Raw genomic sequence first — 55,711 nt, forward strand, 5'->3', positions numbered from 1 at the left:
CATCGGCCAGATCGAGGGCCACCTGCTGCACCCGCTGGTGCTCGGCTGGTCGGTCCGGATCCACCCGGTGGCCGTCGCCCTGTCGGTGACCGGCGGCGCCGTCCTGGGTGGCGTCCTCGGGGCGGTGGTGGCGGTGCCGGTGGTGTCCGTCGCCTGGGCGGTGATCGGCGAGCTCCGCGAGCTGCGGAGCCACCCTGGCCCGCGCGGGCACTCACCGGGCGATGCCCCGCCGGCGGGCGATCAGCCGCGTCGCCGCAAGGACGAGCGTCGGCGCCCGGACCAGGCCGAAGAGGGCCGGCACGACCGCTGAGCGTGCATCGACGCCGACCGGCGGCAGGCCCGCGGACGGGGCCGGCGTCCCCGACGGCACGGAGACGGGCACCCGGACGGCGCGGAGGGAGGGATGGCCCGGAGAAGGGCGGCCTGGCAGGATGCCCATGATCGACTTCCAGCGGCACTCCGCACGACCGAAGGGCCCCACCGTGACCACTCCCACCAGCACCGTCGTCGAGCGCGCGGACGAGAAGCACCGGTACGAGATCCTCGTGGACGGCACGCTCGCCGGCTTCACCGAGTACCGGGACCACGAGGAGCAGCGCGTCTTCTACCACACCGAGATCGACGACGCCTTCGCCGGTCAGGGCCTCGCCTCCCGCCTCGTCCAGGAGGCGCTGACCGACGTGCGCGCGGCCGGGAAGCGGATCGTGCCGATCTGCCCCTACGTCGCCAAGTTCCTCACCAGGCACGACGAGTTCGCCGACATCACCGACCCGGTCACCCCCGAGGTCAAGGGCTGGCTGCGCACCCAGCTGTACTGACGCTGCCGTTCCTGTTCTTCGCACACCCCGTCAGCGGGCGCGGCGGCGTGCTCTACCGGCGTTTCGACGGCCGGCTGGGCCTGATCGCGGGGCGGGCCTGAGCAGCGGGCCCGCCCCGGATCCCCCGGACTCCGGGGTCAGGACCGGTGCGTCACATGTTGATCATGTGACCGGCGAGGCCGTGGATGGCCTCCTTGACCGCCTCGCCCAGGGTCGGGTGGGCGTGCACGTTGCGGGCGACCTCGTGGACGGTCAGGTCCCACTGCTGGGCCAGCGTCAGCTCCGGCAGCAGCTCGGTGACCTCGGGGCCGATCAGGTGGGCGCCGAGCAGCTCGCCGTACTTGTTGTCGCTGATGACCTTGACGAAGCCGATCGGGTGACCGAGGCCGTGCGCCTTGCCGTTCGCGGTGAACGGGAACTTGGCGACCTTCACGTCGTAGCCCAGCTCGCGGGCCTGCGCCTCGGTGTAACCGAAGGAGGCGATCTGCGGCTGGCAGTAGGTGGCGCGCGGGATCATGGCGAAGTCGACCTCCATGGTCTCCGCCCCGCCGATGGTCTCGGCGGCGATCACGGCCATCGTCTCGGCGGCGTGCGCGAGCATCAGCTTCGCCGTCACGTCGCCGATCGCGTAGATGTGCTCGACGCTGGTGCGGCCGCGGCCGTCCACCGCGATGGCGTTGCGGTCGGTCAGCTTGACGCCGGTGTTCTCCAGGCCGTAGCCGTTGACGCGCGGCGCGAAGCCGATCGCCTGGAGCACCTTGTCGGCCTCCAGCACCTTCTGCTCGCCGTCCTTGGTGACGGTGACGCGGACCTTGGCGTTCGGGTCACTGTCGTCGATCGACTCGACCCGGGTGGAGGTCAGCACCTCGATGCCCAGCTTGCGGTACTGCTTGGCGAGTTCGGTGGAGACGTCGACGTCCTCCAGCGGCACCACGCGGTCGAGGAACTCGACGATGGTGACCTTCACGCCGTAGTTGTGCAGCACGTAGGCGAACTCGACGCCGATCGCGCCGGCGCCCGCGATGATGATGCTCTCCGGCAGCTGCTCGGTGAGGATCTGCTCCTCGTAGGTGACCACGCGGTCGCTCAGGCTGGTGCCCGGCAGCAGGCGGGTGGTGGCGCCGGCCGCGATGATGCAGTTGTCGAAGGTGACGACGTCGAAGCCGCCGCCGCTGAGCGCGATCTGGATGGTGCGGTCGTCGACGAAGGTGCCCCAGCCGTCGTACTCGGTGATGCCGTTCTTCTTCATCAGGTAGTGGACGCCCTTGACCCGGCCGTCGGCCACCGAACGGCTGCGGCGGAAGGCCTCGCCGAAGTCGAAGGTCACCTGGCCCTCGACCTTGATGCCGAAGGTCTTGGCCTCCTTGGTGAAGATGTGGGCGAGCTCGGCGTTGCGCAGCAGGGCCTTGGAGGGGATGCAGCCGACGTTGAGGCAGACGCCGCCCCAGTACTTGGCCTCGATGACCGCCACCTTCAGGCCCAGCTGGGCCGAGCGGACGGCGGCGGTGTAGCCGCCGGGGCCCGCGCCGAGGACGACGACGTCGTAGTGCGTGCTCATATTGCTGACTCCTCCGAGGGTGTCACGGTGTCGTGATCTCGGTCCCATGGTGTCAGGACCGGGCTCGGCGCACCCACCGGGTCTCGGCGGCTGCGCTCCGCGCGGCACCGTACAGGGCCCGGGGCCGGATTGTCAGTGGTCTCCGCTACGGTGACCGGACCGGCGCCCACCAGGGGCGATGACGGAGGGGAGGGAGCGGATGGCGGATCCGCGCACGGTGCGCGAGGCACCTACGGCGGGCGGGTGGGCCCGCCGCCCGAGGACGGCAGCGGGCCCACCCGGGCGTCAGGCCGCCACCTCGTCGGCGCAGCCGCTCGCTGCGGCGTCGTTCGCGCCGCTGATACCGGGGCCGCTCGGGGCCGCGGGCTTCCCGGCCGACTTCCCGGCCGGTGGCTGCGTCGGCACGGGCCGCTGCAGCGAGGAGAGGTCCCAGGCGTAGGTGCCGACTGCGTGGGCGATCACGTCGATGTTGACGTCGAAGGCGTCCATGTCGATGTTGCCCAGGTTGTCGCAGGCCTTGTGGTAGCAGGAGTCGTAGGCGGTGCCCGCCGTGCCGCCGTAACGCTCCGCCTGCTCGGGGGACTTGATCTTCTCGGCTCCGGTGTCGGTGCCGCCGGCCGGGATGCCCGCGTCGATGAACGGTCCGTAGTCGGAGCGGCCGTCGAAGGCGGTCGGGTCGTGCGGCAGGCCCAGGCCGTCCAGGTAGCCGGTGATGTCCCGCTCGATCTGCGCCGAGCCCTCCGGGCCCGCGCTGCCGCCGGCACTGCCTGAGCCATTGTAGACGAACTGCGCGTAGTTGGGGGATGCGATCATGTCGAAGTTGAGGTAGAGACGGATCTTCTTCCGGTCCGCCTCGGAGAGTGACTTCACGTACGCCTCGGAGCCCTTGAGGCCGAACTCCTCGGCGGACCACCAGGCGAATCTGACCTTGTTCTTCACCGGGTGGACGTTGAGGTTCTTCGCAACCTCGAGGATGCCGGCCGAGCCGGAGCCGTTGTCGTTGATGCCCGGTCCGGCGGGGACGGAGTCCAGGTGCGCGCCGACCATCACCGTGTGGTCCGGGTCCCCGCTGCGGGTCTCGGCGATGACGTTCCAGGTCTTGCGCGGCTCCATGAGGGTGCGGATGTCGAGGGTCACCCGCACCGGCCCGGCGGCCGCCTGGGCGGCCAGGGCCTCGCCCGCCGCCTTGGTGATCCCGCCGGTCGGGACCTTCCCGGAGGTCGGTTCGCCGAGGGTCCCGTTGAGGTCGCCCTCGGCGTTGTTGTAGATGAGCGCCCCGGACGCGCCCGCCGCAGCGGCGGCGGCCTGCTTCTGGGCGAAGCTGCATCCACCGCGCCGGATCAGCGCGACCTTGCCGGTGAACCCGCCCGCCGGATAGTCGGTGGGCGCGCAGCCGGTGGTGGCAGTGACCGGGGCGACCGCCAACTCGGCGGTCAGGCCTGCCTCCGGGCCGCTCACCGAGTACGTCATGGCGATCACCGGCACGGACTCGGCCTTCGGGGACACCACGTCGAGGCGCTGCGTCCGGGCCTCGAAGAAGGTGTACTCGAACTCCTGCTTGGACACCTTGAGCCCGGCCTCCCGCGCCTGCTCGTAGACGTACTGCGCGGACCGGTCGTGCCCCTTCGAACCGGCCACCCGGGTACCGCCGTTGCGGTCGGCGAACCGCTGCAGCACGGCCAGGGTGTCGCGGGCGGTCTCGGCGTCACTGGCCTCGACCAGCCGGGCGGCCAGCTTGGCGCCCTTGCGCGCCGGGTCCGGTTCGGCGGCGGCGCTCCCGGCGCCGGCCAGCAGCAGCGGGGTGACGAGGGCGGCGGCGGTCAGTGCTGCGCCCGCACGGCGCCCGGTGAGGGCGGGACGAGGGCGCGGTAACGGGGTGGAGCGGTCGAGCGGGGAGGTCGAGCGACGGGTGCGCAGCATCAAGGCGACTCCTTCCGACGGGCCGTGAACTCACGATTTGACAGGACCGGAATCGCCTTGCCAAGCCCGCCGCGCATCCCGCGGGATGCGCGCGGGGGGATGCGCGGTGATATTGGAGGAGTGGGGCCGTCTCATCCAGGAGTGTGACCACATGTCCATGATGGATAAGCTCAAGAGCCTGCTGAAGGGCCACGAGGACCAGGCCGAGAAGGCCGTCGACAAGGCCGGTGACACTGTCGACGAGCGCACTCAGGGCAAGTACAGCGGTCAGGTGGACGCCACCCAGGAGCAGCTGAAGAACGAGTTCCGCGACCAGCCGCCACAGTAACGACCGGCTCGTCCCCTCGCGGACCGGGTGTCAGCCCGCTCCGGTGTCCGCAGCCCCGGTCCGGCCCTTCGGCCGGCCCGGGGTTCCGCCTTCGTACGGGGCGGCGGGCGCGTCCTGCGGAGCGGGCTCGTCCTCGTGATGTGGCGGATCCTCGTGGGCCGGGGCGTCGTCCTGTGTCGGGGCGTCCTCGTGAGCCGGCCCGCCCTCGGTAGCGCCGCAGTTCTCGCACGGCTCGGGCCCGGGCCGCTCGCGCAGCCGTCCGCACTCCGGGCACACCCGGTCCAGCCAGCAGGCCGACTCGCCGCCTTCGTCCATGCCGCCGATTCTGCCCGGGCACCCTCACGAAGGCGAGTAGACACTGTCTACGCGCTGCTGGTAGACAGTGTCTTATGACTGATCAGGAAAGGGACCTCCGGGCCCGACTGGTGGCCGCCGGCGTCGAACTGGTGGCCACCGGCGGCGTCCAGGCACTCGGCCTGCGCGAGATCGCCCGCCACGCCGGCGTCTCCCACGGTGCGCCCCGCCGCCACTTCCCCACCCACCGCGAGCTGCTCGCAGCGATCGCCCAGCAGGGCTTCGGCAAGCTCACCGACTCGCTGGCCGGTGCCGACACCCTCGCCGCCGGCACCGGCGCGGACGCCTGCGGCCGCCTGGACGCGCTCGCCCGCGCCTACCTCGGCTTCGCCGCCGCCAACCCCGGTATGTTCGAGCTGATGTTCCGTCACGACCTGCTGGAGGGCAGCGGGGCGGAGCTGCGCCACACCACCGTGCCGCTGTTCCTCACCTTCGTCGGACTGGTCACCGAGGTGCGCCCGGACTCCGACGACCAGGTCGCCGCCACCGCCGCCCTGTGGTCCAACCTGCACGGCCTGGCCCAGCTGCGCGCCTGGGGCAGCCTGCGGCTCATCACCGGCGGCGAGGACGTCGAGCCGCTGCTGCGCGCCGCACTGGACGCGCACCTCGGACCGGCCGCCCGATGACGCCGCCGGGACAGGCCCTGACCCTGCGGCTCACGCTCGGCGCGAGCATCACCGGCGCCGTCCTGGTCGCCGTCGACGGCACCGCGCTGGCCGTGGCCCAGCCCGTCCTCCAGCGCGACCTGCACGCCTCCATCGCCACCGTCCAGTGGGCCAGTACCGGCTACCTCATCACCGTCGCCGCCCTGCTGGTCTTCGCGGGCCGCCTCGGCGACTGCTACGGGCACCGGCGGATCTTCGCCCTCGGCGTCGCGGGCTTCGCCGCGAGCTCGGCCGGGATCGCCCTCGCACCCGGCATCGGCTGGGTGATCGCCCTGCGGGTGGTCCAGGGCGTGGCCGGCGCCCTGCTGCAGCCGGCCACCCTCGGCATGCTGCGCGCCGTCTGGCCCGCCGAGCGGCTGGCCGGCGCGATCGCGGTGCGCACCGCCGCAATCGGGCTCGCGGTGGCGGCCGGGCCGCTGGTCGGCGGGGCGCTGACCGCGCACGTCGGCTGGCGGTCGGTCTTCCTGCTCGGCCTCCTGCCCGCCGCGGCCGCGCTGGCGGCGGTCCTCGCAGTACCGGCCTCGGCCTTCGCCCCGCCGACCGCGGCGCGTCCCGAGGCGACCGTACGGGGCGGCGGGCTCGATCTGGCGGGCGCGGCACTGCTCGCACCGGCCTTGGCCTGCCTCGTCCAGACCCTGGTCGCCCTGCCGGACTCCGGGTGGTCGGTCACCACGGCACTCGGTCTCGCGGCGGCCGGGCTCCTCGCCCTGGCCCTGGCCCGGCACGAGCGGCGCACCGCCCGTCCGCTGCTGCCGCCCACCCTGCTCCGCTCACGGGCGGTCGCGCTTCCGCTCGGCGTCCTGCTCGCCGCCTCGGCGGCGCTCCAGGGCGCGCTCTTCCCGGCGACGTACTTCCTGCAGGAGGTGCTGGGGCTCGACCCGCTGCAGAGCGCGCTGCGGGCGGCCCCACTCGCGGTGGCGATGATCCTCGCGGCGGCGACCTCGGCCCGGCTGGCGAAGCGTCACGGCGAACGCACCGTCGTCCTGGCGGGAATGGCCCTGCTCACCTCGGGCGCGCTGCTCACCGCCCGGCTCGGGGCCGGCTCGGGCGCCGTCGCGATCGCCCTCTGCTTCCTGCTGCTGGGGACGGGCTTCGGCACGGTGATGGCCACGGCCACCGCGATGGTGGTCCGGGGTGCGTCCGCCGCCGAGGCGGGCGTCGCGGGCGGACTGCAGCAGACCGCGCTGAACGTCGGCCCAGCGCTCGGCATCGCCCTGGCCACCACCACCGGCCGCACCGAACCGGGCACCGCGCTGGCGCCGGCCGCGCTGGCCATGGCTGCCGTGGCGGCGGCGGGGACGCTGCTCGCCGCCCGCCTGCCGGGCCGAACCGCCGAGCGGGAACGGGAGTTCGCCGGTCACCAGTGAGGCCGCGTTCGGATGAACCGGTACAGCGTTCGGATGAACCCGGTCGGCCTGGCCCCCGCCCCCACCGCTCAGCGGCACTGGCGTGCCCCCGACCGGCCGGGGCCGGGCCGGCTGTCCCACCGTGCACGGCCGTACGCACGGAGCTACCGTCGGCAGCAGGTCACTCCCCCTTCTCGCAATCCGGAGGTTCCGATGGCAGCTGACGCTGCGCAGGTGGCACCCGACGTGTACAAGGTCCTCTTCGAGAACGACCGAGTCCGGCTGCTCGAGGCCCGGCTTCAGCCCGGCACCGCGACAGCCATGCACCACCATCGCGACAACCTCGTCTACAACCTCGCGGACGGGCAGGCGTCCTTCACCGACGAGTCCGGTGAAACCGTCGACGTCCGGCTCGTGGCCGGCGAGACGATGTGGTTCCCGGCGGTGGACCACTCCACGCGCAACACCGGTAGCACCGAGGTCCGCTCGTTGCTGTTCGAACTGAAGTAGCGACCCACGTGACGGAGCGCACCCCCGGCCGCCGCCGGGCTGTCGGCTGTCGTCAGCCGGCTGGTGGTGCCGTCCGTTCCCCGCTGTCACCCTCCTCAGCGACTACCTCGACGGCCTCGATGTCGGCGGCGTCGAGGCCGTCCTGGCCCCCAGCGGGGGGTGCTGGCGACCGTTCCACCGGCCGACTGGCCGTCGTGGCGTGTCCCGTGCTCCGCGGCTGCTGACGCACGGTCACTCGACCGGCTGCGGCACCTGCGGCACCTGCGGCTCGGCGGCCGTCACCGGAACCGGCGCCGAGGCCGCACCCGCACCCGGGGCTGCTCGACGCCGGGCGAGGACCGAGAGCAGCGCGAGCTGCAGGGCCGCACCCACCGCCGGTCCGAGCCAGACGCCCGAGACTCCCAGCGACCCCGACAGGCCTGCCGAGGTGGCGAGTTGGGCGCCGAGACCGAGCAGCACGGAGAGCACCAGCGGGCGGCCGGCGCCCGACGCCTGGTGGACGCCACCCAGGGCCACCACCAGCGCGTACGGGAGGAGGTAGAGCGCCGCCATCCGCAGGAAGCCGACGGACTGCGCCACCACCGCCAGGTCGTCGGTGAACAGCGCGGTCAGCGGGGCGGCGAGCGTCGCGGACAGCACCGCGGCCACCGCACCGAGGAGCGCGGCGAGGCGTCCGGTGTCGCGGTGCAGGGTGCGCAGCGCCCCGATCTCCCCCGCGCCGGTGAGCCGGGCTGCCTCGATCGCGGCGGCCTGGCGCAGCGCGTAGAAGGCCATGGTGACGACGAGCAGCACCCGGTAGCCGACCCCGAACCCGGCCACCGCCGCGACACCGAAGCCCGCCACCAGCCCGAGTTGGGCGGTACCGACGGCCATCCGGGCGGTGAAGTCCAGGCCGAACGGCGCTCCCGCACACACGATCCGCACCGCCGCCGCGCGCTCTCCCCCGGTGGCTCCGGCCGCCTCCGCCGGCGCCTGTTCGCGCGGCCGTCCGCGCAGCCGCAGGGTGACGGCGAAGGCGACCGCCCGCGAGACCGCCAGGGCGAGCGCCGCGCCCGGCACGCCGAGGGCGGGCAGCGGACCAGCGCCGAGGATGAGCAGCGGGTCGAGCACGAGCAGCAGGGCGTTGGAGAGCAGGGCGATCCGCATCGGGGTGCGGGTGTCGCCGGCGCCCTTGAACAGTTCGTCGGCGATGCGCTGGCCGAAGAACAGCGCGAAGGCCGGGAAGGCGACGGTGAGGTACTCGGCGGCGCGGGCGGCGGCCTCGCCGTCCAGGAACACGCCCGCAAGGCGGTCGCGCAGCAGGAAGCCGGGGGCGGCGATCGCGAGGCTGCCCGCGGCGCAGAGCCGCCAGGCGGCGCGGGTGGTCCGGGCGGCCTCGGCGCGGTCGCCGGCGCCGAAGGCGTGGGACAGCCGGACGCTGGTGCCGGAAGCGACCACCAGGACGAGCCCGAGCAGCAGGTTCTCGACGGTGCCGGCCAGTGTGACGGCGGCGACCGCGGCCCCGCCGAGGCCGGCCACCCAGAGCGTGCCGATCACCGAGGCGATCACCCCGGACAGCAGTTCCGCGTAGACGGGTACGGCGAGCGCCGTGAGTCGGGGCAGATGCCCGCGCATGATTCCTCCCCTGTTCCGCCGTCCGGAGCCTGTCCTGCGGACCGGTCCTGGACTGCAACCTCGAATAGAGATACATCGAATCGAGGTATATCGGCAAGAGGTAACATGAGCGCTCCCCGGGCGCACTCCGACGGAAGGGCTTCGACCGTGCTGACCCTCGCGATCCTCGGCTTCCTGTTCGACCAGCCACTGCACGGCTACGAACTCAGGTCCCGGATCACCGGCCTGACCGGGCACGTCCGCCCCGTCAGCGACGGCGCGCTCTACCCGGCCATCGCGCGGCTGGAGAAGGCCGGCCTGCTGTCCCGCCGCAGCGAACCCGGCACCGGCGCGGCACAGCGCCAGACGCTGGAGCTGACCGAGGAGGGCCGGGCCGAGCTGCTGCGGCGGCTGGCCGATCCGGAGCAGGCCGAGATCACCGACCAGATCCGGTTCTTCACCCTCACCGCGTTCCTGCACCACCTCGCCGACCCACCCCGGCAGGCCGCCGTCCTCCGCCGCCGCCTGGCCTTCCTCGCCGCGCCGAGCAGCTTCTTCTACGACGGGGACGGCCACCCCGTCAGCGCCGAGCGGGAGTCCAACCCCTTCCGGCGCGGGATGCTGCTCGTCGCCCGGGCCTCCACGGCGGCCGAGCGGACCTGGCTGGACGAGACCATCGCCGAGCTGGAACGGCCCGAACACTCCGAAGGCCCCGACCACTCCGGGCACCCCCGACGGGCCGAATAGCGCGACGGACGCGAACCGCTCGAACGGCCCGATCCGCGCGACCGACCCGAGCCGCTCGAACGGTCGAGCGGAGGGTCGGAATCCGGTCCTTCCGAACCTGGTTCCACCTGGCCCCGGCGTGGCTATGATGATCCGCCTCACGTCCTCGGCGTCCCTCCGCGGCGTGATCCGCCACCGCGCCCCGCCGTGCCCCTGGAGGCCGCCGTGCCCACTGCCGAAGCCACAGCTGCCAGTCCCGTGCCGCTGAAGCGGGACGACATCCCCGGTTGGTTCTTCAGCCTCGACCGGGCCGCCTTCGGGCACCTGCTGTCCAGCCAGAGCGCGGCCGGCGTCACCGGCGACATCCTGGAGCTCGGCAGCTACCTGGGCCGCAGCGCCGTCCTGCTCGGCGACCACCTGCGGCCGGGCGAGCGGCTGACCGTCTGCGACCTGTTCGACTCCGAGGCGGGCGACGAGGACAACGCCGCCGAGATGGACATGTCCTACCGGAAGACCCTGACCCGCAGCGCCTTCGAGGCCAACTACCTGGCCTTCCACCACGAGCTGCCCGAGATCGTGCAGGCGCCCACCTCGGTGCTGACCGACGGCCGGATCCCGGCGGGCAGCTGCCGGTTCGTCCACGTCGACGCCTCCCACCTGTACGAGCACGTCGCCGGGGACATCGCCGTGGCGCGGGCCGCACTCACCGAGAACGGCCTGGTCGCCCTGGACGACTACCGCTCCGAGCACACCCCGGGCGTCTCGGCGGCGGTCTGGGAGGCGGTCTTCACCGGCGGGCTGCGCCCGGTCCTGCTCACCCCGATGAAGTTCTACGGCACCTGGGGCGACGCCGCGGCCGCCCGGCAGGTCCTGCTGGAGCGGGACTGGCGGGCCGAGGGCTACACGGTGGACGAGGACACCATCGCCGGGGCGCGCGTCCTGCGCCTCAACTACCAGGTCAAGGCCCCGGTCCAGCGCTCCGCCCCGCGCCGGCTGGCGCTGGAGCTGCTGCCGCCGGTCGCCACCAAGGCGACCCGCCGGATGCTCAAGACGCTGCGCGAGCGGCGTGCGGCTCCGCCGGTGCGGAGCGCCTGAGCCCCGACGGGCCCCCGGCTACCGCTCCTGCCGCCCGGCGGGAGCGGGCGGGGCCGGCGCCCGCTCCCGCGACGGCTCCGGTACGGGCGCCGCGTTCGACGCCGCCTTCGGTACGGGAGCCGTCCTGGGTGCGGGAACCGCCTTCGGTACGAACGCGTAGGCGAGCAACGCGCCGAGGATCCCGGCGGCCGCGGCGGCGACCAGGACACGGTTCAGGCCCTCGAACGGCAGGGGCTGCCCGAGTTGGCGGAAGGTCGTCATGGCCCCGGCGGCCGTGCCTGCCCGCTCCGGCGGCAGCGCAGCGAACACCGCCGCTCCCATCACGGGGCCCGTCAGGCCCATGCCGACGCCGGTCACCGCCGGCCCGGCCGCCAAGGAAGCCGCGGAGGAGTGCGCGTCCAGCCCTGCCTGCAGCGCACAGCCGACCCCGCTCAGCAGCAGGCCGGTGCCGAGGACGGCCCGCGGCGACCGGCCGTGCAGTCGGCGGCCGCTGAGCAACCTCGCGCGCTACCTGACGACCCGGATCGCCGGGCTGGACGCGATCCGGACCATCGAGACGGCGCCCGTCATCCGCACCCTGAAGCGCGCGGGCGCACTGCTGCCGATCGAGCGTCGGCCTCTCTGATCCCGACCCCTTGACACCCTTTCGACACATGAACGGGTTTTACGCCTTTCCTATTGTCGCGCCCCATTCACTCCAACGGGGGAATCTCCTTTAAAGATTTGCCCACGGAACATTAAAGGGCGCATAGTGATGACACCTCAGTTCGGTCTAGCGATCACCAAGTTCAGGCAAAGTCATCCCAGACGAGGAGAAGGCCTTGTTCCACGGAACCACGACGACGGACGCCCCCGGGCAGCGGCTCCGCGCGGAGATCGCGGGCCCCGGAACCACTCCCCTGATCGGCGTCTACGACATGTACTCGGCCTCCATCGCGGCCGGGCACTACAACGGCATGTTCGTCTCCGGCTTCGGCTTCGCGGCCTCCTACTACGGGCTGCCCGACATCGGTTTCATCGCCTGGCCCGACATGGTCGCCTTCGTCGAGCGGCTGCGCGGAGCGTTCCCCGGGCACCACCTCCTGGTCGACATCGACGACGGCTACGTCGATCCCGAGGTCGCCTGCCACGTCGTGCGCAGGCTCGAACGCATCGGCGCCTCGGGCGTGATCCTTGAGGACCAGAAGCGGCCGCGCCGCTGCGGCCACGCGGACGGCAAGCAGGTCCTCCCGCTGGAGGAGTACCTGGAGAAGCTGGAGCTCGTCCTCGCCAACCGGACGGACCTCGTGGTGGTCGCCCGCACCGACGCCACCGAGGAGGACGACATCCTGCGCCGCGCCCGGGCGCTCGCCGCCACGGACGCAGACGTGGTGCTGGTCGACGGCGTGCGCAGCGAGGAGTGGATCCGCCGGATCCGCGCGGTGGTCGGCGACAAGCCGCTGCTGTTCAACCAGATCGCGGGCGGCAAGTCCCCCCGGCTGTCGCTCTCGGAGCTGACGGAGCTGGGGGTGGACGTGGCCATCTACAGCACCCCCTGCCTGTTCGCCGCGCACCGCGCGATGGACGAGGCGCTGGCCGGGCTGAAGGTCGCCGACGGGCGGCTGCCCGCGGCGGCCGAGGAGAGCCGGCAGATCGGCGTGCGGGAGTCCACCGAGCTGCTGGAGCGGAACATCTCCCGCTCCCGCGGACTGACGGCGGTGTCAGCGTGAGGGCCCGGCTGGGCGGGCCCTCACCGCCCTGGGCGTCCGCCACCCTGCGGTCCTGCGTGTCCCGGTCCTGGGTGCCGGCGCTGGCCGGGGTCTGCGTGCTGTTCATGGGCGGTGCCGCCCCCGCGGCGGCCTCGGGTGGTCCGATCACGGTGGTGGTAGTGGACAACTCCAACGCCGACTCCTGGCTGGAGATCGACCGGACGGCCAACCTCCAGAACGGCAGCGGCTCGGCGGGCAGCGACCACGACGGTACGGGCTCGCTGGTGGGCGGCCTGCTGGGGCAAGCCCTGGGTCCGGGGTCATCGCCCGCGCCGACGCTCCGCCCGGTGGCGGGAGGCGGCCCGTGACGGCCCGATCGACGCGATCCGAGGAGCGCTCGGACGGGCTCCGCATGCGCCCGCCGCTGACTCGCCGCCGGCTCCTTCGCCGACCCCGGCCGCAGCGAGCGCTGCCGCGCCGGCTCGACCCGTACCTGACGGCACTGGTGGGGACGGTCGGTCTGGCCGCGCTGTTCCCGGCCTCGGGCGGGTCGGCCCGGATCGCCGAGGCGGCCTGCGACCTCGCGGTGGCGCTGCTGTTCTTCCTCTACGGCGCCCGTCTCTCCACCCGCGAGACGCTGGCCGGCCTGCGCCACCTGCCGCTGCACGGGCTGGTGCTGGCCGCCACCTTCGGCCTCTTCCCGCTGCTCGGGCTGGCCTCCGCGCTGCTCACGCCGGTTCCCCTGACCGGGCAGCTACAGACCGGCGTGCTGTTCCTCTGCCTGGTGCCTTCGACGGTGCAGTCCTCGGTAGCGCTCACCGGCGCCGCCGGGGGCGACGTCCCGGCGGCGATCTGCGCGGGCACGTACTCCAGCCTGGCTGGGCTGGTCCTCACCCCGCTGCTGGCGGCCTGGCTGCTGGGCTCGCACACCGGGCTGTCCGCCGACGGGCTGCTGCGGATCGGGCTGCAGCTGCTCGCGCCCTTCCTGCTGGGGCAGGTGCTGCGGCCGTGGCTCGGCGGTCTCCTGGCCCGTCACAAACGGGTGCTGACCCCGGTGGACCGCGGTTCGATCCTGCTCGTCGTCTACACGGCGTTCAGCGCGGCGGTGGCCCAGGGTATCTGGCGCCTGGCGACGCCACTCGCCCTGCTCGGTCTCCTCGCGGTGCTGCTCGCCCTGCTCGCCGCCGCCCTGGCGGCCACCGGGCTCGCGGCCCGGCTGCTGGGGCTCGACCGGCCGGCCCGCATCGCCGCGGTGCTCTGCGGATCGCAGAAGAGCCTGGCCAACGGTCTGCCGATGGCCACCGTCCTGTTCGGACCGGAGGCAGGGCTGCTGGTGCTGCCGCTGATGCTCTACCACCAACTGCAGTTGATGGTCGGCACGGTCCTCGCCGACCGCTGGTCCCGGGCCCCGGCCGTCGCCCGCGAGGGTGGACTGGAATCGGGCGGGCTCACCGGTCCCGGCGCCCCGCCAGTGCCCGGGTGATCCCCCGGCGCAGCCAGGTCGAGGCCCCGGGCAGGTGCCCCAGCCAGTGCAGCCGCTCGGCCGTCGGTTCCGGCCGTCGGGCCAGCTCCAGCACCGCCGCGTACGGGCGGTCGCCCTCCCGCAGGCGCACGGCCACCAGGTCGAACAGCCCGTCCAGAGCCGCACCGGTGAGGGCGGGGTGGGCGGCGAGCAGCCGCAGCAGGCAGTTGTCGTTCCAGGTGCTGTGGCGCCGGGTGGACAGCGCGACCAGCACATCGGCGGGCGCGGCGGGGTTGCGGGCGATCGCGTGCCAGACGAACGGGTACTCGGCCACGGCGAGCCGGCGCAGCACCTGCGGGTTCGAGGTCCACTCGGCCAGCCGGCGGTAGTCCCCGCCGTCGTGCAGGTGGTGCAGCGCCTCGGTGTCGTCCTGCTGGTGGGTGTCGTCCATCTCGAGGCGTCACCCTAAGGCCGACAGGGCCGCGCCGGGCCCGGGCCCGGCGCGGTGGCGGTGCGGGACCGACACCCGCCCGGACCGCGCCGGCACCCGGCTCCTACGCGGAGACTGCGCGGCTCCTCCGCGGCTACTGCGCCGGCGGGGTGAGCCCCCAGACGTCGGGGCTGACCCGGCGGCGTCCGCGGGTGTCCATCGCCAGGGCCTCCCGGTTCATCCTGGCCAGCTCGGTGGAGGAGAGCTGCCGAACACTCGTCAGGGACAGCGCCTCGGGGTTGTTCTCCTGACCCTCGGGGGCGGCCCGGAGCAGGCCCACGCCCGGGGCGTAGAACTTCAGCTGGTGCCCGCCGGACGGGTCGAGGGGAGCCCACTCGTCGACCACCAGGACGCCGTCGAAGGAGCCGGCGGGGACGGTGAGCTGCTGTCCGGTCCGGAGCACCTGGGCGCAGTCCCGGAACTGGATCGACGGGGCGTCGCCCTGGTCGTACGGGGGCGTCTGGGTGCGGGGCCTGGCGAGCATGGCGATGCCCGCGTGGCTGCCCTTGATGCCGGAGGCCCAGGTGGCGGGGGCCCCGACGAGCTTGCCGTGCTCGTACACCTCGGGGTACTCGGCGAGCCCCCACACGGTGCCGCGCCAGTCCTGGGCGAAGATCGCGAGTTCGTCCTCCTCGATCCGGCCCGTCTCGCCGAGGTCCTGGTCGCGGACGACGACTCCGGTGACGCCGTCGATGCGCTTGGTCAGGCCGGTGACGGTGCTGACCACGGTGTGCGGAACGCCGTCCACGTTGCCCTGGAGCGTCAACTGGGTGCCGGGGGCGAGTGGGAGGAAGCGGTTGTCGACGTGCGGTTGGGCCGGGAACGACTGGCGCGGCAGCGGGGGCGGGGGCCCGCAGTCGGGCGTGGCCTGCCGGGGCGTGGCGGCACCGGTTGCCGTCCTGGCCGCCGCACTGGCCGCACCGGCGGCCGGGACGGTGCCGAGCAGGAGGAGGACGGTGCCGGCGGCGGCCAGCACGGCGCTTCTCGGGCCACGACGTTTCATCAAGTGCTCCTTTGCACAGGGGTTTTGGGCTTGCGGTGCCCGAATCTGAGGTAGAGCGAGGGCACGACGAGGAGGTTGAGCATGGTGGAGGTGGCGAGACCGCCGAGGACCACCCAGGCCAGCGGGTACTCGATCTCATGGCCAGGCCGGTTCCCGAGGGCGACCAGGGGCAGCACGGCGAGGCCGGTGGCCAGCGAGGTCATCAGGATCGGCGCGAGCCGCTCCCGCGCCCCGCGCAGGACGAGGGCGGGGCCGAAGGCCTCGCCCTCGTACCGTTCCAGGTGCTGGCAGTGGTTGATGAGCAGGATGCCGTTGCGGGCGGCGATCCCGAACACGGTGAAGAAACCGACCAGCGAGCCGAGCGAGATGACTCCGCCGCCGATCCACGCGGCGAGCGCGCCGCCGGCGAGGGCCATCGGGAGCGTGAGGAAGGAGAGCAGGGCCAGCCGCCAGCTGCGGAAGGAGACCTGGAGCAGTAGCAGGATCGCCACGCCCGCGATCGCGGCGTTGCGCAGGAGGTCACGCTGGGCGGCCTGGCGTTCCTGGTACTCGCCCTGGAACTCGGCGTGGTAGCCGCGCGGCAGCTCGACCTCGTCGACAGCCCGCTGTGCCTCGCGGACGACGGTGCCGAGGTCCCGACCGCGGACGTTGGCGGAGACGTCGATGCGCCGCGAGCCGTTGTTCCGCTCAATCAGGTTGGGCACGGGCTGCACGCTGACCTTGGCGACGTCGCCGAGCCGGACGACCTGGCCCGCCGGGGTGTTGATCGGCAGGTTGCCGATCGCGTCGACGCTGCCGCGGGTCTCGGGGGTGCTCCAGACGACGGTGTCGTAGGCCTTGCCGTCCCGGAAGATGTCGCCGACCTCCTCGCCCGCCACCAGGGTGGCCGCGGCCCGGCGGATGTCACCGGGCTTGAGCTGGTACTGGGCGGCCTTGGCGAGGTCGACCTCGACCTGGATCTGGGGTTCGTCCACCTGCAGGTCGGTGTGGTCGTCGACGATCCCGGGGATGGCGGCGATCCGGTGCTGGATCTCGGCCGCCTTCTCCCGCAGGACGCTCTGGTCCTCGCCGAAGAGACGGATCACGACCGGCTCCTTGCCCCCGCTGAGGACCTCCTGGATCCGCTCGTTCAGGTAGGTCAGCGTGTCGTGGTAGACGCCCGGGTAGCGGTCCACGACGGCTCGGACCGCCTCGAGGGTGCGGTCGTAGTCGGCGTGCGGGTCGATGCTGATCCAGTTCTCGGAGAAGTTGACGCCGACGATCTCCTCGCCCTGGAAGGCCTGACCGATGTGGGTGCCGAAGCTGTCGCGGACTCCGGGGATGGCCCGCAGGTCGGCGCTGAGCAGCTTGGTCAGCCGGGTCTGTTCCTCCACCGAGGTGCCCGGAGTGCTGATCAGGTGGATCAGCAGGCTCCGCTCCTTGAAGGTGGGGAAGAGCTCCTGGCCCAGCCGCGGCACCACGAGGCCGGCGGCGAGCACCAGCAGGGCGGAGACCACGTAGGCGGCGCGCGGCCGTCGCAGGATCCGCGAGAGCACGGCGGTGTAGGCGCGCTGGACGGACCGCATCAGCGGCGAGAAGCGCCGTTCCACCCGGGCCCGGCGCAGCAGGATCAGCGACAGCGCGGGCGTGACGGTCAGTGCGACCAGCATCGACGCGACGATGGCCAGGGTGTAGGAGACGGCGAGCGGGCGGAAGAACGCACCGGTCAGCCCCTCCAGCAGGAAGACCGGGACGGCGGCCGCGACGATGATGAGGGTCGCGTAGACGATCGGGCTCCGGACCTCGAGCGAGGCGTTGAGGATGACCCTGGCGATCGGCTCGTCGGAGCCCGTTCTCCGGCGCTCGCGCAGCCGTCTGAGGATGTTCTCCACGTCGATGATCGCGTCGTCCACCACCGCGCCGAGGGCGATCACCAGGCCGGCCAGCGTCATCGTGTTGATGGTGGCGCCCGTCCGGTGCAGCACCCAGATGGCGGCGGTGAGCGAGAGCGGGATGGTCAGCACGCTGATCAGCACCACCCGCCACTCGAAGAGGAAGGCCATCAGGATCAGCAGGACCAGCAGGAAGCCGAGGACCAGGGCCTGGGTGAGGTTGTGGATCGCGGTCTCGATGAAGGAGGACTGGCGGAACACCGTGGTGTCGAAGGCGATGCCGGGCAGTCCGGGCTGCAGTTCCTTGATCGCGTCGTCGATGCCCTTGCTGATCTGCAGCGTGTTGCCCCAGGGCAGCTTCTCGACGACCAGCAGCAGTCCGGGGCCGTCGCCGACCACCGCGTCGCCGATCAGCGGCTGGTGGTCCTCCTTCACCTGCGCGACGTCGCCGAGCAGCGTCAGCTGCCCGTTCTTCGCCGGCACCGGCACCTTGGCGAGGTCCTGGGGGGTGACGATCGGCAGGACGTGCCGGACCGGGATGCGCTGGTTCGGGTTCTCGAAGAAGCCGCCCGCGCCGATGACCGATCCGTTGGAGAACCGCAGCAGGCCGGAGTCGACCGAGTCGGCGGTCACCTCCATGACGCTGTCCAGCGGGACGCCGCGGTCCTGCATCTTCGCCGGGTCGACCTGGACGGTCATCAGCTGCAGCCGCTCGCCCCAGATGGCCACGTTCGCGACGCCGGGCACGCGCAGCAGGCGGGACCTGATCTCCCAGTAGGCGGTCATCGACATCGTGACCAGCGAGTGGTCGCGGGAGGACATGCCGATCTGGACCACCCGGCTGGTCGCCGAGACCGGCGGCAGCATCACCGGCGGGCTGGCCCAGGTCGGCAGGCTGGAGGTGACCTGGGCCAGCCGTTCCTGGACCAGCTGACGGGCCTGCAGCAGATCGGTGCCGTCGTGGAAGACCAGTTGGACCGAGGACAGCTGCGGCACCGACTTGGAGCGCAGCTCGTGCAGGCCCGCGATGCCGTTCAGCGCCTGCTCGACCGGGACGGTCACCAGGGACTCCACGTCCGTGGTCGACAGGCCCAGGGCGATCGTCTGCACCTCCACCTGCGGCGGCGCGAACTCCGGGAAGACGTCCACCCGGGCCTTGGGGATCTGCGCGACGCCGATCGCCATCATGGCAGCGGCCAGTGCCACCACCAGGTAGCGGAAGCGCAGGCTGGTGGCGACGAGCCAGCGCATCAGCGTGTGCCGCTCCTCGCCGAAACCGGTCGGACCGCCGGCGCCGGTAGGGCCGCCGGTACCGGCAGGGCCGCCGGCGCCGGTGGGGCCCGCGCCAGTGGGGTCCGCACCGGTGGGGCCGGTCACTGCTCACCCCCCACGCCGAGTTCGGCGCCCAGCAGTTCGGCCGCCCCGACCGTCACCACCCGGGTGCCGGCCGGCGGTCCCGAGGTGAGCACCACGTTGTCGCCGATGACCGCGCCCAGCTCCACCTTGGTGCGGACGTAGCGCAGCGGCTCGGGGTCGGTGTAGACCCAGGTGCTGCCGTCCTCGCGGAACAGGACCGCGCTCAGCGGCACGCCGGGCTGCCCGGACGCCAGGACGGTCACCGGGGTGGTGGCGATGCCGATCCGCTTGGCCGCGTCGTCGGTCAGCTGGACGGCCAGCTCGTTCGTCGCCGGGTCGGTGACGACCGTGGCGGGCGTGTCGGCGGTGCTCCCCCCGGAGGAGTCGGACGAACAGGCGGGAAGGACGGCGAGCGCGGCCAGCAGGAGGGCGGCGGGAAGGTGGCGTCGCATCTCAGATCCCGTCCGCTGCGTCGTCGCGGGTGCCCGGCCCGATGCGGAGGTAGAGGGCGGGCAGCACGACCAGGGCGAGCAGGGCGGTCGTGAGCAGTCCGCCGAGCGCGACCACGGCCAGCGGATGCAGCACCTCCAGGCCGGCGACCGGCCCCACGACGGCTGCCGGCAGCAGCACCGCCGCCGTGGCCAGGGCGGTGAGCAGCACGCTGCCGGCCCGGGCCCGGGCGACCGCCACCACCCCGTCCGCCGTGGGCGGTCCGGCGGCCTGGAGGTCGCGGACGACCAGGACGACCGCCCGCACGGCGAACACCAGCACCAGCAGCAGCCCGGCCAGCGCGCCCGCCGACATCACCCCGCCGACCGCGTAGGCCGTCAGGACCCCGCCCGCACCGGCGAGCGGCAGGAGCACCAGCGCCAGCCCGGCCAGCCGCCAGCTGCGGAAGGCGGCCTGGAACAGCAGCAGGAAGGCCACCAGCACGGCCGCGGCGATCAGCCCCGTCACCAGGTCCCGGTGCTGCTGGTCGGCGGTGTCGCTGTACACCTCGGCGTGGTACTCGTACGGCATGGCGAGCTGCCGGACCTTGTCCCGCACTTCGGTGAGCACCGCGGGGAGGTCCCGCCCCCGGACGTCGGCGGTGACGTCCAGGCTGCGTGAGGTGCCGTCATGGGTGACGACGGCCGGGAAGGGCGCGATCCGCACGGAGGCGACGTCACCGAGCCGGACCTGCCCGCCGTCCGGGGTGTCGATCGGCAGTTCCTGCACCTTGTCCGGGGAGCTGCGGGTCTCCGGCGTGCCGATCACCACCACGTCGTAGACCTGCTGGTTCTGGTAGAAGCTGCCGACGGGCAGTCCGGCGAAGACGGTGGCCGTCATGCGCCGGACGTCTCCCGGCTTGATCCCGTACCGCTGGGCCGCCGCCAGGTCGACCTTGACCTCGATGGTCGGCTGCTCGGCGGGGAGCGGGACGCGCGTGTCCTCGATGCCGGGGACGCCGGCGATCGCCTTGCGCACCTCCTCGGCCCTGCCGCGCAGCGTCTCCAGGTCCGGTCCGTAGACGCGCACCACGACCGGGGCGGTGGTGTCGTGCCGGGTGCCGACCGCGTCCACCCGCTCCTCCTCGTACGTCACCACGCGGGTGCTCACGCCGGGGTAGTCCCGGACGGCCCGCTCGATCCGGTCGACGGCCGGCCCGTAGTCGGCGTCGCCCTGGATGGTGACCCACAGCTCGGCGGCATCCACGTTGTCGGTCCGGTCGGAGGTGACGGCCCGTCCGACGTGCGCTCCGACGCTGCGGACCCCGGGCAGGGCGCGGAGCCGCTCGGCCACGCCGGCGCTGGTCCGGCTCATCTCGGGCAGGGAGGTGCCGGGCGCGGCCTGCAGCTGGACCAGCAGCTCCCGGTCGTGCGGGGTGGGGATCAGCCCCTTGCCACCGAGCTGGGGCACGACGGCGACCGCGGCGAGGACGAGCACGGCGACGACGCTCGCCAGCGCCGCGCCCCGGTCCACGACGGCGTGCGCGCAGCGGTCGAACAGCTGGCCGGAGGCCTGCGCCGGGCGCCGCGGCCGCACCCGCTCCCCGGGGAGCAGAAAGGCCCCCAGGGCGGGCGTGACGACGAGCGCGACGACCGCGGAGACCGCCACCGCGAGCATGTACGACAGCACCAGCGGACGGGTGAAGGCCCCGCCCACGCCGGTCAGCGAGAGCAGCGGCAACGCCGCCAGCAGCACGATCAGTGTCGCGTACAGCGCGGGGCCGCGGACGGTGGCCGAGGCCTCCACCACGACGGAGAGCGCGGACCGCCCGTCGTGGGGCTCGCGCAACCGCCGCCGGACGGTCTGCACGTCGGTGATCGCGTCGTCGATCACCGCGACGAGCGCCACGGCGAGCCCGGCGACCAGCATCAGGTCGAGTGACGCCCCGCGCGCGTGGAGCACGAGCAGCGCGGTCAGCAGGGAGGTGGTGAGCGAGACCAGACCGACCAGGGCGGCCCGCCACGAGCGGAACCACAGCGCCACCACCGCGACGAACAGCACCAGCCCGAGCAGCGCCCACAGACCGACGTTGCGGGCCACCGCGTCGAGGTAGCTCGCCGGCCGGTAGAGGGTGGAGTCCACGCTCACCCCCGCCAGTCCGGGCTTGAGCGCCTCCAGCGCGTCGTCCACCTCCCGGGTGAGCGTACGGGTGTCCGCGTCCGGGAGCTGCTCCACGACCAGCATGACGCCGACGCCGTCGGGGAGCACCGCGTCGCCGATGAGCGGCTGGTTGCCCTGCTGAACGGTGCTCACGTCGCCCAGCCGCAGGGCCTGGCCGGTCGTGCCCTCCAGGCTCACCTGGGCCAGGTCCTGCGGGGTGGTGATCGGCAGCACGTGCTGGATGGAGAACCGCTGGCTGGAGGTGTCGATGAAGCCGCCGGTCCCCGGCGTGGAGGCCTCGACGAAGGTCAACGGGGACACCCACATCGCGTTGCCGGCGGTGGTGACCACCTGGTCCAGGCCCACCTGCTTGGCGTGCAGCTGCGCCGGGTCGACCTGGACCTGCAGCTGCCGGTCGCGCTGGCCCCAGATGACCACGTTCGCGACGCCGGGGATGCCCGCCAGCCGGGGTTTGATCTTCCACCGCGCCAGGGTGGACAGCTCGGGCCCGGAGATCTCCTTCGAGGAGAGCGCGATCATCATCGCCCGGCTGGTCGAGGACATCGGCTGGATCATCACCGGCGGGGTGCCGACGTTGGGCAGCGCCCGGGACTGGGTGAGCCGCTCCTGGACGACCTGCCGGGCGCGCAGCATGTCGGTGCCGGGCTGGAAGATCAGGTCGATGGCCGAGAGCCCGGGCCCCGACGCCGAGCGCAGCCGGTCCAGCCAGGGCACGCCGATCAGCAGGTCCTGCTCCAGCGGCACGGTGACCAGCTGCTCCACCTCGGCGGCGGACAGCCCGGGGGCTTCGGTCTGGATCTGCACCAGCGTCGGGGTGAACTGCGGGAAGACCTCCACCCGGGTGTGCGGCAGGTTCAGCAGACCGAGCGCCAGCAACAGAACGACGGCCCCGGCCACCAGCACCCGGAACCGCACGCTGAGCCGAAGGATTCTGCGCATCAATGCCTCGCGGTCGCCGTCCGGTCCGATGGCGCACCGTCACCCGCACACGTCGGCGACGAACGGTGGCGCACCGCGCCTGTCTGGCGACCAGCCTCAGCGCGCTCCGGACGCGCCGCAACCGCAGAGCCGGGCCGGGGAGCCGACCGGATGACCGGGCGGCCGCGGGCCCGCCGTCAGCGGATGTAGTAGGCCCGGTTGTGGGCGGCGACCGGCGGGGACTGGTAGGTCCAGACCCCGGCGGCCGGGGCGTCGGCGATCAGACGGGCGAGGTCGCGGGCGGACTCCTCAGCGGGGTTGCCGAGGTCGAGCCGGACGCGGTCGGCGGTGCGGTCGTCCAGGGCGTAGTAGCGGTAGGGCTGGTACACGTTGAGCGGACCGGCGAGCAGCCTGCCCTCGTCGTCGGTGCCGTAGCCGGTGATCGGGGTGTTGTTGACCGATTCGGGAGTGAGGCCCACCAGGTCGACGTCCAGGGCGAGGAGTTCCTCCTCGTGGCGCTCCAGCCCGTCGGACCCGAGGGTGGCGCGGCGACAGGAGACGGACCAGCGTTCGCGGACGGCGGGCGCGTTGAGGGAGGGCAGTGTGCTCTCGAACCAGCCCGGGTGCTTGGGCTCGGCGTAGAGCCGGCGCCCGGCGTCGATGGCGAGCGGATTGTCGCAGAGCACATGCAGCCGGGCGATGCCGAGCAGCTTGGTCTGGTCGTAACCCCGGGCGTACTGGCCGTAGTTGAGCGCCGGGATCCGGTCCTCGGCGAACAGCGGATGGGCGATCAGGTTGATCTCCAGCTCCTGGGTGATGCCGCCGCCGTTCGGGTACTGGGCGAAGTAGAGCTGGTAGTTGAGCGACACGCAGGCCCCGCCGTCGAAGGCGGCGACGTTCAGCCCCGGGTGGCGCTTGCCGAGCACCTCGCGCGCCCGCTCTCGGTCGACCAGGTAGTCGACGCCGATGTTGTGCAGCGCGCCGTAGTGGAAGGGCAGGTGGTAGGGCTCCGGTACGGGCGGCAGGGGCAGGCCGGTCATGAGTGCTCCGAGGGCGAAGGGGATCCGGGTGTACGGGCGGTGGAGGGGTTGTCACCCTGCCGGGTTCGTCACGGCTGAAGGGGCGTGACGACTGCCGGCCGGTGCAGGTCCAGCAGGTCCCGGTGCATCCGCTCGGCGCTGCGCAGCGCCAGGGCGGCCATGGTGAGCGAGGGGTTGGAGGTGCCGAGCGAGGGCATCGAGCCGCAGCCGACGGCGTACAGGTTGGGGTGGTCCCAGCAGCGCTGCCAGTGGTCGACCACGGAGGTGGCGGGCGAGTCGCCCATGAGGTGGGTACCGCCGGCGTGGCCCGCGCCCCGGTAGCCGTGGACGGTTCCCCGGTGCTCCAGCCGTCCCGGCCAGCCGACCGCGGGGTACGCGGTGTGGTCCTCGGCGCCGAGCAGGGCGAAGAGCTGGTCGGAGACGGCCCGGGCGGAAGCCATGCCCTCGCGGACGTAGTCGGAGAGGTCGTAGCGGACGGCGGGCACGGGCAGGCCCAGCGGGTCGCGCCGGTCCGGGTCGAGGGTCACCCGGTTGGCCGGGTCGGCGGGCTGCTCCAGCTCGAACTGGAGGGAGAACTGGCGGCTGGACGCAGCCGGCGCTGCCCGCGCAGAGCGGTCCGTCGGCGGAGCCGGGGCGGGTCGGCACCCCGTTGCGGGCGTGCGGGGTGCCGGTGACGGCGAGCCGGGCGGGTTCCGGTAGGGCGGGGTCGCGGACGGACCGGCCGTCGAGCGCGTCGGCGAGCTGCCGGTCGAGGAAGCTCGCCGGGATGGCCCGCATCGGGAAGGCGTAGTCGTCCGGGATGGGCAGTCCGACGGCGCTGCGCTGCTCCTCGGCGTCGGCGGCGACGCCCAGCTCGCGTTCGGCGGCTCGGTAGTGCGGCTCCAGGTCGTGGTAGCCGATCGGCCAGTTGCGGCCGTGCCCGAGGTCGCCGGTGCGGAAGTCCTCGGGGTGCATGCGCGGGGTGAGCCCGGTCCAGAGCAGGCCGGTGCCGCCGTTGGCGCGCAGGTAGCCGCTGGCGTAGGGCAGCGGGCCGTACTGGCGGAGGTGTCCGGTGGCGGTGAAGCCGCCGTCGGGCAGGCCGGTGAGGTCGCTGACGTCGGGTGACGGTGCCTCGGGGCTGTGCGGGTAGGGCGAGGTGGGCGGTCCGCCGCCGGCGGCGCGGTGGGCGGCGGAGGCTTCGGCTCCGGTGGGCGCGGCCCGTCCGGCCTCCAGGACGAGCACCCGCCGGCCCTGCGCGCCGAGGTGGTGGGCGACCAGCGTTCCGGCGAAGCCCGCGCCGACCACGACGGCGTCCCAGTGCGTTTCCGAATGCGTTTCCGAATGCGTGCTCATCGGGCCTCGCCTCCCCGGGGCTCCCGGCCGCTGGGGTGCGCGCCGGGTTCCGCGCCCAGGGGTGCCTCGGCCCAGCTGCCGTGCCCGGGGGCGGCGCCGGGCGGGGTGGCCCGGAAGGTCCGCCAGACCAGGCCCTGGTCGTGGGCGCGGGCGGAGCTGGGTGCCTCGCCGGGCCAGGCGCCGACGTACCAGAGGTGGACGAGGGCGTGCTCGTCGCGGACCCGGTGGGCCAGCACGGTGCGGTGGTGCTCCTCCGCCATGCCGGTGGCACGCAGCTCGGGGACGTCGAAGCCGGTGAGTTCGGCGCAGACGCGCAGGAACTCGTCCGGGTCGGCCAATTCGTCGACCTCGGCGGCCTGGACGGGATCCCAGCGCTCCGCCAGGTCGTAGTCGGCCGGACGATCCTCGGACACGGACACGCGGGCACCCCACGATCGGCAGCGGACGGCCACGGAAGCGGTGACCGGGCGACGGAGGTCCGGGCATCGGGTGGCCAAGACATGACAGGTACGGAGGGCCGCACCTCGTCGCGCGGCCGGATCTGCCGTCGTGATCCTGCCGCCGGCGCTCACCGCCGGAAACCCGTTGCCCGAATCTGCCCGGACTTGATCACCTGCTGCCCGGTCGACCGCCTTTCACCTTCGCCGGGCGACCGATTCCGCTCGGTGGCGGTCGGCACGGCAGTCAGCGGATCGGTCAGCGGGCGGTCAGTCCAGGGCGCGCACCGCCTCCAGCACGTCCAGCCCCAGCTCCGGGTCGGCGTCCTCGGGCAAGCTGACGGAGAGCCGGGTGACCAGGCCCGCGTACCGGCGGCGGAGCTCCCGGGCGACCTCCTCGACCGAGCCGGACACCGCGAAGGTGTCGAACACCTCGTCGTCGATCAGCGCGGCCATCTCCGCCCAGCGCCCGCGCACCGAGTGGGTGTGCAGCTCCTCCTGCAGCCCCTCCCACCCGTGCTGCGCCAGCACCGGGCGGTAGGCCGGCGTGGAGGCGTAGAAGGCGAGCCGCTCACGCGTCGCGGCCCGGTTGGCCGCCAGCTCCTCCTCGGTGCGCCCGGCGGCGGTGAGGACGTTGCCGACGATCTCGAACGGGCGCCGCGTCCACCCGGCCCCCTCCGCCTCGGACCGCGCCCGCTCCTCGGTCAGGCCGGGCAGCACCTGCTCGGCCAGGTACGCGGTGGAGGAGAACGGGTGGCTGAGGAAGCCGTCGGCGACCGCCCCGGCGGTGCGGGTCATCAGCGGCCCGACGCCAGCGAGCAGGATCCGCGGCACCCCGGCCGGGACGGGGTCGGGCGAGAAGACCGGGGTCATCACCGTGTGGGTGTAGAACTCGCCCCGGAAGCGCAGCCGTTCGCCGGTCTGCCAGCTGTGCCAGATCGCCCGCACCGCGTGCACGTACTCGCGCATCCGGGCGGCCGGACGGTCCCAGGGCATTCCGAAGCGCTTCTCGACGTGCGGCTTGACCTGCGAGCCCAGCCCGATGACGGCCCGTCCGCCGGAGGCCGCGTGCAGCCCCCAGGCCTGGTAGGCCAGCGTCATCGGGGTGCGGGCGAAGGCCACCGCGATGCCGGTGGCGAGTTCGATCGAGGTGGTCCGGTCGGCGGCGCGGGCGAGCTGGAGGAACGGGTCGTACGCGGTCTCGGCGACCACCAGCCGGTCCATGCCGCGGCGTTCGGCCTGCTCGGCGGCGTCCAGGATCCCGGCCGGGTGTCCGGAGGCGGTGGCGTCGAGGCGGAAGGCGGCGGGTCGGTCCATGCGGTGCTCCTGGTCGCGGGCTGCGGTGCTACCGGGGTAGCCTGCCACGCCGTCGGCACCGCCACCGCAACGGACGCCAGGCCCTCTCTTTCGGATCTTGGCGTGCGCCCGGCAAGATCCGAAAGAGAAGGCCTCTAGACCGCGAACAGCCCGTCCAGGTGCCGGTCGACGGCGGCGAGCGCGGCGGCCGGCTCGACCACGTCCAGCTCCAGCAGCGTGGTGAACCCGGTGAGCGCGAGCAGCAGGTCGGTCTCCACCGCCGGGTCGCGGTCCGCCGCGATCAGCCCGTCGGCGACCGCCTGCCGGACGACCCGCTCGACCGTCGCCCGGCCCTCCAGCAGCCCGCCCCGCGCCCGCGCGTGGACCTCCTCGTCGTGCAGCGCCTCCAGCACGTAGGCGGCGCTCATCCGGCTGGTCGCCCGCGCGTCGGCGTGCAGCGGCAGCATCTCGACCAGCATCGCCCGCAGCACCGCGCGCGGGTGCGGCCGGTCGCCGAGCTCCGCCAGCGCCCGGCCGACGCGCAGCGCGCTCTGCTCGCCGGCGAAGTCCATGGCGAAGGTGAGCATCGCGGCGCGGGAGGTGAAGTAGTGCTGGAGCTGCCCGAGCGACATGCCCGCCTCCTGGGCGACCTCGCGCATCGTCAGGTGGGTGGCGCCGCGCCGCTCCACCACCCGCCACAGTGCCCGGGCGATGGTCTCGCGGCGCTCCTGGTGGTCCACCTGCTTGGGCATGTCCTGCCGCTCCTCCGAACTCGTTCCCGCACGTCCTCCGTACGGCTTCCCCGTACAGTCTCTCCCACCACCCTTTCCAATACGCTTGACATAATACAGTTGACCTATAACGCTGGAGGGACCTTCCGAAGGAGGAGCGTCCACATGCTCACGCAACCCGTCGCCCACACCGCCGAGGGAACCGTCCGCGGCTTCCTGGACCGGGGGCTCGCGGTCTTCCGCGGCATCCCGTACGCCCGGCCGCCGGTCGGAGCGCTGCGGTTCGCCGCCCCCGTCCCACCCGAGCGCTGGGACGGCGTCCGCGAAGCCCACGAGTTCGGCCCGGTCGTCCCGCAGTCCGGTCCGCTGCCCGCGGTGCCGTCCCGGGACGGCACCGACTGGCTCACGCTCAACGTCTGCACCCCGGATCCGGGCCGGGCCGGACTGCCGGTCCTGTTCTGGATCCCCGGCGGCGGGTACATCTCGGGCACCGCCAACGACCCGCTGTACGACCCGGTCGAGCTCGCCCGCGCCGGACTGGTCGTGGTGAGCGTCAACTACCGGGTGGGCGCGGAGGGTTTCGCGCTGCTGGAGGGCGCCCCGGCCAACCGGGCCTTCCTCGACCAGATCGCGGCCCTGCGGTGGGTGCGGCGCAACATCGCCCGGTTCGGCGGCGACCCGGACCGGGTGACCATCGCCGGCCAGTCCGCCGGGGCCGGGTCGGTCGCGGCGCTGCTGGCCATGGGCGAGGCGCGCGGCCTGTTCCGGCGGGCCGTCGCCGCCACCGTCCCGGGCAACTTCTGCACCCCGGCGCTGGCCGCCGAGGTCACCGCCGAGCTCGCGAAACCGCTCGGCACCGCCGCCACCGCCGCCGCGCTCGCCGAGGTCGACCCCTGGCGCCTGGCCGCGGCGGTCACCGAGCTCGGCACGGCGCTCCCGCAGCACCTCGACCGCTGGGGACGGCTCGCGCAGAGCGGCATCGCCACCGTCCCGGTCGTCGACGGCGAGGTCCTGCCCGCCACGCCCTGGTCCGTCCTGGCCTCCGGCCGGGCGGACGGCGTCGACCTGCTGGCGAGTCACACCCGCGACGAGTTCCGGCTGTTCAGCGTCCTCAGCGGCCGGCTCGGCAGCTTCACCGACGCGGAGGCCCGCCTCGCCCTGGAGCTGTTCGCCCCGGCGCCGTCCGGACCGGACGACTACCGCGCCGCGTATCCGGGCGCGACGGCCTCGGAGCTCCTCGAAGCGGTCAGCTCCGACGCCCTCTTCCGGATGCCCGCCCTCCGGCTCGCCGAGGCCAACGCCGCGGCCGGCGGCACCTCGTACCTCGCCGAACTGACCTTCCCCGCCCCGGCGATGGGCGGCGTGCTCGGTGCCTGCCACGGCCTGGACGTCCCGCTGGCGTTCGGCACCCTGGGCAGCCCCATGGGGCAGCGGTTTCTCGGCGACCCGCCCTCCCCGGAGGCCGTCCGGGTCTCCCGGGAGCTGCAGCAGGCCTGGGTCCGCTTCGCCACCACCGGCGACCCGGGCTGGCCCGCCTTCGATCCGGACGGGCAGGCCACCCGGGTCCTGGACGCCCGCTCGGAGACCGTCCGCTACCCCGAGCAGGCCTCCCGCGACATCTGGGCGGGGCGCCCCCTCACCGCCTACGACCTCCGCTGACGCAGGCCGTGCGGCGGGAGGGATACCCGGGCTGCGGCTACGCCTGCAGCAGCTTCAGCAGCTCGGCGGCCACCAGCGCGGAGGAGGCCGGGTTCTGACCGGTCACCAGGTTGCGGTCGACCACCGAGTGCGGCGCCCAGGGCTCGCCCTCCTGGAAGTCCGCACCGAGGGCGACCAGCCGGTCCTGGAGCAGCCAGGGCGCCCGGTCCGCCAGGCCGGCCTGGGTCTCCTCGGCGTTGGTGAAGCCGGTGAGCCGGTACCCGGCGAACGGCGAGCCGCCGTCCTCGGTGCGGGCGGCGAGCAGCGCGGCCGGGCCGTGGCAGACCACACCGAGCGGACGACCGGAGGCCAGCGCCCGGGTGAGCAGGCGGCCGGAGTCGGCGTCGACCGCCAGGTCCTCCATCGGACCGTGGCCGCCGGGGTAGAAGACGGCGTCGTAGTCGGCCGGGTCGACCTCGGCCAGCACCAGCGGCCGGCGGAACTCCCCGATCGCCTCCAGCGCCTCGGCCGTCCCCGGGTCGGTCAGGCTGGCCCGGTCGGCGACCGGGACGACGCCGCCCGGGGTGGCGACGGTGACCCGGTGGCCGGCGGCGGTGAGGGCCTGGTACGGGACGACGGCCTCCTCCGCCCAGAAACCGGTCGGGTGCTTGGTGCCGTCGTTCAGCGTCCAGACGTCCGAGCCGGTCAGGACGAACAGGATGTCGGCCATGGTGGGTGCCTCCAGTGGTGCGGTCCCCGCCGCGACGACCCCGCCGCGGCGCTCACGCCGTCGAAGCTAGACCGGGTGAGCCCACGGGAACCAATGGGCCACGCGATGTGAGCCATCGGAATTTCGATGGCTCCCCCGGTCAGCCCAGCCATCGGAATCCCGTAGGCTCGACGGCATGAGCGATCGGCTGCCGCCGGGCTCCGGCCCGCTGGACCTCAACCAACTGCGGACCTTCCTCGCCGTGCACCGCGCGGGCTCCTTCACCGCGGCCGCGCACCTGCTGGGCCTGTCCCAGTCCACGGTGACCGCGCAGATCCGCGCGCTGGAGCAGCGGCTCGGCCGGGAGCTGTTCGAGCGCCGGGCGCGCGGGGTCAGCCCGCTGCCGTACGCCGACGACCTCGCCGGCCGGCTGGCGGTGCCGCTGGACCAGCTGGCGGGGCTCGGCGACGGAGGCGGCGACGTGCCGGAGCCGGTCCACCTGGCCGGCCCGGCCGAGTTCCTCGGCACCGTCCTGCTGGCGGACCTCGCACCGCTGGTCGCCGAGGGCGTCCGACTGCGGGTCAGCAGCGGGCTGACCGACCCGCTGCTGGAGGAACTCCGGGCCGGGCGGCACGACCTGGTGGTCGCCACCCGGCGCCCGCGCGGCCGGACCCTGCTCGCCGAGCCGCTGGCCGACGAGGAGTTCGTCCTGGTCGCCGCTCCCGTGTGGGCCGAGCGGCTGGCCGGCCGGGAGCTACCCGAGGCCCTGGCCGAGGTGCCGCTGCTCAGCTACGCCGAGGACCTGCCGATCACCCGCCGCTACTGGCGCCACGTCTTCGACCGGCGGCTGCACGCCCGGGCCGCGGTCACCGTGCCGGACCTGCGGGCGGTGCTCGCGGCGGTGACGGCGGGCGCGGGCTGGAGCGTGCTGCCCGGCTACCTGTGCCGCGCCGAACTCGCCTCCGGGGCACTGCGGTTGCTGCGCGAGCCGGCCGACCCGCCGATCAACACCGCCTACCTGGTCCGGCGCCCGGCCGGCTCCGCCAACCCGCACGTCGCCCTGGTCCGCGAGCACCTGCTGGCGGCGGCCCGCAACTACTGAGACCCGGGGCGACGTCCCGGCCGACGGCGTTGCGGCGGGCGGCGCAGCAGCACCGCCGCGGTGGCGAGCAGCAGGCCGCAGACGGACCACAGCACGATCTCGGCACGCCCGACGGGCTGCTCGGGGAAGCGCGCGCCCGGCCCGGTCGGCTGCGGGCCGAACCGGGACCTCAGCTCGCCCGCGTCCAGCGTCACCTGCTTGACCGCCGACTCGCCGAACGCCGCCGTGGTGTCGATGTGCACGCTCGACACCGGGTAGGGGAAGCGCTGCCAGAACACCCCGGCCTCCGCGCGGGCGACGGCCAGCGCCTCGTCCCGGTCGTGCTCCCGGCCCGAGTACCGGACGTCGAGCCGGTAGCCGTCGGCGCTCCGGTCGCCGACGGTGAAGCAGGCGAAGGCCGGCAGGTCGTCCTGCAGCTCCTGGACCCCGGGGAAGCCCGGGGCGCACGGCCCGTTCCAGTCCGAGGCGGTCGCCGCTCCCCAGCCGGCCAGCGCCGCGACCGCCACGGCGGCCACCACCGCCGTCCAGGGCGTGCGCCGGGTGGTCGGGCGCCGCGGCTCGTGGGGCGGGGTGGGTCTGTCGTCGCTGCTGTCCATCTGTCCGTCCGCGCGAAATGATCACTGCCGCCGGGTCGGCGGGGGTACAGCATGCCGGAGGGCCGGTCCGACCGGTACGCCGGGGTGCGGTCGACCGGCCCCGAAGGCGGATCAGCGGGTCGGCTCGGCGAGGTCGGGCTGCCGGGGCCCTGTTGCCGGGGTCGGGCTGCCGGGGCCCTGTTGCCGGGGTCGGGGCTGCCGGGGTCAGATCGCCAGGTCGCGCCGCTCCAGCAGGCGGAACGCCGCCAGCAGTCCGAGCAGGCCGACGCCGGTGAGCACGCCCAGCGCCGCCCACGGCACGCCGCCGTGGCCGAGCACGTCACCCGGGGCGTAGTAGTGGAACGGGCTGAGGTAGCGCAGCGCCCGGGCCGGGGACCAGGCCAGCGCGACGAAGTTGAGCGCGAAACCGACCGCGCCGAACACGACGGCGGCGCCGATCACGTGCGCCCGGCGCCGGGTGAGCGCGGACACCGCCAGCACCGGACCGGTCAGGCAGAATGCGAGGGCGCAGCCGAGCAGTCCGGCGGTGAACACCGCGCCCTCCGGGACGGCGTCGCGCAGCTTCGGGGAGAACGCGACGCCGAGCGCGACGGTCAGCGTGGCGGCCGCGTTGAGCGAGGCGGAGGCGGCGAACAGGGCGCCGGCGCGTTCGGCGAGCAGTCGGCGCCGGGAGACCGGACGGGTCATCAGCAGCTCGATGGTGCCGGACTCGACATCGGCCGCGACGGCGGCGGCGCCGAGCGAGCCGATCACGGTGAGCTGGAGGGCGATCCAGAACGGGTGGGTGAGCCCGGCGCCCAGCAGGCCGGGGTAGCTGGCGATGGAGATGTCCCCGTTGGAGCCGCTGAAGGCCCGGAAGGCGCCGGGCGGGTTGCGGCGGGCGGCGCCGAACAGCTCGTCGGGCGCGACGGTCCCGGCGATCACCACGATCAGGGTCTCGAAGACGACCATGCCGAGCATCAGCGAGAGCAGCATCCGGCGCCGCCGGTGCAGGGCGAGCCAGACCAGCGGGAGACGACGGCTGACGGTGCCCGGGTTCACGGCGACTCCTCGGATGTCGGCGAGTGGCTGTCGTCCGCGCGGTAGAGGTCGAGGAAGGCCTCGTCCAGGCCCGCCTCCTCCACGGTCAGGTCGGCCACCGGCAGCTCGGCCAGCAGGGTGCGGACGGCGGGGACGACCTCGTCCGGCGGCACCAGCAGCTCCACCCGCCCGCCGTCCCAGCGCGGGGACCACCGTTCGGCGTCGCCGAGCCGGCGGGCGCCCTGCCCGTCGGCAAAGACCAGTCGGACCCGGCGGGCCCGGGCCTGGCGCAGTTCGGCGACCGAGCGGACGGTCACCAGCCGGCCGTGGCGGACGATGGCGACCCGGCCGCAGGTGCGCTGCACCTCGGGCAGCACATGGCTGGAGAGCAGGACGGTCCGCCCGGCGGCGGCCTCCTCGGCGAGCAGTTCGTAGAAGGTCTCCTGGACCAGCGGGTCCAGCCCCTCGCTCGGCTCGTCCAGCACCACCACGGGGGGCCGGTGCTGGAGCGACTGGACGAGCCCGAGCTTCTGCTTCATGCCGCGCGAGTACTCGCCCACCGGGCGCGCCAGGTCGGACCGGGTGAGCTTCAGCCGCTCGCACAACTCGCCCTGGCGCGGCACGGGGGCGCCCTGGAGGGCGGCGAGCAGGTCGAGGGTCTGCTGCCCGGTGAGCTCGGGGTAGAGCCGCAGTTCGCCGGGCAGGTAGCCGATCGAGGGGGCGAGCCGACGGTGGTCGGCCACCGGGTCCAGGCCGAGCACCCGCACCTGCCCCTCGCTGGGACCGAGCAGCCCGACCAGGCAGCGCAGGGTGGTGGTCTTGCCGGCGCCATTGGGGCCGAGCAGGCCGAACACCTCGCCCGCCGCGACCGACACGTCCAGGCCCTCGATGCCGACCGTGCCGCCGTACCGCTTGGTGAGCGAGCGCAGTTCGATCACCGGCCCGGTTCCGGTTCCGTTCCCGGGTCCGTTTCCACTTCCGTCTCCCGGCATGACCCACCTCCTGTGACGGGTGCGTCGGCCATCAAAGCGCTCGCGGCCGGGCCTGTCGAGAGTCCCGGCCGGAGCAACCGGGTACCGGTCGGCCGTGAGCGACGGGCGACAGGAAGCGGGCAGCGGGGCGGGCGGCGGCTCAGCCCTTGCACACGCCCAGCGGCACCAGGCGGGCGACCTGCCGGGCCAGTCCGGCGGCCTCGGTGACGGCGGCCACCGCGTCGACGTCCTTGTACGCCTCGGGCGTCTCCTCGGCCAGCGCCCGCCACGAGGCGGGGCGGACCGCGATGCCCTGCGCCTCCAGGTCGTTCTTGAGCCGCTCGCCGCGCACCGTGCGCAGCGCCTGGTGGCGGCTGAGCACCCGTCCGGCGCCGTGGCAGGCGGAGTGGAAGGCCTCGTTGTCGGGCAGTCCGACCATGACGTACGAGGCGGTGCCCATGGTGCCCGGCACCAGCACGGGCTGTCCGGCCGCGGCGAGGTCGGCGGGCAGGTCGGGGTCGCCGGGCGGCAGCGCGCGGGTGGCTCCCTTGCGGTGGACGCACAGTTTGCGGGGGACGCCGTCCACCTCGTGGGTCTCCAGCTTGGCGAGGTTGTGCGAGACGTCGTAGACCAGCTCCAGCCCGATGCCGAGCGCGGTGGCGAAGGCGCGGCGGGCCGCCTCGGAGAGCAGCTGCCGGTTGGCCCGGCCGTAGTTGGCGGCGGCGGTCATCGCGCCCAGGTAGGCACGGCCGCGTGGCGAGTCGACCGGGGTGCAGGCGAGTTGGCGGTCCGGGAGGTCGATCCGGTAGCGCTGCAGTTCGCGGTCCATGGCGCGCACGTGGTCGGTGCAGATCTGGTGGCCGAGGCCGCGCGAGCCGCAGTGGATCATGACGCAGACCTGGCCGGGCCGCAGTCCGAAGGCGGCCGCGGTGTCCGGGTCGTACACCCGGTCGACGGCCTGCACCTCCAGGAAGTGGTTGGCCGAGCCGAGGCTGCCGACCTGCTGCAGTCCCCGTTCGACCGCCCGGGTGCTGACCTCGCCGGGGGCCGCGCCGTCCAGGATCCCGCGGTCCTCGCAGCGCTCCAGGTCGCGCGGCACGCCGTGGCCGTGCTCGACGGCGTAGCGGGCGCCGCCGAGCAGGAGTTCGTCCAGCTCCTCCGGTCCGGACAGCTGCCACAGGCCGCCCCGGCCGAGGCCGCGCGGGACGCTCTTGTCCAGCAGGTCCATCAGGCGGCGGATCCGCTCGTGGTCGAGTTCGTCCCGGTCGACACCGGCCGCCAGCAGTCGCACCCCGCAGGAGATGTCGAAGCCGACCCCGCCGGGCGAGACCACCCCGCCTTCGTCGACGTCGGTGGCCGCGACCCCGCCGATCGGGAAGCCGTAACCCCAGTGCACGTCGGGCATCGCGTAGGAGGCGCGGACGATCCCGGGCAGCGTCGCCACGTTCGCCACCTGCTCCAGCGCCTTGTCCCCGGCGGCCTGCGGCAACAGCGCGTCGGAGGCGAACACCACCCCGGGCACCCGCATCGGCGGGCGCTGCTCGATCCGCCAGCGGTAGCGGCCCGCCTCGGTCAGTGCGATCTCCATCCCGTTCACCCGCTCCCGCGCTCAGGTGCCGCCCAGGTACCGGGACGCTCCGGCGCTCAGACGTCCACGGTGACCCGGCAGGTCCAGCCGTGCGGCCCGGCGCGCAGGTCCAGGTCGTGCAGCGAGACGGCCTTCGGCACGGCGCCGACCAGGGCGGCGGTGGCGGCGTCGGCCATCCGGAAGCGCACCGCCACGGTGCGGGCTCCGTCCAGCCCCTCGATGCGGCCGATCGCCAACGCGACGGGCAGTTCGCCCTCCGCGTCCATCCGGTAGATGACCTCCTCCAGGACGCCCGCGAGCAGGTCCGCGTCACTCACCGCGACGACCGTGCAACCGCGCTCGCCGACGATCCGCGCGCCGCTCAGGTCGGCGAAGCTGTCGACGACGGCACGCACCAGCTCGCCGATGCAGCCCTCGGCCGTCGGCGCCCAGGCCTCCACCTGCAGGTCCGCCGTGTGCGGCACGCTCCGGTGACCGCTGCCGGACGGGCCGGCGGGCTCGTGTCCGTCCACGGGCGACGCCTCCCGTACCCGTTGCCGTCCTCCCTCCAGCCTCGTCCCGCGAGCGCTCCGGGGGCAAGTGCGGCCGCCCTCGACGGCCCAGGGCCCTCCACCGAGGACCGCCGCGGCCACGGCCTCCGCGCCCGGGGCCCCGGCCCTGATCGCGGGCATCCGCGCCGGGGATCACCGCCGTACGCGGCCCGACCACACGGACACCGTTCCGTGCAGCGCCCGGCCTCCGGCTCTCGCCAGGTCGAGCCCCCGGGCGAAGGCGTCACGGCGTTCCGCGGGTCCCATCGTCATCAGACCGGGTGGCCAGGTGCCCGGTGGGACGAGGACGACCACGACGGCGCCCCGGCCGTCGACTGCGGAAAGCCAGCCGGGCGTCATCTCGACCCGCCAGCCCGGCTCCCACCCCTGGCGGCCGCCGTCCAGGACCAGGCGTTCCACCAGACCGCCGTTGATGTCGAGCGCCCCGCTCGTCTCGGGTGGCTCACCCGTGGTGGGCCCGAAGCCGCTGGTGACCGCGGCCTCCGCGATGGCGCGGAACCCCTCACCGACCTCCACGATCAGCTCCGCGAACGGCGGCCCCTCCGCCGCCTCGCGCGTCGCCAGCGCCCACACCATCGGAACCTGGCCCTGCGCGTGACCCGGCGGGGAGAACACGATCACCGGGAGCGTTCGAGGCCCCTGGTGTCCGCCATCCGGTCCGGCCTGTGATCGGCGCCGGCTGCGGAATGCCGCAGCCAAGGGGCCGGGCACCAGCGACGCCAGGACCAGGAGGACGACGGCGCCTCCCGCGACGAACTGGATCCAGGCGGAGACCGGCAGGCCGACCCACCACAGCCCCGAACCGAGAACGGCGGGGATCGCGACGGCCCCGACGACGACCAACCGGTCCGCCTCATCCGTCGGGTAGCCCGCCCGGTTCTTCAGGCCGGCCAGGATGGCGTACAGGAAGGCCGCCCCGCCTTCCAGGGCGAGGATCACCAGCCCGGCCAGGGCATCAAGAGGCCACCACGTCATAACCAGGCATTCTGGCCGCCGGGCCCGCCCCCGCACAGTGGCGCAGTTCACTTGACTGATCATCAGACGAACCGGTCTCCCGGCTGTCGACCGGCCGTGGAGGCCGCCGCCCCCTGCCCGGACCTCCGGACGTCGGCCGTCAGGCCACCGAGGCGAGGTAGGCGGCGGTCAGCTCGGGGGTGGCCAGCCAGGCGGCGTGGTCGCTCGGCTCGGCGTAGGTGTTGGCGAGGCGGCGGGCGACCTCCTCGTGCTCGGCGGCGGCCGCGAACACGCCCTGCAGGTGGTCCGGCATGGTCAGCATCGAGGCGGTGAACTCGACGGTGTGGCGGCCGTGTTGCTGCCAGAAGCGCTCGGCGGTGCGACACATCCAGTCGGCGGTGAACGGGGCTTCGCCGTGCTCGACGACGGCCCGCCGGTAGGCCTCCGCCGCGCGGGCCGCGCTGTTGGCGCCCTGGCCGGTGATCGGGTCGTTCACGACCACCGCGTCACCGAGGCCCAGCACGTGGACGGCGTCCACGCCCGAGCCCAGTTCGGCCACCGCCCGCCGGACCGTCGGCGTGACCGCGCCGAACAGCCCGGCCCCGGCGTCGGTCGGCTCGGCCTCGCTCCAGAGCTCCGCCTCCCACGGCAGGTACTCGCCCAACAGCCGCCGGATACGCGCCAGTTGGACGTCCGGCGCCGGGCCGTCGCCGAACGCGTCCAGCGGGCCCCCGGGCAGCGCCTCCCACAGCAGGATCGCGCAGGGGCCGGAGAGCGTGAGCGCCGGCTGCAGGTACAGCTCGCCGAGGCCGGGCAGGGCGTGCATCCGCGCCCTGGGTTCGGCGGCCGGGTCGGGCGAGCCGACGCCGTGCGCGTACAGGCAGGACAGCGACCGCTGCGGCCCGTCGAAGGGCGAGCGGGCGGGGTCCCGCCCGAAGACCCCGGCCAGCTCGCCGCGCCCGGCCGCGACCACGGTCAGCTCGTGCCGGCGGGCCAGTTCGCGCAGGCCCTCCCGGTCCAGCGATCGGTACTCGACCCGGGCGCCGCGCTCGGCCAGCAGCTCCAGCCAGCCGGCCAGCTTGAGCCGCTGGTCCACCGACCGGGCGGGCTCGTCGAGCGTCATGGTGAACTCCAGCGCCCGCACGGCTGGCGGCGCCGCCAGCACCGCGTCGACCGAGGAGACGGCCGGCGTGCTGCCCGCCCAGAGGTCCAGCCCGGCCGCCGCCTCCAGCCGCAGCGCCGGGCCGAACATCGCCTGGGTGGACAGCACCCGCCCGCCGCGCAGCTGCTCTGGGGTGCGTTCGGCGACCAGCGTCACCTCGTACCCGTCCGCCACCAACCCGAGCGCGAACTGCAGGCCCGCCTGGCCCGCTCCGACGACGGCGATCCGGCGCAACACGGCCTCCCGGCAATCTGCTGACGACTCGTCAAGCAGGCACAGTAGCCCAGCGGACGGGCTTCGGTCACCGGTGCGTACGGCGGGCCGCTCCCCTGGCGTCGGACGGGCTCAGCCGCGCAGGCTCGCGGCGATCAGCTGCACCACCTCGGCGGTCCGGTCCGCCAGGTAGAAGTGCCCGCCCGGGAAGACCCGCAGGTCGAAGCCGCCGGTGGTGTGCCGGTCCCACTGGCTCACCTGCTCGACCGTGGCGTTCGGGTCGGTCTCCCCCGCCAGACCGGTGATCGGCACCGACACGGTCGCGTCCGGGGCGCAGCGGTACGTCTCGATGGCGGTGTAGTCGGCCCGCAGGGCGGGCAGGACCAGCTCCTTCAGTCCGGGTTCCTCCAGGATCCGCTCGTCCGTGCCGCCGAGTCGGACGATCTCGGCGAACAGCCGGTCGTCCGGCAGCTCGTGCACCGCGGTGTCCCGGGGCAGCGAGGGCGCGCGCCCCGCCGAGACGAACAGCCGCTCGGGCCCCTTCACCCCGTCGCGCTCGAAGCGCCGGGTGGTCTCGAAGGCGACGGCCGTGCCCATGCTGTGGCCGAAGAAGGTGAGCGGCCGGTCCGTCCGGTCCCGCAGCTCGTGGTAGAGCTCCTCGGCGAGCACCGCGACGGAGCTGATCGTCGGCTCCGTGAAGCGGTTCTGCCGGCCGGGGTACTGGACGGTGAGCACGTCCGCGTACGGCGCCAGCGCGTTGGCGTGCTCCATGTAGTAGCTGGCCGAGCCGCCGGCGTGCGGGAAGATCACCACGCGGGCGGGGGCGGAGTCGTTCGGGGTGTACCGGCGGAACCACGGGTTGTCGACGTCACTGCTGGGCATGCGGAATGTGGCCTCTCTCCATGACGGACTGTGCTGCTCCCAGTCTGTCAGCGCGGGGGTGGTGCGCGGGTGTTGTGGCGATCACTCCCGCCCGTCGGCCGGTTGGCCTCGACCCCCTCCGTTCGCCCATCAGTCCACCTCCGACCACTCCTCCCACCGGTCGGCATCGGACTCGGGCTCGGGGTCCGGGTCGGTGACCCAGCCCGCCGCGAGGACCAGGCCGGAGGTGCGGTGGACGGCGAGGAAGCCGAAGGGGCGCCCGAAGCCGACCCGGGCGATCCGCTGCAGGTACGGCGGGCGGCTGGGCATCGCGGCGCCGCCGGCGCCCATACCGAAGGCGGTCACCGAGGCGGCCCGGAAACCGAGCGGGCCGAAGCTGGCGGTGGCGCGCTGGCGGGCGCTGTTCAGGTACAGCGGCTCGCCGTCCGCGAGGCCGGGCAGGCGGTGCTCGGTCTCCGAGCGGGTGCCCAGCGTCGCCAGGCCGAAGAGCTCCGCCCGGGCGAGCAGATCGTGGTCGGCCTCGACGGTGAACTGCGGGACGCTCACGGCCAGCAGGTCCTCCGGCGTGTACCGGCGTATCCGTTCGATCGTCAGACCGGGGCCTGGGGCGCCGTCGGGCAGGCGGTCGGCGGTGGTCCGGCGGTGCCCCCGGTTCAGCACCTCGATGCCGGCGGCCAGCACCCGGCCGGGCCGGGCGTCGGGCTCCCCGAGCAGCAGGTGGACGCTGATGTCGCCGTAGCCGAGCACCCGGGCCTCGGTGACGGGCCCGGCCGGCGTCTCCAGGACGGCGACCCGGTCCAGCATCGACGTCCACCGCAACAGGTACCGGACGGTCTTGCCCCACGCGTCGTCCACGCCGTACGGCACTCCGTAGGACTCGGCGAACGGGCGGATCCAGTCGGTGCGGACGGTGAGCGCGGCGGCCAGCACCAGCCGGGTGCTCTGGTCCACTTCCACCGGCATCGCGTCGATCCGGCCGTCCGTCGCGCTCTTGGCCCAGGCGTCCAGCCGCCGGCGGTCCTCCTCGGCGTCGCCGGTCAACCGCCCGTGCACGTGCTCCGGCAGGCCGTCCGAGAACTCCGGGCGCAGCCGCAGCCACGGCGCCGTCCACAGCCCGAGGGCGGAGCCGACCACCGGGATGTCCCGCAGCAGGCCGAGGAGTTCGCGGGCCCGCCCGGCGGCGGTGGTCGGCGACAGGGCGAGCGCCTGCGCCAACTCGCCCTGGACCTCCGGGCTTCCGGCCGGCGCCAGCAGCCCGAGCAGCGGCCAGACACCGGCCGGCATCAGGACCGTCCCCTCCGCCGGGTCCGCCTGCTCGACCCACCGCACGCCCAACGCGTTGGCCGCCCGTACGGCTTCGGCCCTGCTCATTCGTCCCCCCGCGCTCGGCATTCCGCGCGCCGAGCGTAGAGCGGGAGCCGGGCGGAGTGCGACCGATTTTCCTCCCCGGCCGTGCCGCGTCCTGGCAGGATGGCCCCATGAGCGAGCCCGACACCGACTGGATCACCGTCGCCGCCTACGAGAACCTGCCCGGCCGCCCCACCCCGCCGGCCGCCGTCCGCGCTTGACTGCGTGAGCGGGGCATCGACTGGATGCCCTTCCCCGCTGACGCCGTGCGCTGGGGCCTGGCCTGTGGGATCGGCCCGGACGGGCACTGGCACGGGTGGTACGACGTCCGGGTCTCCGCGGACGCCCTGCGCCCGCTCGGGCTCCACCCCGAGCAGCCCACCGCCACCGTCGACGGCCCCTCCCCGCCCGGCTGGTGGCACGCGGCGGCCGAACGCCGCGCCTACCCCTGAGGCCCCTCCTCGGCACCGAAGCGCACCGCCTGCGCGCGGGAGCGGGAGGCGGCGTCCAGCAACAGGACGGACGAGGCCTCGGGCGTCGGCATCGGCCCGCCCGAGCGCACGTGCCGGGTGAAGGCCGCCAACAGCCGCTGCAGGCCCCGGTGGTGGCGGGCGAACACCCGCGTCGAGGCGTGCCGGCCTCGGGCCCGCTGGCCGTCCAGTGCGGTGGCGGCGCCGACGTCCAGCAGCACCAGGTGCAGCTCGCGGCCCCGGCGGCCCGACTCCCGGGCCAGCCAGCGCCGCATCCAGGCGCGGCTGCCGCAGTCGTGCACCAGCAGCGGCCCGCCGCGCCGCACCGAGGAGCGCAGCAGCCGGAAGTGCTCCAGCCGCGCCCACGGCCGGTACACGGCGTACGGCAGGCGGGCCGGCATCACCGCCTCGCAGGCCTCGTGCACCGTCCGCGGGTCCACCGCCCGCACCCGCTCCCCGGACCACCGGCGCAGCAGCGTGCTCTTCCCGGCGCCCGGGAGCCCCGACACCACCACCACGGCATCGGCCGGGTACGCCGCCACGAATCCCGCCCCGGGCTCACCCCGCAGGTCCACCACGCCGCGCGGCACCACGACCGCATCCACCCTGCCGTCCACCGGCTCCCCCGTTCACGTCCGACCGGGAACCCTAACAACCCGCCGGACCGCCCGCGCCCGGCGTCCTGCCGTCGGCGCCCCGCGTCCGCCGGTGCCCCTGGGGTGCCGGGCGACCGCAGTGCGTCCCCCGGACTTCCGTCCACTAGGCTGACGCACCGTCACACGGGAGGCAGGCCATGGCTGAGGCGGGTCCGACGTACACCGGGCTGGTGCTGGGCGGATTGGCGCGGGACGCGGGGCGGGTGGCGATCCGGTACGGGGGCGACGGCTGGCTCACCGGGCAGGAGTGCCTGGACGCGGTGCACCGGACCGCCCGGGCGCTGGAGCGGGTCGGGCTGGGGCGCGGGGACGGGGTGACGGTGCTGGCCGGGAACCGGCCGGAGGCGCTGCTGGTGCGTCTGGCGGCGAATCTGCTGGGCTGCCGGGTGGCGATGCCCTACCCGGACGGGCCGGTGACGGAGCAGGTCGCGCTGGCGGAGTTCGCGGGGACGTCGGCGCTGGTCTTCGACCCGCTGCTCTGCTCGGCCGCGGCCGCCGGGGTCGCCCGCGCCGTCCCCGGCGCCGCGCTCCTCTCCCTCGGTCCGGCGCCGCTCGGGCTCGGGGCGGACCTCCTGGACCTCGCCGCCGGGTGCTCCTCCGCCCCGCTCGAACCCCGCTACGAGCCCGAGGACGTGATGGCGGTGCGGTTCACCGGCGGCACCACGGGACGGCCGAAGGGCGTGCTGCGCCGTTTCGCCCGGCCGCCGCGCCCGCCGCTGCTGTCCGGCGCGACCTTCCTGCTGTGCACCCCGCTCTGCCACGGCGGCGGGACGTCGGCGGACCTGGCGCTGGCGGCGGGAGGCACGGTGGTGCTGCAGGACGGGTTCGAGGCCGGGGCGGTGCTGGCGGCGGTCGAGCGGTACCGGGTCTCCCGGATGTTCCTGCCGCCGCACCTGCTCTACCGGCTGCTGGACCATCCGCTGCTGCCCGCGACCGACACCGGGAGCCTGCGCCGGGTCGGCTACACCGGGTGCCCACCCTCGCCGCGGCGGCTGGCGGAGGCGACCCGGCGGCTGGGCCGGGTGCTGCACCAGACGTACAGCCTGACCGAGTGCGGGCCGGTGACCCGGCTGACTCCGGACGAGCACCTGGCCCCGCGGCTGCTGTCCACCGCCGGGCGCCCGTACCCGGACACCGAGGTGCGCGTCGTGGACGAGGAGGGCGGGCAGCTGCCGCCGGGCCGGACCGGGGAGATCTGTGTCCGCACGCCGACGGCGATGGCCGGCTACTGGCGCGATCCGGAGCTGACCGAGCGGGTGCTGCGGGACGGCTGGCTGCACACCGGCGACCTGGGCAGTCTGGACGCGGCGGGCTACCTGACGGTGGCCGGGCGGCGGGACCCGATGGCGATCGTCGAGGGGCGAAATGTGTTCCCCCGCGAGGTCGAGGAGCCGCTGCGCACCCACCCGGACGTCCGCGAGGCGGTGATGTTCACGACCGCCGACCCGGACCGGCTGGAGCGCGTCCACGCCGCGGTGGCGCTGGCGGGCGGCTCCCGGGTGACGGCGGAGGAACTGCACCGCTGGAGCCGGGAGCGCAGCGGCGCGTGGTGCGCACCGGACACCGTCCTCGTCCTGCCGGCGATCCCGCTGAACGGCCTCGGGAAGCCGGACCTCGGTGTCCTGCGGGCTCTGACGGACCCGGCGGCCCGGCCGGTGGCCCCCGCCGGAATAGGGGCGCGCAAGGGGGTGTGACGCGCCCTGCCGGTGCTTCGAGCGCCCACGCGGGCAACCTCTCGCGCGCCACCCGGCGGGAAGAACCGTCCGTGGGCACTCGACCGTGCGGGCCGACCTGCCGATACCTCCCACGGCCGTGTTCCCCCGCACCGTCCCCAGGAGGCACCACCGTGACCTGGCTACGCGTCCTGACCGCACTGGGCATCCTCGCCGTGGCGGCCAGTGCCCTGCTCGTCTTCGCCCTGTGCACCGCCGCCTCCCGCGGCGAGCACGCCGCGGACCAGGCGCCGCCCGACCTCCGTACGGACGCCGAGGGCAGCGGCCTGTTCCAGCGGATGGGCGGCGACGGCTGACGCCGCGCGTCCGCCGGACACGGCCCGACGGCGCGCTCAGTGCCCCGCGATGTCGTCCGGGCGCACCTCGATGTGGTCGGCCGCGAGGTCGACCGCCACCCGGTGCTCCATGCCCAGCGCCTCCAGGAACTTGACCGGCAGCTGCACCCGCCCGGTGCGGTCCAGCATCACGTACTCGCGCTCGTTGACCGACTCCTCGCCGTGCTCGTCCGTGACGGTGCGGCGCAGCACCTCGCTGCTGGTCCGGCCGTCCCGGATGGCGACCGTACGGCGCACCTCGCCCGCGACCATCGGGTCGTGGGTGACGATGACGACGGTGGCGCCGAGTTCCCGGTTGACGGTGCGGAAGGACTCGAAGATCACCCCTGCCGTCTCGGAGTCCAGCTCGCCGGTGGGCTCGTCGGCGAGCAGCACCGGCGGGTTGTTCGCCATCGCCACCGCGATCGCCACCCGCTGCTGCTGGCCGCCGGACAGCTCGTCGGGGCGCCGGTGGGCCAGCCCGCCGATCTCCAGCGCCTCCATCAGCTCGGCCACCCGGGCCGCCTGCCGCTTCGCACCGCCGGCACCCGCACGGCGGCCGCGCAGCTGCATGGGCAGGGCGATGTTCTCGGCGGCGGTGAGGAAGGGCAGCAGGTTGCGGGCGGTCTGCTGCCAGATGAAGCCGACCACCTCGCGCCGGTAGCGCAGCCGCTCCTTGACGGACATCTCCAGCAGGTCGCAGCCGGCCACGGTGGCGGTGCCGGCGGTCGGCACGTCCAGCCCGGCGAGGATGGTGAGCAGGGTGGACTTGCCGCTGCCGGAGGCACCGACCAGGGCGACCAGATCGCCCTGTCGGATGGTCAGTTCCAGGCCCTGGAGCGCCTGGACCTCGACGCCCTCGGCGCTGAAGATCCGGACCAGCCGGTCGCAGACGATGGCCGCGCCCTCGCCGTATGCCTTGGGCGAGGCGGCGGCCAGCGCCCGCTGCCGGAGCTCCTGCAGGCTGGGGGCCTCCACGACCGGCCGCTCCTGGGGGGTGCTCTTCACCGCTGGTCTCCTGTCTCGACTGTGTGCTTCACCGCGCCGGTCTCCACTCTTCCGGCGCGCCTGCGGTCCGTCACGGCCACGGGCGCCGCTTCGCGCGTCATTGCTGCTCCCCGGCGCGCAGTTCGGTGGCGATCTGCCGTCGGCCGGCGACCAGGGTCTCCAGCACCACCCCGAGGCAGACCAGCAGCGCCAGGCCCGCGGTGGGCAGCAGCACCGGCAGCAGCGTGGGGGTCAGGGCGTCGCCGACCTCGGCGCCGACCAGGGTGGAGATGTCGAAGGCGGGGCCGAGCAGTCCGACCGCCGCGGCGGCGACCAGGCCGCCGCCGACGGCCGCGGCCAGGGTCTGCGGCAGCGCTTCGGCGACGATCAGCGCCAGCCCCTGCCGGGGCCGCAGCCCCATGGTCCGCAGCCGGGCGAGGACGGCGGTGCGCTCGGGCGCGGCCCGGAACAGCGTCAGCAGGACGGCGAGCAGGGCGAACCCGGCGCCCGCGGCGGCCGCGTACCAGAACAGCCGTCCCGCGGCGTGCTGCAGCGGGTCGTCGGCGAGCGCGGCGGCGGTCTCCCGGCTGCTGTGCACGGTGTACCCGGAGGGCAGGCCGTGGGTGGCCTTGCCGGCGGCGGCGGCGTCGTCCGCGATCAGCTTGGCCATGCCCGTCGGCTGGGTCACGCCGCCGTCCCGGAGGACCGACCGGACCTGCTCGGGGTCGGGGTCGCCGACCGCGAGCCACTTGTTCGCCCGGTTGAGCTCCGGCAGGCGCTGCGCGGCGGGGCCGGCGGGAACGACGACGAACGGCTTGCCCGGGTCCGGCAGCGCGGGGGTGGCGGCGACCGTCGCGGCGACGGTGGTGCGCAGCTGGTTGCCGCTGGGCATGCGGACCTGGGGCGCGCCGGCGGCCAGGCGCTTGGCCAGGTCTCGGCTGAACAGCGCGGGCACCGGGGTGTCCGGGCCCCCCTCGGCGCCGGCGAGCTTCGCCGGGTCGAACTCGCCGGCCCCGACGGTCCGGGCGATCTCGGCGTACGCCGTCGGCTCGGCGACCACGAGGTAGGCCTCGGTGTACTCCTTGTCGGCGCCGATCAAGAGGGCCTTCCGCTCGACCCGGACCCCGGTCGCTGCCCGGACTCCGGGCAGGGCACCGGCGGCCTTGGTGAAGGACTCGGGCAGGGTGGCGTAGTCCGGGACGGCGACGGAGGCGTCGCCACCCGTGGCGATCCGCGCGGCCCGGGTCCGGACGTGGTCCACGGTGTCGAGCACGGTGGCGCCGAATCCGGCCGTGGTGACGGCGATCAGCAGGGCGAGCAGCGGCAGCGCGGAGGGCCGGCGCCGCCCCGAGTTGTCGCGGGCCGCCCGGGCCAGGCCGAGGAAGCCGATCAGACCGCGGCCACGGCCGGTGAGCGCGGCCAGCCAGCCGACCACCACCGGCTCGATCCTCGCCAGCAGCAGCCCGCCGGTGACGGCGAGCAGCAGCGGGGCGGCCACCAGCAGCGGGTCCACGTCCACGCCGGAACGGCCGACGCCACGACGGCGGACCTCCGCCACGGCCGCGGCGGTGACGGCCAGGACGGCGAGTTCGCCGATCGTCCGCCGCCAGCCGCCTGCCGTGCGTCGGCGCGACCACAGCAGGGCGGCCCGGGCCGGGAAGGCCAGCAGCGCGAGCAGGGCCGCGACCAGGGCCGACAGGACGGCGTACCCCCAGCGCGGGGTGGGCAGCAGCACCAGGGCCAGGGCCGTCCCGAGCACGGCGGCGGGCAGGACGGTCGCCGCGCCCTCGCCGAGCAGGCGCAGCAGCACCCCGCCGCGCGAGCCCCCGCGGGCCTGGAGCAGCCGGATCTCCGCGGTGCGCCGGTCGGTGGTCAGGGCCGCGGCCAGGCAGAGCACCACGACGGCCACGCCCGCGACGCCGGCCGGGCCGATCGCGCTCAGCGGCATGGCGGCCCGGTAGCGGGCGTCCGCGCGGGTGAGCAGGTCGGACAGGACGGAGGTGGTGTGCAGGTCCGCGCGCCCGGTCGCGTCGACCAGGGCCGAGGCGCCGTGTCCGGTCTGGAAGGACGCGATGGAGGCGCGGGTGCGGTCGAGCCGATCGGCGCGCAGCGAGGCGGGGTCGACGGGCAGACGCCAGAAGTTCTCGCCGCCCGAGCCCCAGAGCGCCAGGGCCTTGATGCTCCCGCCGTCGACGAAGCCGGTGGTCTGCCACCGGTTGGAGCCGTTGGAGCCCATGCGCAGGCAGGCGCGGGCCGGGCAGCCGAGGTCGTCCCAGAACGGGTCCAGCGGCTCGTTGACGCGGTAGAGGCCGACCACCACGCTGCTCGGCCCGGTACCCGGTCCGGCGCGGCCGTTGTCGACGGTGTCCCCGAGCTTGATGCCGATGGTCTCCGCGGCCTTCTCGCTCACCATGATCGGCAGCGGGGCGCCGACGTCGTCCGGGGCCGGGCCCGGCCAGGTGCCGGCCGTCAGGGTGACCCGGTCGGCGAGGCCGTGGAGGTAGAGGAGGGCCATGGCCGGCGGGGTGTTGTCGGAGAGCCGCGCGTAGCCCGGGTTGAGCAGCCTGCCCTCGACCTGGGCCTTGGTGCCGTAGGCCTCACCGGGCCGGGACAGCGTCAGCTCCCGCCCGATCCGCTCGGTCATCTTCTCGAGCGCGGCGTCGAGCTCGGCGGCGGTGTCGCCGCTGCGGGTCTTGGTGGCCGTCTGCAGGCTCGTCAGGTTGAGGCCCTGGTGGCTCACGTAGTCCCGCAGTGCGGAGTCCGCGCCGCGGTCCGCGACCCGGGGGAAGGCCGCCGCGAGGAAGACCGTCACCAGGGTGAGGGCCGCCATGAGCAGGGCGGCCACCGGATTGGCGCGCAGCCTGGTGCGGACCCAGCTCGCGGGGTGGTGGGCGGCCGTGGGGGTGGGCACGGGGGTGCCGGCCTTGGTGGTCACATCTCCTCCACGAGGCGCAGCCGGGCGGCCACGTTCCTACGGCGGCGTCCGACGAGGAAGGCGGACAGCAGCGGGACGACGGCGATCGCGGCCGCCAGCAGCAGCGCCCGGCCCACCGGCAGCTCGACCAGGGCCTCGGGCAGCGGGCGGCGGGCGGCGGGGGTCAGTACGACGAACGGCACGATCAGGTGGACGAGCAGGGCGCCGAGCCCGAGGCCGACCGCCCCACCGAGGGCGACCAGCAGGGCCGGTTCGGCCGCGGTGGTGCGGGAGACCAGGCGGCGGGGCGCGCCGAGGGCGAGCAGCAGGGCGGAGTCCTGGGAGCGCTGGCGGGCGGAGCCGGCCACGGCGGCGCCGAAGCCGATCGCCGCGAGGACGGCAGTGACGACCGCGATGGCCGTCAGCGCGCTCTGCGGGGCGGCGCCGACCGGGTCGCCGAGGAGGCCGTCGGCCACCTCGTCGTAGAGCCGGAGGTCCTGGGCGCCGGGGCCCGACCGCAGGGCGGCGGCGGCCTGGGCCGGGGTCCGGTCGCCAGGGCCGGTGGCGGGCAGCCACCACTCGGCGCTGCCGGAGACCGTACTGCCCTGGGCGATCAGCACGCGCGCGGTGGTGGCCAGGTCGACGAGGACCGCGCTGCGGCCCGCCACCGGCAGGGCCTCGACGGAGGCGGTGACCTTGACCGGGAGGGTGGTCCCGCCGAACGGCACCCGCACGGTGTCGCCGACCGCGGATCCGATGGCCTTCAGGTAGTCACGGGTGGCCACGCCCGGCACGGCTGCCGGCGCGCCGTTCTTGCCGGCGGCCGCGGCGGCCGGGGCGGCTGACCAGGAGACACCGGTCGGCACCGGGACGGCGGTCGCGGGCCCGTCGTCGGTGTCGGAGACGGCCAGCCGACGGACGACGGCCTCCAGGTTGGTCTTGGATTTGGTGGACGCGGTCGCCCCGATCACGGTCAGCGGCGCGGCGGCGGAGCCCATCGGGGCGTCGACCAGCGTGCTCAGCGGGGCCGAGCCGCGCAGGCCGTCGTCGGCCGGGACGCCGCTGAACGGGACCTTGTAGACGATGCCGAAGCGGTCCCGGACGAGGAGCGTGACCCGCAGGGACTGCTCGGAGGCCGGGAAGCCGGTCCGGTCGGTGGCGATGTCGGCGTCGATCCGCAGCGGACGGCCGGGCAGCGGCACGCCGTCCTGCGCTGCGCCGTCCTGCGTCGCGTGGGGGGTGGGCAGGGCGAGCGGGCGGAACAGCTCGTCCCGGGTGTGCCCGTCGAGCAGGTCCTCGCGCACCGGGACTCGGTCGGCGAAGGCGGCGGCGTCCACCGCGAGCACCTGTCCGGTGCCAGAGGGCAGTTGCTGCTCCTCGCGCACCACCGGGACCATCCGGTCGCCGCCGGGCAGGGTGCCGTAGCGCCCGGCCTGGCCCATCAGCGCGCCGTGCGAGGCGGAGATGCGCAGGCCGCCGAGTGTGTCGAAGGCGGCCTGGTCCCGCTGGGAGGCGGTCCAGGTGGCCTGCTGGCCGAGGGCGAGCACACCGGTGGCGACGGCCATGACGAGCAGCAGCACCGGCCCGGTGGCACGGGCGGGCTGACGGGCCAGCTGCCAGCCGACCATCGCCGGGCCGAGGCCGCGGCCCCCGGCGGCCACCCGGGCACCCAGCCGGGCGGCGAGCGGCAGCAGGCGCAGCACCACCAGGGTGCCCGCGCACAGCGCCAGGGTGGGGGTGGCGACCAGCAGCAGGTCGACGCCGAGCCGGCCCGAGGAGTCCGTGGACAGCCCGCCGCCGTACTGGCTGAGCTGCTGGTAGGCGAGGGCGGCCAGGGCGAGCAGGGCGAGGTCGCCGCCGTTGCGCGCGATGCCGGAGACCACGGCCTGACGGCTGCCGGTCCGACGGCGCAGGGCGGCGCCGGCGCCGCGCAGCAGGCTGGGCACAGTGGCCAGCACGACGCAGGCGAAGGCGCAGAGCGCGGCCACGGGCCAGAGCGTCCAGCCGATGCCGGTGTCCAAGGCGACCTGGTGGGAGCGGCCGAGGCCGGCCAGCACGCGGACCAGGAACGGGGTCAGCAGCGGCGCGAAGAGCGCCGCGGGGGTCGCGAGCAGCACCAGCTCCACGGCGGTGAAGGCACCGAGCCGGGTACCGGAGGCACCTCGGGCCGCGAGCAGTTCGTTCTCCCACTCCTGACGGGACGAGATCAGACGGACCACCAGCAGCAGGGCGGCTGCGGCGAGCACCGCCAGCTGCAGGGCGCCGATCAGCAGGGTGGAGCGGGCGACCATCATGCTGGCCGACAACTCGCGTATGACGGCGGTCAGTTCGGTGTTCGCGCCGAGCGAGGCGGTCTTCCGCAGGTCGTCGGTGAGGCCCTGGGCGCGGTCGCCGATGGCCTGGGCGGTGTCCTGGTCGACGCCCGCGAAGTCGGCGTCGAGCAGCCAACCGCGGCTGCCCTGCAGCAGACCGCCGGTGGTGAAGGCGCTCTGGTCGACCATCACCGGGCCGTAGGTGGTGAAGCCGCTGACCTCGACCTCGTGGCCGCCCACCGGGTCGATCCGCCAGTACGGGTCGAACGGGTCGACGGCCCGGTAGGCGCCGGTGACCCGGACGGTCAGCGGCTTGCCGTCGAAGCGGTCGATGAGGCGGACGTCGGCGGGCAGCCCCTGCTCGGTCAGGCCGAGCCGGCTCAGCATGCTCTGCGGGATGGCGGTCTGCGGGGCGGTGGACCGGACCGGCTCGGAGGCGGTGCCCGGCCACGTCCCGGCCACCAGGCGGACCCGGGCGCGATCGACGTCGGCCAGGACCGTCAGATCGACCTTGGCCCCGGGGGCCGGACCGGCCGTTCCGGTGGTCGACGGCGTTCCGGTCGCTGCCGGTGTTCCGGTGGTTGCCGACGTTCCGGTCGCCCCGGGTGCGTCGCTGCCCGGGAGGCCGTAGGAGCGGCTGCGCAGCATGCTGTCGGTGCGCACGGGCAGGTCGCCGAACAGCTTCTGCCGGTAGGCGGCGAGCGCCTCCTCGTCCTTCGCCCGCTGGTCCAGCCCGTGTTCGGCGGTCACCACCACCGTGGTCCGGGTGTGACCGGGGCCCTGGAGCGCCTGCCGCAGGCCGGCCTGACCGACACTGCTGTTGAAGGTCACCAGGGCGGTGAGCACCGCCGTGGTGATCAGCACCGTCAGCAGGACGGCAGCAGCCAGCGGCAGTCGCCCGCGCAGTCGGCGCACGACGAAGCCGAGCATCACGTTCCTCCCCCGGATTACGTCCCCCGGTAGCGTCCACCGGCCCCGCCCATCGACCCGATCCGGGCACAAATCGGCCACGGAGGGACACATCGAGAGCACACCGGCGCATTGATCACCGGTAATCGGTCACCGGATAGCGGACGATGCTGTCAGATTCGACCCAGGAACGGAAGGGACTTGCGCGAATCAAGTAACCAATGAGCAAATTCCTTTCATTGGTAGCATCCCGGCCCGGGATGTGCCGTTGAAATGCCATGCACACTTCACAACTTCGGCTCCAGCACGCTCCTTTGGCCGGGGACTCCACCCTTCTCGGATTCCCCGCCGGAACGTGAACCGACGGAGCCGCAGCAGCCGTAGACACCGGATAGGACCGGGTCGCCACGCCCACAGGGGGGACGCCGCATGAGGCAGCATCAGGCCGCCACCGCCGCCACGACCACCGAGCCGATGGTGACCGTATCCGACCTCCGACGCAGCTTCGGCACCGGCGAGCGGGCCGTCCACGCCCTTCGCGGCGTCTCCTTCACCATCCGCCGCGGCGAACTCACCGCGCTCAAAGGCCGGTCCGGCTCCGGCAAGACCACGCTGCTCAACCTGGTCGGCGGCCTGGACTCCCCGACCGGCGGCAGCATCTCCCTCGACGGCATCGACCTCGCCGGACTGAACGAGGACGGCCGACTCGCCCTGCGGCGCGAGCGGATCGGCTTCGTCTTCCAGTCCTTCGGGCTGATCCCGATGCTGACCGCCGCCGAGAACGTCGGTGTACCGATGCGGCTGCGCAAGGTGCCGGCCGCCGAGCGCGAGGAGCGCGCGCACACCCTGCTCGCCCTCGTCGGCCTGGCCGACCACGCCAACCAGCGCCCCGGCGAACTTTCCGGCGGCCAGCAGCAGCGCGTCGCCATCGCCCGCGCGCTGGCCAACGAGCCCGGCCTGATCATCGCCGACGAGCCGACCGGTCAGCTGGACTCGGAGACAGGCCGCTCGATCATGGAGCTGCTGCGCGCGGTGGTGCGCAGCGAGGGCGTCACGGTGCTGGTCGCCACCCACGACCCGACGCTGATGGGTCTCGCCGACCGGGTGATCGAGCTCCGGGACGGGCGGATCGTGGAGGAGGCGGAGCGGGCCGCGTAGCGGAGGTGGTCAGGCCCTGGCCGGGACGATGGACTGCGCGTGGTGGAACACCTCCTCCCCGTCCCAGTACGCCTTGGCCCGCTGCAGCCGCGCGTAGTTGCCCTTGTAGTAGAGGCGCGGGTAGGCCGGGTCGGACTGGTCGGCCGTTCCCAGGTCGATGTCCGGGTAGTTGACGTAGGCGCCGTCGGTCGCGGTGTCGATCTCCGGGACGCCTCCGGTCTCCCGGTAGACGTCGCGGTAGAGACCGCGCAGGTAGGTCAGGTGGGCGGCGTCCTCCGCCGGATCGGTCCAGTAGGTCTGGTACTGCAGCTTCATGATCGAGTCGCGCTGCGGGACGGCGGTCTCCTCGGGCCGTCGGGTGTTGATCCGGCAGCCGTAGGAGTCGATCTGGACCAGCGCCTTCGAGAGGTTCACCCCTTCGACGTCCCGTGTCAGCCAGTCCCAGAAGGTGGCGATCTGGGCCTGGCCGAACGGCTCCCGGTGGTACGCCGACTTGTACTTGCCGCGCTGGTTGTCGCCCGAGGGGTTGAGCGTCATGGTCGCCTGGAACCACGGGAGTTGCCGCCGCTTCTCCGGGTAGGGCAGGAACAGCCCGCCTGCGGCGCGGGTCTGGACCACCGAGCGGGTGGCCATCCCCTGCTCGACGGCCGCCACGAAGGCGTCCAGCGGCGCCGGGTCGTCGCCGTCCCACTGGCTGACCAGGACGACGTTCCCGTTGGAGTGGTGGGTGAGTTTCAGGATGGCGAACAGCCCCTGGTACACCGACTCCTGCGGCCCGCTGTGCTCCGCCATGAAGGCGCCGAAGTTGCGCACCAGGGCCTCGAAGTCGGCAGGCCGCTCGAGCAGTTCGTCCCACGGCCAGGCCACGCTGCTGAGCCAGACCCGGGGCGGCGGCTGGGGCGCGTCCGGCGCGAAGTGGTAGCGCAGCACCACCCCGAAGTTCCCGCCACCGCCGCCGGTGTGGGCCCAGAAGAGGTCCTGCTCGGGCGAGCCCTTCGCGTCCTCACGGTGCGCCTGCGTCACCACGGCGGTGCCGCCGCGGACGGTGACCACGTCGACCTGGACGAGGTGGTCGACGGTGAGCCCGTGCCGCCGGGACAGCAGCCCGAACCCGCCGCCGCAGATGTGCCCGCCCGCGCCGACCGAGTAGCAGGACCCGGCGGGCAGGGTGACGCCGTGCTCCCGGAACAGCGTGGTGTAGACGTCCCAGTTGGTCGCGCCGCCCTCGACGCAGTAGGTGGGCCGGCCGAACTTGTCCGTCGAGGCGGCGACGCCTCGCATCGTGCTGAGGTCGAGTATGACGCCCCGGTCGTTGTCGACGAAGCCCTCGTAGCAGTGCCCGCCACCGCGGACCGTGGGCCGCAGTCCGCGGTCCAGTGCCCGGTTCAACTCGGCGACCGCGTCGGCCTGGTTGCCCACCAGGCGGATGTAGGCGGGGCTGCTGCCCCACCGCTGGTTGAAGCCCTGGCTGAGCGTCCGGTAGCGAAGGTCCCCGGGTAGGATCGACCGCCCCTTCGGCAGCTCCCGCGGAGCGCCCTCGGCCGCCGCCGCGCTCATGGAACCGACGGTGATCCCGGCGCCCGCCGCACCGGCACCGCCCAGGAATCCCCGCCGGGAGAATCCGCTCTGCATGCCCGTCCCCACTTTCTCGATGCGAGAGAAGCCGGCGGGCCGCACGCTAACACGGGAATTCGATTCGGGGAAACAATTAATAAAAAGTGTGACAGTACGTCATTTTCGAGAATCCGTCCCGACACTTTCGCCCGCCGCTTCGCCGAACCCCGTTGTCAGTGGCATCGGCTACGGTCACCGACGACCGGACGAAATCCGCTCCACCGGAGGTTCGATGACGATCTTCTGCCGTATGCGGCGCATGAGTCGTACGTGCCATGCGCGCCGCACGTACCGGGCGATTCGGGAGCTCGCCGGAAGACACGGCTGTGGTGGCCGGCAGCACCGCCGACCACCACAACCGTCGTCCCGTCGTCCGTCGGCAGCCCGAGGGCCGGGCCGTCAGACCGCCGGGAAGATCTCCTTGTCCGGCTTCAGCAGCTGGCCCGGCTGCGGCGCGGTGCCGTCCACCAGGTAGCGGGTGACCAGACCGTTCAGGGCCGTGCTGCGGCCGACGGCGCAGTGCTCGATCGAGTCGACGCTGACCAGCACGGCGTTGCCCAGCTCCTGCTGCATCCGCTGGGCGAACTTGTACTGGGTCGCCGGGTCGTAGAGGTTGCCGATGACCATCACGGTGTTGGAGGTCTTCTTGTTCCACGGGCCGGAGAAGCGCTCGGCGTCCCGGGCCGGGGCCGGCCAGCTCGCGCACGCGGGCGCGTCGAAGGCCTGGTAGCGGCCGAAGGTCGGGGACTCCTGCTCCCAGGCCTTGGCCACGTTGGCGAACACCCGGTCGTTCGACGGGTACGGCTTGTCCTGGCAGTTGACGCCCAGGTAGGAGTCGTCGGCGGTGTACTCGGAGTCCGCCGGGGCCTCCCGCAGCGCACGCGGGACGTCCACCGTGAGGAGGTTGGCCTCCTCCTCCGCGACGTTCGCCTTCGGGGCCAGCAGGGTGGCGGCGCCCGGCTTGTGCAGCACCTGGTAGCTGGCCTGCAGCGACTTGGCCAGCGGGGCCAGCTTGGCCTGCGAGTACAGGGCGCTGGCGACCTCGCTGGTGAAGCTGCTCAGCGTCACCTTGGAGCCGTTCGGCAGCGTGATCGGGCTGGTCCGCAGGTGGTCGCGGAGCTCGTCGAACTTGGCCCGGGTGTCGCCCTCGCCGAAGGCGCAGCGCGGGGCGCCGGCGGTCTGGCAGCGCTTCAGGAACTCGTCCAGGGCCAGCTCGAAGCCGCCCGCGCGCTGGCGGTCGTACTCCAGGCCGTTGTGCAGGCGCAGGTTCGGGTCGACGTTGCCGTCGATGATGATCGCCCGAACCTTGTTCGGGTACATGTTGGCGTACGTCGAACCGATCAGGGTGCCGTAGGAGAAGCCGGCGAAGGTGAGCTGGGCGTCACCGACGGCGCGGCGCATCCGGTCGAGGTCGCGCACCACGTTGATGGTCGACATGTGCTCGATCAGCGGGCCCGCGTTCTTGCTGCAGGCGTCGGTGTAGTCCTGGTCCGCGTCCAGCGTCTCGTTGACCTCGGTCTTGGTGACCGGCACGCCGACCATGCGGTTGTTGACCGCGTCGGCGTCCTCCTGGGTCTTGAAGCACTTGAGCGGGTTGCTCCGGGCCACGCCGCGGGGGTCGAAGCCGACCAGGTCGAACTTGGACTGCACCTCGGGGCCGAAACGGCTGGTGGTCGCCCACAGGTAGCCGCTGCCGCCCGGGCCGCCCGGGTTGAGGAACAGCGAGCCGATCCGCTTCGACGGGTCGCTCGCGCGCCGCCGCATCATGGCGATGCCGACCTTTTCGCCCGACGGGTTGTCGTAGTCCAGCGGCACGGGGTAGACGGCGCAGTCGTAGATGCCGGGGTCCGGCTTGCTCGGGTCGGGGTTGCACGGGGTCCAGGCAACGGGGTCGACCTTCGCCTCGGCCAGGCCGGGGGCCTGGTCGATCGGCGCCGCCGACGCGGCGACGGCGCTACCGGTGACAAGGGCAAGCGCGCAGGTGACCGCTCCGGCCAACGTGGATATGCGGGACAAGGAACCTCCTCCGTACTGAAAAGGGCTGCCCCAGACTGTCAGCCGGAGATCTCCGTGTGAAGACCTCGGAGCAGCGGAAATTGTCCGCGCACCATTGCCGTACTCGCCACAATATTCTGTGAATGAACCAACTTGACGGTTGATTGACCTGAAACCCTGACGGTCGATTGACCTGACGGTTCATCGCGCGCCTGCGGCACGACCGGCTACGCCGCAGAGCCGGACCGGACCGAGGAGGGGCGGTCGTGACCGGCTAGGACCCCGTGGCCCCGCGCAGGGCGGCCGCCACCAGCCCTTCGATCTCCTCGGCCGCGGGCTCACCCCCGCCCACCAGGCGGTCGAAGACCAGACCGTCGATGCAGGCGAGCAGCGTGTCGGTCCGCCCGTCCGGGTCCGGCACGCCCCGCCCAGCGAGGAAGGCGCGGACGGCGGCGCGCCCCGCGTTCTCCCGCGGCACGAGGATCTCCCGCAGCTCGGGATCGCGCACGCTCTCCACCGCGCAGGCGTACCGGGCGAGCGAGCGCCGCCGCCCCTCACCGGTCAGCCGGTGCCGCATCAACTCGAGGACACCGTCGACCAGTTCCTCCACCGAGCGGACGGACACCCGCTCCCCCATGACCTGCAGCTCCGCCTGGTCCAGCTCCACGAGCCGCCGGACCAACGCGGTGAGCAGCGCCTGCCGCGTCCGCAGGTAGGCCGAGGTGGTTCCCGTCGGAAGCCCTGCCGCCGCGTCCACCGCCCGGTGGGT

The 55,711-nt window shown here is 74.0% G+C and carries 50 protein-coding genes and 1 pseudogene (2 of these 51 cut by a window edge); 18 read left to right on the forward strand and 33 right to left on the reverse strand.

Annotation, left to right across the window (positions count from 1 at the left end; translation table 11 throughout):
- Together ACZ3TI_RS28355 and ACZ3TI_RS28360 are read left to right on the forward strand one after the other, a co-directional pair.
- On the forward strand, positions 1-310 hold the final stretch of the coding sequence (locus ACZ3TI_RS28355; RefSeq protein WP_465731018.1) for an AI-2E family transporter. Its footprint begins 950 nt before the window's first position; the window shows 310 of its 1,260 coding nt (coding positions 951-1,260); its start codon lies off the left edge, out of view; the stop codon is at positions 308-310.
- A gap of 127 nt (positions 311-437) precedes the next feature.
- Positions 438-818 carry a GNAT family N-acetyltransferase gene (locus ACZ3TI_RS28360; RefSeq protein WP_465731020.1) on the forward strand — a complete coding sequence of 127 codons (381 nt, stop codon included), beginning with the start codon at positions 438-440 and terminating at the stop codon, positions 816-818.
- 151 nt (positions 819-969) lie between these two features.
- Here ACZ3TI_RS28360 and lpdA read toward each other — a convergent pair whose 3' ends face one another.
- On the reverse strand, positions 970-2,376 hold the full coding sequence (gene lpdA / locus ACZ3TI_RS28365) for a dihydrolipoyl dehydrogenase (protein WP_465731022.1): 1,407 nt from the start codon (positions 2,374-2,376) through the stop codon (positions 970-972).
- Positions 2,377-2,661: 285 nt separating this feature from the next.
- On the reverse strand, positions 2,662-4,296 hold the full coding sequence (locus tag ACZ3TI_RS28370) for a M28 family metallopeptidase (RefSeq protein ID WP_465731023.1): 1,635 nt from the start codon (positions 4,294-4,296) through the stop codon (positions 2,662-2,664).
- Between the two features lie 151 nt (positions 4,297-4,447).
- Here ACZ3TI_RS28370 and ACZ3TI_RS28375 point away from each other — a divergent pair, with 151 nt between their 5' ends.
- Entirely contained in the window at positions 4,448-4,624 is a 177-nt protein-coding gene (locus ACZ3TI_RS28375; protein ID WP_465731024.1) for an antitoxin, read from the forward strand.
- Positions 4,625-4,654: 30 nt separating this feature from the next.
- Here the strand turns inward: ACZ3TI_RS28375 and ACZ3TI_RS28380 are convergent, their stop codons facing one another.
- Positions 4,655-4,939, reverse strand: a complete 285-nt coding sequence (locus tag ACZ3TI_RS28380; protein WP_465731026.1) for a hypothetical protein — start codon at positions 4,937-4,939, stop codon at positions 4,655-4,657.
- Between the two features lie 74 nt (positions 4,940-5,013).
- On the opposite strand from ACZ3TI_RS28380, the gene ACZ3TI_RS28385 reads away from it, so the two are divergent.
- From ACZ3TI_RS28385 to ACZ3TI_RS28395, 3 genes are all read left to right on the forward strand, one after another.
- Complete coding sequence (locus tag ACZ3TI_RS28385; RefSeq protein ID WP_465731028.1) at positions 5,014-5,604, forward strand: TetR/AcrR family transcriptional regulator; 591 nt, start codon at positions 5,014-5,016, stop codon at positions 5,602-5,604.
- Positions 5,601-7,010 carry an MFS transporter gene (locus ACZ3TI_RS28390; protein ID WP_465731030.1) on the forward strand — a complete coding sequence of 470 codons (1,410 nt, stop codon included), beginning with the start codon at positions 5,601-5,603 and terminating at the stop codon, positions 7,008-7,010. The genes ACZ3TI_RS28385 and ACZ3TI_RS28390 overlap by 4 nt, the downstream gene beginning before the upstream one ends.
- Positions 7,011-7,202: 192 nt before the next feature.
- Positions 7,203-7,499: a cupin domain-containing protein gene (locus tag ACZ3TI_RS28395; RefSeq protein ID WP_465731032.1), complete on the forward strand. Its 297-nt coding sequence runs from the start codon at positions 7,203-7,205 to the stop codon at positions 7,497-7,499.
- Between the two features lie 231 nt (positions 7,500-7,730).
- Here the strand turns inward: ACZ3TI_RS28395 and ACZ3TI_RS28400 are convergent, their stop codons facing one another.
- Positions 7,731-9,113 (reverse strand): MATE family efflux transporter, encoded by a 1,383-nt coding sequence (locus ACZ3TI_RS28400; RefSeq protein ID WP_465731034.1) that lies wholly within the window; start codon positions 9,111-9,113, stop codon positions 7,731-7,733.
- Between the two features lie 147 nt (positions 9,114-9,260).
- On the opposite strand from ACZ3TI_RS28400, the gene ACZ3TI_RS28405 reads away from it, so the two are divergent.
- Positions 9,261-9,839 carry a PadR family transcriptional regulator gene (locus ACZ3TI_RS28405; protein ID WP_465731207.1) on the forward strand — a complete coding sequence of 193 codons (579 nt, stop codon included), beginning with the start codon at positions 9,261-9,263 and terminating at the stop codon, positions 9,837-9,839.
- Positions 9,840-10,043: 204 nt separating this feature from the next.
- Positions 10,044-10,913 (forward strand): class I SAM-dependent methyltransferase, encoded by an 870-nt coding sequence (locus ACZ3TI_RS28410; RefSeq protein ID WP_465731036.1) that lies wholly within the window; start codon positions 10,044-10,046, stop codon positions 10,911-10,913.
- An 18-nt stretch (positions 10,914-10,931) separates the two neighbouring features.
- Here ACZ3TI_RS28410 and ACZ3TI_RS28415 read toward each other — a convergent pair whose 3' ends face one another.
- Complete coding sequence (locus ACZ3TI_RS28415) at positions 10,932-11,222, reverse strand: hypothetical protein (RefSeq protein WP_465731038.1); 291 nt, start codon at positions 11,220-11,222, stop codon at positions 10,932-10,934.
- A 31-nt stretch (positions 11,223-11,253) separates the two neighbouring features.
- On the opposite strand from ACZ3TI_RS28415, the gene ACZ3TI_RS28420 reads away from it, so the two are divergent.
- The 4 genes from ACZ3TI_RS28420 (at position 11,254) to ACZ3TI_RS28435 (ending at position 14,084) form a co-directional block, all read left to right on the forward strand.
- Positions 11,254-11,538, forward strand: a complete 285-nt coding sequence (locus ACZ3TI_RS28420) for a hypothetical protein (protein ID WP_465731040.1) — start codon at positions 11,254-11,256, stop codon at positions 11,536-11,538.
- A 196-nt stretch (positions 11,539-11,734) separates the two neighbouring features.
- Positions 11,735-12,622, forward strand: a complete 888-nt coding sequence (locus ACZ3TI_RS28425) for an isocitrate lyase/PEP mutase family protein (RefSeq protein ID WP_465731042.1) — start codon at positions 11,735-11,737, stop codon at positions 12,620-12,622.
- A 56-nt stretch (positions 12,623-12,678) separates the two neighbouring features.
- On the forward strand, positions 12,679-12,969 hold the full coding sequence (locus ACZ3TI_RS28430) for a hypothetical protein (protein ID WP_465731044.1): 291 nt from the start codon (positions 12,679-12,681) through the stop codon (positions 12,967-12,969).
- Between the two features lie 44 nt (positions 12,970-13,013).
- Positions 13,014-14,084 carry a bile acid:sodium symporter family protein gene (locus ACZ3TI_RS28435; protein WP_465731209.1) on the forward strand — a complete coding sequence of 357 codons (1,071 nt, stop codon included), beginning with the start codon at positions 13,014-13,016 and terminating at the stop codon, positions 14,082-14,084.
- Here ACZ3TI_RS28435 and ACZ3TI_RS28440 read toward each other — a convergent pair.
- The 11 genes and pseudogenes from ACZ3TI_RS28440 to ACZ3TI_RS28490 form a co-directional block, all read right to left on the reverse strand.
- Positions 14,050-14,514, reverse strand: a complete 465-nt coding sequence (locus ACZ3TI_RS28440; protein WP_465731046.1) for a hypothetical protein — start codon at positions 14,512-14,514, stop codon at positions 14,050-14,052. The two genes, ACZ3TI_RS28435 and ACZ3TI_RS28440, sit on opposite strands and share 35 nt — an antisense overlap.
- A gap of 133 nt (positions 14,515-14,647) precedes the next feature.
- On the reverse strand, positions 14,648-15,556 hold the full coding sequence (locus ACZ3TI_RS28445; protein ID WP_465731048.1) for a hypothetical protein: 909 nt from the start codon (positions 15,554-15,556) through the stop codon (positions 14,648-14,650).
- A complete protein-coding gene (locus ACZ3TI_RS28450) occupies positions 15,556-18,678 on the reverse strand; it encodes an efflux RND transporter permease subunit (protein ID WP_465731050.1) in 3,123 nt (1,040 codons plus the stop codon). The genes ACZ3TI_RS28445 and ACZ3TI_RS28450 overlap by 1 nt, the downstream gene beginning before the upstream one ends.
- Positions 18,679-18,800: 122 nt before the next feature.
- Positions 18,801-19,235 (reverse strand): hypothetical protein, encoded by a 435-nt coding sequence (locus ACZ3TI_RS28455; RefSeq protein ID WP_465731052.1) that lies wholly within the window; start codon positions 19,233-19,235, stop codon positions 18,801-18,803.
- Position 19,236: 1 nt separating this feature from the next.
- A complete protein-coding gene (locus ACZ3TI_RS28460; protein ID WP_465731054.1) occupies positions 19,237-22,332 on the reverse strand; it encodes an efflux RND transporter permease subunit in 3,096 nt (1,031 codons plus the stop codon).
- Between the two features lie 176 nt (positions 22,333-22,508).
- Positions 22,509-23,351 (reverse strand): hypothetical protein, encoded by an 843-nt coding sequence (locus ACZ3TI_RS28465; protein ID WP_465731056.1) that lies wholly within the window; start codon positions 23,349-23,351, stop codon positions 22,509-22,511.
- 68 nt (positions 23,352-23,419) lie between these two features.
- Positions 23,420-23,878, reverse strand: a complete 459-nt coding sequence (locus ACZ3TI_RS28470; RefSeq protein WP_465731058.1) for a GMC oxidoreductase — start codon at positions 23,876-23,878, stop codon at positions 23,420-23,422.
- A 682-nt stretch (positions 23,879-24,560) separates the two neighbouring features.
- Positions 24,561-24,683, reverse strand: a pseudogene (locus ACZ3TI_RS28475) (hypothetical protein); the annotation flags it as partial.
- Positions 24,680-25,102, reverse strand: coding sequence for a hypothetical protein (locus ACZ3TI_RS28480; protein WP_465731060.1), 423 nt, complete (start codon positions 25,100-25,102; stop codon positions 24,680-24,682). The pseudogene ACZ3TI_RS28475 and the gene ACZ3TI_RS28480, both read right to left, overlap by 4 nt.
- A 288-nt stretch (positions 25,103-25,390) precedes the next feature.
- Positions 25,391-26,437: a TIGR03617 family F420-dependent LLM class oxidoreductase gene (locus ACZ3TI_RS28485; RefSeq protein WP_465731062.1), complete on the reverse strand. Its 1,047-nt coding sequence runs from the start codon at positions 26,435-26,437 to the stop codon at positions 25,391-25,393.
- A gap of 134 nt (positions 26,438-26,571) precedes the next feature.
- On the reverse strand, positions 26,572-27,168 hold the full coding sequence (locus ACZ3TI_RS28490; RefSeq protein WP_465731064.1) for a TetR/AcrR family transcriptional regulator: 597 nt from the start codon (positions 27,166-27,168) through the stop codon (positions 26,572-26,574).
- A gap of 144 nt (positions 27,169-27,312) precedes the next feature.
- Here ACZ3TI_RS28490 and ACZ3TI_RS28495 point away from each other — a divergent pair, with 144 nt between their 5' ends.
- The gene (locus ACZ3TI_RS28495; RefSeq protein ID WP_465731066.1) at positions 27,313-28,806 is read left to right on the forward strand and encodes a carboxylesterase/lipase family protein; all 1,494 of its coding nucleotides are present in this window, start codon (positions 27,313-27,315) and stop codon (positions 28,804-28,806) included.
- A gap of 37 nt (positions 28,807-28,843) precedes the next feature.
- Here the strand turns inward: ACZ3TI_RS28495 and ACZ3TI_RS28500 are convergent, their stop codons facing one another.
- A complete protein-coding gene (locus ACZ3TI_RS28500; protein WP_465731068.1) occupies positions 28,844-29,515 on the reverse strand; it encodes a type 1 glutamine amidotransferase domain-containing protein in 672 nt (223 codons plus the stop codon).
- Between the two features lie 175 nt (positions 29,516-29,690).
- Here ACZ3TI_RS28500 and ACZ3TI_RS28505 point away from each other — a divergent pair, with 175 nt between their 5' ends.
- Positions 29,691-30,596, forward strand: a complete 906-nt coding sequence (locus ACZ3TI_RS28505; protein ID WP_465731070.1) for a LysR family transcriptional regulator — start codon at positions 29,691-29,693, stop codon at positions 30,594-30,596.
- On the opposite strand, the gene ACZ3TI_RS28510 is transcribed toward ACZ3TI_RS28505, so the two are convergent.
- The 9 genes from ACZ3TI_RS28510 to ACZ3TI_RS28550 form a co-directional block, all read right to left on the reverse strand.
- Positions 30,590-31,192, reverse strand: coding sequence for a hypothetical protein (locus ACZ3TI_RS28510; RefSeq protein ID WP_465731072.1), 603 nt, complete (start codon positions 31,190-31,192; stop codon positions 30,590-30,592). The two genes, ACZ3TI_RS28505 and ACZ3TI_RS28510, sit on opposite strands and share 7 nt — an antisense overlap.
- A gap of 204 nt (positions 31,193-31,396) precedes the next feature.
- Positions 31,397-32,233 (reverse strand): ABC transporter permease subunit, encoded by an 837-nt coding sequence (locus ACZ3TI_RS28515; RefSeq protein WP_465731074.1) that lies wholly within the window; start codon positions 32,231-32,233, stop codon positions 31,397-31,399.
- Positions 32,230-33,150 carry an ABC transporter ATP-binding protein gene (locus ACZ3TI_RS28520; protein WP_465731076.1) on the reverse strand — a complete coding sequence of 307 codons (921 nt, stop codon included), beginning with the start codon at positions 33,148-33,150 and terminating at the stop codon, positions 32,230-32,232. Before ACZ3TI_RS28520 ends, ACZ3TI_RS28515 begins: the two co-directional genes overlap by 4 nt.
- Positions 33,151-33,343: 193 nt before the next feature.
- On the reverse strand, positions 33,344-34,771 hold the full coding sequence (locus ACZ3TI_RS28525; RefSeq protein ID WP_465731078.1) for an RtcB family protein: 1,428 nt from the start codon (positions 34,769-34,771) through the stop codon (positions 33,344-33,346).
- 56 nt (positions 34,772-34,827) lie between these two features.
- Positions 34,828-35,283, reverse strand: a complete 456-nt coding sequence (locus tag ACZ3TI_RS28530; protein WP_465731080.1) for an archease — start codon at positions 35,281-35,283, stop codon at positions 34,828-34,830.
- Positions 35,284-35,454: 171 nt separating this feature from the next.
- Complete coding sequence (locus tag ACZ3TI_RS28535) at positions 35,455-36,297, reverse strand: hypothetical protein (protein ID WP_465731082.1); 843 nt, start codon at positions 36,295-36,297, stop codon at positions 35,455-35,457.
- 139 nt (positions 36,298-36,436) lie between these two features.
- Positions 36,437-37,672, reverse strand: coding sequence for a styrene monooxygenase/indole monooxygenase family protein (locus ACZ3TI_RS28540; RefSeq protein WP_465731084.1), 1,236 nt, complete (start codon positions 37,670-37,672; stop codon positions 36,437-36,439).
- Positions 37,673-37,783: 111 nt separating this feature from the next.
- Positions 37,784-38,533, reverse strand: coding sequence for a thioesterase II family protein (locus ACZ3TI_RS28545; RefSeq protein ID WP_465731086.1), 750 nt, complete (start codon positions 38,531-38,533; stop codon positions 37,784-37,786).
- A 129-nt stretch (positions 38,534-38,662) separates the two neighbouring features.
- Positions 38,663-39,904, reverse strand: coding sequence for a serpin family protein (locus ACZ3TI_RS28550; RefSeq protein WP_465731088.1), 1,242 nt, complete (start codon positions 39,902-39,904; stop codon positions 38,663-38,665).
- 221 nt (positions 39,905-40,125) lie between these two features.
- Between ACZ3TI_RS28550 and ACZ3TI_RS28555 the strand changes: the two genes are divergently transcribed.
- Positions 40,126-40,332 (forward strand): hypothetical protein, encoded by a 207-nt coding sequence (locus ACZ3TI_RS28555; RefSeq protein WP_465731090.1) that lies wholly within the window; start codon positions 40,126-40,128, stop codon positions 40,330-40,332.
- On the opposite strand, the gene ACZ3TI_RS28560 is transcribed toward ACZ3TI_RS28555, so the two are convergent.
- Entirely contained in the window at positions 40,323-40,967 is a 645-nt protein-coding gene (locus ACZ3TI_RS28560; RefSeq protein ID WP_465731092.1) for an AAA family ATPase, read from the reverse strand. The two genes, ACZ3TI_RS28555 and ACZ3TI_RS28560, sit on opposite strands and share 10 nt — an antisense overlap.
- Before the next feature lie 176 nt (positions 40,968-41,143).
- Here ACZ3TI_RS28560 and ACZ3TI_RS28565 point away from each other — a divergent pair, with 176 nt between their 5' ends.
- Both ACZ3TI_RS28565 and ACZ3TI_RS28570 read left to right on the forward strand, forming a co-directional pair.
- A complete protein-coding gene (locus ACZ3TI_RS28565; RefSeq protein WP_465731094.1) occupies positions 41,144-42,700 on the forward strand; it encodes an AMP-binding protein in 1,557 nt (518 codons plus the stop codon).
- Between the two features lie 152 nt (positions 42,701-42,852).
- On the forward strand, positions 42,853-43,035 hold the full coding sequence (locus ACZ3TI_RS28570; RefSeq protein ID WP_465731096.1) for a hypothetical protein: 183 nt from the start codon (positions 42,853-42,855) through the stop codon (positions 43,033-43,035).
- A gap of 36 nt (positions 43,036-43,071) precedes the next feature.
- On the opposite strand, the gene ACZ3TI_RS28575 is transcribed toward ACZ3TI_RS28570, so the two are convergent.
- The 3 genes from ACZ3TI_RS28575 to ACZ3TI_RS28585 form a co-directional block, all read right to left on the reverse strand.
- The gene (locus ACZ3TI_RS28575; RefSeq protein ID WP_465731098.1) at positions 43,072-44,061 is read right to left on the reverse strand and encodes an ABC transporter ATP-binding protein; all 990 of its coding nucleotides are present in this window, start codon (positions 44,059-44,061) and stop codon (positions 43,072-43,074) included.
- A gap of 97 nt (positions 44,062-44,158) precedes the next feature.
- A complete protein-coding gene (locus tag ACZ3TI_RS28580; protein ID WP_465731100.1) occupies positions 44,159-46,975 on the reverse strand; it encodes a hypothetical protein in 2,817 nt (938 codons plus the stop codon).
- Complete coding sequence (locus ACZ3TI_RS28585; RefSeq protein WP_465731102.1) at positions 46,972-50,196, reverse strand: FtsX-like permease family protein; 3,225 nt, start codon at positions 50,194-50,196, stop codon at positions 46,972-46,974. The genes ACZ3TI_RS28580 and ACZ3TI_RS28585 overlap by 4 nt, the downstream gene beginning before the upstream one ends.
- Positions 50,197-50,604: 408 nt before the next feature.
- Here ACZ3TI_RS28585 and ACZ3TI_RS28590 point away from each other — a divergent pair, with 408 nt between their 5' ends.
- Positions 50,605-51,333 (forward strand): ABC transporter ATP-binding protein, encoded by a 729-nt coding sequence (locus ACZ3TI_RS28590; RefSeq protein WP_465731104.1) that lies wholly within the window; start codon positions 50,605-50,607, stop codon positions 51,331-51,333.
- 9 nt (positions 51,334-51,342) lie between these two features.
- Here ACZ3TI_RS28590 and ACZ3TI_RS28595 read toward each other — a convergent pair whose 3' ends face one another.
- The 3 genes from ACZ3TI_RS28595 to ACZ3TI_RS28605 form a co-directional block, all read right to left on the reverse strand.
- Positions 51,343-52,890 (reverse strand): FAD-binding oxidoreductase, encoded by a 1,548-nt coding sequence (locus ACZ3TI_RS28595; protein ID WP_465731106.1) that lies wholly within the window; start codon positions 52,888-52,890, stop codon positions 51,343-51,345.
- Between the two features lie 456 nt (positions 52,891-53,346).
- The gene (locus ACZ3TI_RS28600; RefSeq protein WP_465731108.1) at positions 53,347-54,963 is read right to left on the reverse strand and encodes an alpha/beta hydrolase; all 1,617 of its coding nucleotides are present in this window, start codon (positions 54,961-54,963) and stop codon (positions 53,347-53,349) included.
- Between the two features lie 253 nt (positions 54,964-55,216).
- A protein-coding gene (locus ACZ3TI_RS28605) for a TetR/AcrR family transcriptional regulator (RefSeq protein ID WP_465731110.1) crosses the window boundary here: on the reverse strand, positions 55,217-55,711 show its 3' portion. It continues 96 nt past the right edge of the window; the window shows 495 of its 591 coding nt (coding positions 97-591); its start codon lies beyond the right edge, outside the window; its stop codon occupies positions 55,217-55,219.

Source organism: Kitasatospora sp. NPDC023120 (assembly GCF_055560835.1).

Coding starts and splice junctions, on each gene's coding strand:
- ACZ3TI_RS28360 (WP_465731020.1), top strand. CDS start 438: ATGATCGACTTCCAGCGGCACTCCGCACGACCGAAGGGCCCCACCGTG.
- lpdA (WP_465731022.1), bottom strand. CDS start 2,376: ATGAGCACGCACTACGACGTCGTCGTCCTCGGCGCGGGCCCCGGCGGC.
- ACZ3TI_RS28370 (WP_465731023.1), bottom strand. CDS start 4,296: ATGCTGCGCACCCGTCGCTCGACCTCCCCGCTCGACCGCTCCACCCCG.
- ACZ3TI_RS28375 (WP_465731024.1), top strand. CDS start 4,448: ATGTCCATGATGGATAAGCTCAAGAGCCTGCTGAAGGGCCACGAGGAC.
- ACZ3TI_RS28380 (WP_465731026.1), bottom strand. CDS start 4,939: ATGGACGAAGGCGGCGAGTCGGCCTGCTGGCTGGACCGGGTGTGCCCG.
- ACZ3TI_RS28385 (WP_465731028.1), top strand. CDS start 5,014: ATGACTGATCAGGAAAGGGACCTCCGGGCCCGACTGGTGGCCGCCGGC.
- ACZ3TI_RS28390 (WP_465731030.1), top strand. CDS start 5,601: ATGACGCCGCCGGGACAGGCCCTGACCCTGCGGCTCACGCTCGGCGCG.
- ACZ3TI_RS28395 (WP_465731032.1), top strand. CDS start 7,203: ATGGCAGCTGACGCTGCGCAGGTGGCACCCGACGTGTACAAGGTCCTC.
- ACZ3TI_RS28400 (WP_465731034.1), bottom strand. CDS start 9,113: ATGCGCGGGCATCTGCCCCGACTCACGGCGCTCGCCGTACCCGTCTAC.
- ACZ3TI_RS28420 (WP_465731040.1), top strand. CDS start 11,254: ATGCCGACGCCGGTCACCGCCGGCCCGGCCGCCAAGGAAGCCGCGGAG.
- ACZ3TI_RS28435 (WP_465731209.1), top strand. CDS start 13,014: ATGCGCCCGCCGCTGACTCGCCGCCGGCTCCTTCGCCGACCCCGGCCG.
- ACZ3TI_RS28440 (WP_465731046.1), bottom strand. CDS start 14,514: ATGGACGACACCCACCAGCAGGACGACACCGAGGCGCTGCACCACCTG.
- ACZ3TI_RS28445 (WP_465731048.1), bottom strand. CDS start 15,556: ATGAAACGTCGTGGCCCGAGAAGCGCCGTGCTGGCCGCCGCCGGCACC.
- ACZ3TI_RS28450 (WP_465731050.1), bottom strand. CDS start 18,678: ATGCGCTGGCTCGTCGCCACCAGCCTGCGCTTCCGCTACCTGGTGGTG.
- ACZ3TI_RS28455 (WP_465731052.1), bottom strand. CDS start 19,235: ATGCGACGCCACCTTCCCGCCGCCCTCCTGCTGGCCGCGCTCGCCGTC.
- ACZ3TI_RS28460 (WP_465731054.1), bottom strand. CDS start 22,332: ATGCGCAGAATCCTTCGGCTCAGCGTGCGGTTCCGGGTGCTGGTGGCC.
- ACZ3TI_RS28465 (WP_465731056.1), bottom strand. CDS start 23,351: ATGACCGGCCTGCCCCTGCCGCCCGTACCGGAGCCCTACCACCTGCCC.
- ACZ3TI_RS28485 (WP_465731062.1), bottom strand. CDS start 26,437: ATGGACCGACCCGCCGCCTTCCGCCTCGACGCCACCGCCTCCGGACAC.
- ACZ3TI_RS28490 (WP_465731064.1), bottom strand. CDS start 27,168: ATGCCCAAGCAGGTGGACCACCAGGAGCGCCGCGAGACCATCGCCCGG.
- ACZ3TI_RS28495 (WP_465731066.1), top strand. CDS start 27,313: ATGCTCACGCAACCCGTCGCCCACACCGCCGAGGGAACCGTCCGCGGC.
- ACZ3TI_RS28500 (WP_465731068.1), bottom strand. CDS start 29,515: ATGGCCGACATCCTGTTCGTCCTGACCGGCTCGGACGTCTGGACGCTG.
- ACZ3TI_RS28505 (WP_465731070.1), top strand. CDS start 29,691: ATGAGCGATCGGCTGCCGCCGGGCTCCGGCCCGCTGGACCTCAACCAA.
- ACZ3TI_RS28510 (WP_465731072.1), bottom strand. CDS start 31,192: ATGGACAGCAGCGACGACAGACCCACCCCGCCCCACGAGCCGCGGCGC.
- ACZ3TI_RS28525 (WP_465731078.1), bottom strand. CDS start 34,771: ATGGAGATCGCACTGACCGAGGCGGGCCGCTACCGCTGGCGGATCGAG.
- ACZ3TI_RS28535 (WP_465731082.1), bottom strand. CDS start 36,297: ATGACGTGGTGGCCTCTTGATGCCCTGGCCGGGCTGGTGATCCTCGCC.
- ACZ3TI_RS28545 (WP_465731086.1), bottom strand. CDS start 38,533: ATGCCCAGCAGTGACGTCGACAACCCGTGGTTCCGCCGGTACACCCCG.
- ACZ3TI_RS28550 (WP_465731088.1), bottom strand. CDS start 39,904: ATGAGCAGGGCCGAAGCCGTACGGGCGGCCAACGCGTTGGGCGTGCGG.
- ACZ3TI_RS28555 (WP_465731090.1), top strand. CDS start 40,126: ATGCCCTTCCCCGCTGACGCCGTGCGCTGGGGCCTGGCCTGTGGGATC.
- ACZ3TI_RS28565 (WP_465731094.1), top strand. CDS start 41,144: ATGGCTGAGGCGGGTCCGACGTACACCGGGCTGGTGCTGGGCGGATTG.
- ACZ3TI_RS28585 (WP_465731102.1), bottom strand. CDS start 50,196: ATGCTCGGCTTCGTCGTGCGCCGACTGCGCGGGCGACTGCCGCTGGCT.
- ACZ3TI_RS28590 (WP_465731104.1), top strand. CDS start 50,605: ATGAGGCAGCATCAGGCCGCCACCGCCGCCACGACCACCGAGCCGATG.
- ACZ3TI_RS28595 (WP_465731106.1), bottom strand. CDS start 52,890: ATGAGCGCGGCGGCGGCCGAGGGCGCTCCGCGGGAGCTGCCGAAGGGG.